This is a genomic window from Halobellus ruber (genome assembly GCF_014212355.1).
Lineage (GTDB): Archaea > Halobacteriota > Halobacteria > Halobacteriales > Haloferacaceae > Haloquadratum > Haloquadratum rubrum.
In genome coordinates, this window is sequence record NZ_JACKXD010000007.1 from 114,579 (window position 1) to 155,493 (window position 40,915).

The window sequence follows — 40,915 nt, forward strand, 5'->3', positions numbered from 1 at the left end:
GGCGAGTACAGACCGCGTTGAGTACGTCGGGATGCGTGTCGACGGAACGCCGGTAGTACTGAACCTTACCACACACGAACGCCTCTCCCCTAATCGAAGTCTCGGTCTCGTGCGGCATAGCCCGGCGGGATTCGACTGGGGCTATACGGGAAGCGGACCGGCACAGCTCGCCTGTGCGATCCTCCTCGATTACACCGACGACGAAACCGTCGCCGAGGAACACTACATCCAGTTCCGCGACGACGTGGTCAGTCAGTTGCTGTGTGATGGGCCGGCCGACTGCTGGCACCTCACCGGGGAGGATATCGAGGCGGCACTCGCCGAATTCGAAGAGTACCAAGCACTCACGCCAGATGGTGGGACGCCGTCATCGTCACTGCCGGCGAATTGGAGTGCGGTGAGCCGGACAGATCGGACAGTCTTCCAACGTCGGGATATCGACCACTACGTCGTCCTCGCCGAAGGGAGCGAAGAGTGGTTGATCATACTTTGTGCGCAGGAGGACCGGGCGTATCCCGCCCCGCTTGACCATCGAACACTTCCGGTCGAGAACGATCCTGCTGCAGCCGTGCAGGCACTCGTCGCTGAGAGTAACGACCTCGTCGAGCCAGAGGAGGACATCTGATGGAGAACATCCGACTCTCGCGGGCCACGTACCAACTCATCGAACGCGCCATCACGGCGCTGGAGTGCATCGGCCGAGAACTCGAGCGATACAACGACCGGCACGAGCTAACAGTTGGGAAAGACACCGACGAGACGAATCCCGGCGAATCATGACTGACGAAGCGACGCTCGACGACTTCGAGACCGAGACATCATCTGGAGAGTCCCGCTCGCTCACGCTGGAAGAGCGACTCCTCACCCCGATCTCCCCGTCCATCGGTCTGTGGGTGATTGCCGGGCACGGCGATCCGCTCTATCTCCAAAATCGGGGAACAGACCGGTATCTCTTCCGCGACGATCACGACCGGTGGTTCATCCTTCAACCCTCAGCGAAGGACTCAGAAGCAGCGTTCGTCCGCTGGGTGTATCTCCCAGCAGACCGGCCCGAACGGCTGGCGCAGTCGGCGCTTCGTCGACGGACAGTAATCGGCTATAATTACGTTCAGCGGTCGGCCGCACCAGATCCAGTCAGGTCGACGGTGACGGCGATGTTCGTCACGGAACCGTGGTCCGACACCGCCTACGAGTGTGGGTCGTGTGAGGCGCTGTTCGACACGGCACAAGAGCACGCCCTGCACTGCTGGGACGACCATCCATAGGTACCAAATCCTGAACAGGTGCGCCGTCGACGCCACGCCGACGAGTGAATTGAAGAGCCGAAGCCAAGTGTCGGGACCGTCCAGATGATTAACCAACAGTACTGGATTCTTGGGTAGAATGTTGGTTAAGAGTGGTTGTTTTTGCGCCCGTGAGAGGGGCGCAGGGCGCGTGATGAGAGCGCCGGTGCGGATGACGAATTCGATTTCGAGGTGACTGCAATGAAAGACCCAGAATCCAGAACCGTGTTCGCTGGCGTCGACGGACGAACCGATACGGAACTACCCGACTGGTACCGCCGGAAGAAAACGGTCGACGAACCGAAGTCCTTCGCCGAGACGATTCGTGACCTCCCGCAGGCCGTCGAGACGACAGTCGCATACCGGAATCCCTACTCTGACGAGTGGGTCGAAACGGAGCGCTTCAACGCCCTGGTCGAGCCGACAAGAGCGCGCGACCACGCGACAGACGGCGAGCCCGACGCAGACCCACTATTTCACGTCCCCACGGACAGTTACGCGATCATTAACCCGGTGGATGTGTACAGGCCCTTGGAAGAGGTCCTTCGCGAGGAGACCATCGACGGGACGCCGCTCGGTGACGTGATGTTCGGCGAGATCCGGCGCTACCGGGGCGGCGGCGAGGTCCATATGGACGTGATGTTCGACGGCCTCGAAGTCCGGCTGCCGGGGCGGTCAGACCCGATCACGATGGGCGTCACGTCGGGCTACGACTTCTTCGGCGAGCACGCCGTCTACGTGGAGGGCTTCGCTCAGGACGGCTACTGCTCGAACACGATGCGCTCGCTCACCGACAAGGAGGTCATCAAGCACGTCGGCGACGTGCGGAATTTCCGCACCTGGTGGGAGGAGATCCTCGCACAGGTCGAACTCGTCGCCGACGACCTCTTCGAGTTCATCCGTGACGCCCAGGACATCGACCTCGACTTCTCGGAGCTCCCGTTCACCGTCACGGAGTTCTACAGTCTGCTCGGCTTCCCGGACTACCTGGCCGAGCGCGCCGCCGGCGATGCAGAAGCCAATGCGGCGTCCCCCTTCGAGATCGACATGTGGACGCTGCATTCCGGCGCCACGTTCGCGCTCACTCACTTCTTCCAGGGGAAAGAAGGGGCGTCCCTCGATCAGTACGTTCGAATCGCCAACGACATCCTGTTCAACCCGGAAGGCACGATCGAGCGCATCGAGCAGGCGTACGAGCAGCAGTTAGCGGCGGGCGGGGACGACGGGTCACAGGCCTCGCTGGCCGGCGAACGAGCGCTGGCGAGCATCGAGCGAGTCAGCGACGACCTGCAGGAGAAAGTCGAGCAGTTCGAAGAACGCGAGGACGCGCTGCGTGAGCGGTTCCAAGACGCGATGAGCTGACATCACGGCGATGCTGTAATCGCCGGTCTGTTTCTCTCCCCCTCAAGGGGTGGAGGCCAACAAGGTAGAAAACCTGCGAACAGCCATAGGAGTGACGACAACTTCTCAATATGAAATTCCTACAGGCGCCCCGTGTTCAGTATACCTATGAACCTATGAATACAAGAACCAATTCAAACACAGAATGACCGAGCGACATTTCGACTCTGAAAACGAGTTCAGAGAGTTCATCGCCGACGTAGCCGATGAGTATCGTGCTGACGCTGATGAGTGGGGTACGTACGAGGCTGCCACTGCGCTCTATGACGAGTATGACCTCTGCCCGTGGAGTATCACCACGTACCTCGAATCCAATGTCCCGTATGACGAACTTTCCGGTCCGGATCCGCGGGATATGCTGACCCACGAAGCTTGCCTCTGTATTGAACAATTGCTGACTAAGATCTACAAGCAATAGACGGAAACAACCAATATCATCATAATTTTTTGACATAACCGAATCGTACAATCAACATCAGATCGACAGAAGTTATCCCGTAGAACGGATTTAACGGATGAGGAGCTACAAATAATGGACGAGTCGCCTTTCGTACAGGCACAGTCTCGTATCTACACGGCACCGCGAGAACGGACATCTCGCAGAACTATGGCAAGTTCCAGTTTCATTTAAATTTCCCCGGTCACACCATCCCACCTGTACGGACCGAAGGGACCGACGCCGCGCTGTATGTTCGTAGTAACGTCGACTTCGACGACTAACAACTCGCTACCAAGGCCACGACCACGCTCCCATCGCGACCGGGCGGGGACACCTATCTGTATGTCTTCGACGGCGCAGTCGAGATTGGCGATGGGTCGGCCAGGTTCACCGAGAGCGCACTCATAACTGGCGGCGATGACGTGACCGTCACAGCCACCGAGGACGCCACCGTTACCACGTTCAGCATTAATCCCAGCGCGCCAGTCACTCGCCAGGACAGCATCAGCCGTGGAGATACTGACACACCGACTGTGGCTGTTTTTCGTGCCCCCGAGAGGGCGAGGGCTCCTTCGAAAACTCTCAGAGGTGACTTCCAGTGAGTCAACAACAGAGTCCCGACAACGTCTCGATCGACGAGATTCCGGTCGATATCGACAACACGCAATCAGCGGAGGTCGATTCCGCCGACGTCCCCGACGAAATCGAATCTATCACCCGTGGGCTCGCCGGCGAGCAGCCGCCGACGAATCCGCTCGTCGTGCTGAAAGCGGCCCGGTGGTGGTACATTCACGGCAAGGGCGGCACGGATCCCGCCTTCCAGTGGGCCATCGAGTGGGCGCGTCATCTTGCGACCGACACGCCTAGTGACATCGAGCGGTTCGACGAGTTCCTCGAGTACCTCGTCTCGGTTGGCTTTGCGAACGAACGCCACGAACTCCGCTGACCGACAGAGCGGTTTTTTGAACGCCCCTGAGGGGTGCGGCGCGGTTTAAACAGACGCAGTCGCCGTGAACTCGATTCGGTGATCACGATGTCTACGACCAGAGACTCGTCGGTCTCCTTCGACCAGACCGACACGCGATCAGACGAGATGAACAGTGGATCGACGAGCTCGTCGCCGGCGTCGACGACGCACAGGCCAGCGACGAGTTCCAGGAGTGGCTCGACGTCCAGAGTCGCTTCCACGACTACTCCTACCGGAACACGCTCCTCATCAAGCGGCAGTGTCCCGAGGCGAGCCGGGTGGCGGGCTACCGGACGTGGCAGGAGGAGTTCGATCGGCACGTCCAGGAAGGGGAGTCGGCCATCTGGATCTGGGCGCCGATCATCACCACGCAGTGCCCGGAGTGCGAGAATTCGCCGAGCTACCACGAAGAGAGCGACTGTGGGTACGACGAGACGCCGCCCGAGAAGTGGTCAGAGGGCCTCGTCGGGTTCAAGCCTGCGCCGGTGTTCGACGTCTCTCAGACCGAGGGAGAACCACTTCCCGACCTCGACACGGAAGCCACCGGAGACGCCGGCGACCTCGTTGCTCGGCTGATCGGGATTGCCGACGAACTTGGCGTGACGGTTCGGATCGTTCCCGACGAAGAGTGGACCCACGGCGAGGCGAAGGGCATCTGCGAGCAGCTGAGCCTCGTCGACGTCCAGCCGCTCGTCGAGGTTTGCGATCGGGAGAACGACGCCGATCTCGCCCGGACGCTGATTCACGAGTACGCCCACGCCCTGCTCCACTTCGACGTCGACGACGACACAGAGCGGTCGAAGCGCGAAGTCGAGGCCGAAGCCGTCGCGTACGTCGTCGGGCGCTACTGCGGGCTGGACACCAGTGGGTCAGCGTTCTACCTCGCCGCGTGGGAGTCGGACGATCCCGAGATCGTTCGCGACCGTCTCGACCGGATCAGTTCCACAGCAGAAGAACTCATCGACGCTCTCGACAGCGCCGCTTAACCAACAAGAAGGGCCGTCAGCCTACTATGTTGGTTAAGTCTTTCAGTGCCCGCAGAGGGGCGGAGGCACCCACCGGAGACCACGACCGATGACCGATAGATACCTTTCCGCCGTTCTTGAGGAAGCAGAACAGATCGCAACCCACCACGAACAGGTCGCCCAATCATCAGACCATCCGGAACACGAGTATCTCCGGTACGCCGTCCTTCGGCTGCTCGAAGACGAGGCTGACGACACATCGGTGGAGGTACCGCAGATTGACGGCGTGACTGTCGGCTACGGAGAGGACAAGGCGATGTACGAGAGTTGGGATGACGACATCGAGTGGTGGGAGACGGTTTCGCCGCAGGCGGAGTGTACCCGTTTCCGGGTGTTCTACCCCGACGAGTACGACGCTGTTCCGCGGGTCATCGTCGACGTGATGGCAGTACTCGGGGCGTGGCGTGTCTGGACTGGGAGCGCTGCCGCCTGTGGCTCCTACGACCATCGCGAACGGCGGGAAGTACATTATCTGTGGCCGGAAGGCCATCCGGTTGAGGGCCTGCTTGCGAATCGGCTCCAGGATCCCGAAGCGGCGGTTGCCCCAGACGGCGGCCGCACCGGCGACGTACGCGATCGGATGGTCGTCACGGAGCACTCGCCCCAGCACAACGATCTCGAGCCGCGAACTCGACGCGCCATCGACGAAGCAATGGAAGTCTCGCTGCTCGAAAAAGGCGGCCGGTACGAGGTCCGATCGGCGTCAGGACACTGGTACGAAGTCGACGTGATCAGCGAATCGTGTACGTGTCCAGACTGGCGGAAGCGTACGCCCAAGGGCGGCTGTAAACATCTCCGACGAGTCGATCAGGAGATCAAGCAGGGGCGGGTCCCACGACCTGATGGGCGTCTCCCCCCGAACTAGTAGAATCATCCAGAGTCCGAGAATGCTCGAAGGGCTGTAACATCAGACGAAAGTTATTGATGAAGAGTTTCGAGTAGTGTTACTGCTGCTGGAGGACATTGTGAGTGGTTGGTTTCGGTTTAACCAACAAAACTATGCTTCGTGCCTCTGTGTTGGTTAATACAGATTGGCCTATGTCCTACGAGCCACCGACGCCCCCAGCGGACCTCCCCACAGATGCCATCGACACACTCGACGACTACTCGCCCGAGCTGCTCCGAGACGTTGCACACTATGCCGAGGAACTCGCTGAATACCGTGAGCGTGAAGATCGCCTTGCCGAAGCGGACGAAGAAGACGAAATCGACGAACGCCCCGACGATCTTCCCGATGACATCCCCTCGAAAGCGACGATCACGATCAAGGAGATCAACGACAACCGCTACTACTACTGGCAGTGGCGGGATGGAGAAAAAATTCGATCTAAATATAAAGGTCCCGTCAATCCCGACGAGTAGAGGAAATCGAAGTCCGTTCGAATGACCTGTTTTCGGGATGATACCCCATCTGCGAAGTGAAAGACGGGAGGGTCAGCCCTCGGGTCGGGGAGCGGTTTCGTAGCGTATGTTGTCGTCGGTCTTCTTCACTCGGTCGGAGTTCTCTCGGAGTGTGTCTTGCGCTCGGAGTGGCTTGTGCTCCTCGAGGAACTGCCGACCACTCTCACTGATACCGTAGAACTTGTACGGCAGGTCGTTCTGCCGACGGTCCTCCGGCAGGACCACCTCCTCGACGATGCGGACGTTGACGAGCGGCTGGAGGTGCTGACGAATCGTCGTCTGGCTCTTGTTCAGGTTGACGTAGTCGAGTCACATTAGTGTCGACAGTTCCGATGGATGCCTGAGGATATCCTGGAGGAGCGAGAAGCGCGTCTCCTGGGTGACGACGTTGAGCCGCTCCCGAACGGACTCTAGGTCGCCGGGCGTGTGGTCGGAGTAATAGGTTCAGGAGACGCGCCTCTATCGACTTGTTCAACAAAGCTACCTGCATACAGGGAGTCACCTTTATCGATTTGTTCAGCGTGAAGTCGTCCACGGAAGACCAGTATCGAGCCAGTAGATCGAAAATGCCGAAATTGGTAAAGAGGTGGCTATAGACGTGGTCGGCCGCATCCATCGTGACCGTGTCGGTAGAACCACACACCCACCCCTATCGATTTGTTCTGGCGAGAAAGGACGGGGAGGGGAGAGTTGATCGTGAGGAACTCACGTAGATATGGCACATCAGGATGAAGTTCTTCGACAGAACCGGTCTTTATTACCTCGGTGCCTACCATATTTGGCATACGGGAAGAGTATGAGACAAATCGATAGGGGTGTGTAGAGTGGATAGCTTGGGAAACAGCGAGAACAACAAGGCACCTCGCTATGGTACCACCAGGTTCCCTGAGTCCGGTCTCCGTCCCCTGATTTCTCGATTATTAATTAGGTATCTGATTAGGTGAGAAACGAAGTGAAGGAATGCAGTTAGAACAAATCGATAGAGGTGTGTTCTACTAATCAGCTAGTAGCTAGAACTAGAAAGAAGAGAAAGGAAGGGTGTATGCAGTTCCCGGCTCCGTACTAATCGTGTGGTAGAGACAGCGTTAGTCCGTTCGAAGTTCTCTCACTCTTCCCCTCCTTTGTAATTAGAACAAATCGATAGGGGTGAGAGGGTGTTCGGGAGTTCTTCTGGATCAATCGAGACAAAGGGTCCATAACAAATCGTCGGAGGTTGCGGAGGACAACGGAGTAACCCTCTGATATCTTGGTTCTGAACGTTATATTGGTAGAAAAGAAATCGACAGGGGAATCTTTTAGTATTGTGACAAGGTGGGATCTGATATGCCCACGGATCCTGGCTCCGAGGAGATCACCGATTCCACGGGTTCTATCAAAGATCTCATTCTCGAACAGGAAGAGGCCGCGAGTCTCATCAAGAACCGGTCACTCCTTGAACCGAACGAGATCGTCGACGAAGAACGTATCGTCGGTCGTGACACGCAGCTCACCGATATTACTCAACACCTCCGCGTCGCAATAAGTAACGAACGACCGCCGAATCTTCTCCTCTATGGCCCTTCTGGGACCGGGAAATCTCTTATCATCAACGCCGTCTGTCAGAACATCGTCGAACTCTGCGAAAACCGCGATATTCGGTTCGGCGTCATCCAAATGAACTGCCAGAACGTGGGAACCCTCGGCGCAGCTGTCTACGAACTTGCGCGAAAGGTGGCGAACGACATCGGAACGACTGTCGACGTCCCGGAACACGGGGTTCCAAACAAGAAAAAATGGCGCGAACTCTACCGTCTGATCAACGACCACTACGATACAGTCGTATTCATTCTCGATGAACTCGACATGCTCGTCGGTCGTCGGGATAAGGACGAGCCAGCCTTCTCTCGCCTTCTCTATCAACTCTCTCGTGCTGGAAGCACCGACGAGATTACGGCTCAGGTCTCCGTGACTGCGATCACGAACGACACGAAGATGATGGAGAGTGTGGGGAGCCGGGCTCTCAGTTCATTCACTCCCGAAGACGTTCATTTTAGTGACTATGATGCCAACCAACTCCGGGAAATCCTTCGGGCTCGGGAGGACGCTTTCCACGAGGATGCACTCAGCGATGATGTCATCCCGCTCGCAGCAGCATTCGCCGCCCAAACTAATGGGGACGCGAGGAAGGCGATCGACCTGATGCGAACAGCAGGCTCGATTGCAGAAAAAACAGGTGCGGACGAAGTCCGTGAGGAGCACGTTCGAGAGGCTCAAGATAAGGTTGAGAAGAACCGCGTGTTGGAGGTGACGCGTGGGATTAGTACGCAGAAGAAGCTCTGTCTGTTCGCGACCGCAGCTGTGGCCCGTGAGGCCGGAACTGGTGCAGCAAAGAGCCCGATTGGATACCGGGTGTATCAGTACCTGACGGGTACTCTGGATTCGGATCAGTACCACCAGGAGACGTACGTGAACAAGATGAAAGAACTCACGACGTATTCGTTGGTTGAGACAGAGCGGAAGAGTCAGGGACCACACTCGGGCAGCTACCTCGAGTTCACGTTTGGTGAGAACCCGGAAACTATCATCGAGACGCTTCGAGAGGATTCACGACTTGACGATGTCCACGGGGACGAACTCCGCACCGTCGTGAACGCACAACTCAATCAGTAGGTCGTTGCTTGAACAAGTCGATAGGGGTGAGGGTGTTATCGATGGCTCAGTTCTATCGGTAACTCAGCTTTTCGTATTTGAGAGCTAACATATTTCGAGGGAGGAGAGACACACGAAGCGGTCTACTGACGCCTCATTTGGGAACGACCGTATCACGAGTTGCGCTTGCTTGGGTCAGGTTGCTATCGCCCCCCGAATTGTGGCCGACACTACGCGGTCAATCTTACTACAGTTCGTTTCCGGTTGGTTGCCATCGTGTGGTTCATTTCATCTAACCAACGTTCGAAACTGAGTTGATAATAGAAACAAATCGATAGGGGTGGGTCTACAGAGTGTGGTGGTTAGTCACACAACAAATCGATAGGGGCGACTGTTCAGCAGTTCGGGTCACTGATATTCCAGATGTCGTTGATACTTCTGGGATCCTCCGACTGGTCGATCTCGCCGAGGATGCCAGCGGTTCGCGGGCCGTCGTTGGAGTCTGTCGACGGGTTCGTCATATAATCTCAACTACCGGTGGATGCCGATGGCCGCGGCGAGAGCGTTGAGAACCTGACAGAGAGTGTAGAACCCGGGTGTAGTTGCGCCAATAGCCGGCGTATGTGGTCTCGATATTGAGGAGCTCTTCGCGGAACCGTTTAGTGACGAGCTTCGAGATGTAGGTCTTGCCGATGCCGCTGGGTTCGGTGACGATGGCCGTGTCGGCGGATTCCCTGTTCGTAATGAGCTCAAGCACGCTGGAAAGATGTTTGACTTGCGTCGCGATGCTCTACTTCCACAAACACCGGCACGTACGCCGCCACGGAAACGCAGTTCACCACATCGAACTGTGGCGGATGGGAGATCCCGGCTGAGGTCCGTCGCCGGCTCGTACCGTACAACACGATTCGCCTCACTGACGGCGAACCGGATCTGCTCGATATTGGAGTGTCTGCCGTAGAATATTTGATATAGAACCAGACGCGTATACTTATGAGCGACGCCGTTTATTAGCCTGTATGCCAGCGAGTGAGACTGACGCACTCGACTATTATCCGCCTGGGTGGACGGAGCATATTCACGATGAGTACTATATCGAGTGGGTGTACGGGGATGATGAAACCATTCTCGTCCGACTTGACGGAACGATGGGTGAAGATGATTACTCAGTAACTCCAATTACCGGGGTGAATACTGACGACGAGGAATTCGTAACAAGGCCTATCGAAAGGCTCTCACGAGAGGAAGCATTTGAAGTCGCAGCGACCCTCATTTATGCGATGAATGGTACGGCAGGCCGGTTAGCAGGTGAAAGCGAATTTACTGGGGACCGATGAGTCGGCAGCACTTTGAGTCCGAATCCGACCTCAGAGACTTCGTTACCGATGTCGCTGACGAGTACCGCGCCGATGCTGACGAGTGGAGCACATACGAAGCCGCCACCGCACTCTACGAGAACCACGACCTCTGCTCGTGGAGCATCACCACACACCTCGAATCTAATGTCCCGTACGACGAACTCTCCGGCCCCGACCCGCGGGATATGCTCGTCCACGAAGCCTATCTATGTCTTGAAGAGCTGTTGACGGAAATTTACGACGAGTAGGTCGGTCGCTCGGCGTAGTCTATCGGATCGCTTGATCCGGCGTTTCGGAAGGCTTCTAGCCGGAACGCACAGGCATCACACGTCCCACACGCGGGCGCTTCGTCTTGGTAACACGACCAGGTTATCTCGTAGGGCACATCCAGTTCAAGTCCGCGCTCAGCGATCTCTGTTTTCGACCACTCGACGAACGGTGCGAGCAATTCGATTTCCGTTTCTGGTTTCGTTCCAACATCGATCACTTGTTGGAACGCCTCGAAAAACGCCGGGCGGCAATCCGGGTACCCGGAGAAATCTTCTGAATGCGCGCCGATGAAGACGGCCGAACAGTCGTTCGCTTCGGCGTAGGAGACGGCCATCGACAATAGGTTCGCATTCCGGAATGGCACGTACGACGCCGGGATCTCATCACTGTCCAGGTCTGCCTCTTCCACGTCAATTTCTTCGTCAGTCAGACTCGATGCGCCGATCGCAGCGAGATGCTCTGTTTCGATATGTAGGAAATCAGCCGCTCCGACTTCCTCAGCCAACGACTTCGCACACTCATACTCCTTGATCTCCGTCTGCTGCCCGTACGACGTGTGCAGGAAGTACGGCTCATACCCTCGTTCCATCGCCTCGTATACCGCTGTCGCACTATCCATCCCGCCGGACACCAGAATCACCGCGCGTTTCTCGTTACTCATAGGAATCAACCGCCGAACGGAACCGCCGCCGTTCGTTGTCAGTTAGTTCACCGACTGTCGCCTGCGTCGTCGTCTCGGTCGCTGTCTCAATACCACGCATCGCCTCGCACAGGTGCCTGGCCGAAATCTCAACCCGGACCGCCTCTGGGTCGAGTTCGTCTCCGAGCCCTGCAGCGATATCCTGAGTCAGTCTCTCCTGGACAGTCAGTCGCCTGGACTGCCACCGAACGTATCGTGCGAGTTTCGATAACCCCACGACAGCCCCGTCAGGCCGGTACGCGATGTGCGCGACACCGTGGTACGGGAGCAGATGGTGCTCACACAGGCTGTATACAGGAATCCCCGTCTTGATCACCACATCCACCGCGTCACCGCCAGTATCGAACGCACGCAACTCAGGTTTCGCACTCTCGCGCTCGCCTTCAGTCAGCGTCTCCAACGCAGCAGGGACCCGACGCTGCCACGTCTCTTTGAGCCCCTCACGCTCCGGATCCTCACCCACTGCTTCCAACAACAGCCGCATCGCCCGCTGTACCTTCTCCTGATTGACCCCGCTTAGGTCATCCACACCGTCCGGGTGATACTGTTGCTCCGTCATGTCCCTGGCGCGTCGTTCCACAGATCAACGTGCAACCGTGGGGTGTACCGATACCCGTACTCCATCGCCAACTCCGCCACCGCATTCCGCCGCGCATCCAACGCCTCGCGCGTCATCCCTTCCGGCATCAACAACACCTCGTCGTTCGAGACTGTCGTTTCGGCTGCTGCACGAACCTGTTCCACCACGTCCTCGATTTCAGGCATATCATCCACCCCGGTTACAACGAACTTCAATTGACTCTCATACGCATCAACCAGATCGGCGAGCGCATCCACATCGATCCGACGCTGTTCGTGCCGCTCCGCCCACTCCCCCTCACCTTTCGGATCCCGTTCCGCTGTCGGTGTACTACTGGTGAGTTTCGGACTGATACTCGCCAAATCAATTTGCGCGTCGCGGTAGATCGTTCCGTTTGTTTCCACCGTCGTGTGATAGCCCTGCTCCGCTAATTCGTCGAGAAGCCCGACGCTCTCCTCATACATCATCGGTTCCCCACCCGTGAGCACGACGTGCTCAGCAGCCTCGAAGGAAGCCACCTCATCAACGATCTCGTCGATGGACAGCCACGCACCGGTCGGCTCCCACGAAGTGTGGTAGGAGTCACAGAACCAACACCGAAGATTACAGCCGGATATCCGAACGAACACCGATGGGGTGCCCGCCAGGGTTCCTTCCCCTTGTAGTGAGTAGAATACCTCATTGACCGGCAGCGCTGCCGCATCCGGCGGCGCGTCAGACCCGATGTCCGCAATATCACTTGCAACAGGCATCAGTACGTCGCACAGAGCTCGCCTGTTTCCCGAACAGTCGCTGACACGCTATTCACATTGTCCGGAAGAGCGTCCAAGAGTTTCCGTTCCAAAACAACCGACATCACTTCTGCAGTCGGTGGATGCTCAAGAACCACGAGCGCATCACCGTCTCCCGACGCTTCGAACGCCTCGATAAGCGGATCGCCTTCCTTTACCAGAAACTTGTGATCCCACTCAGCAAGAATATCGGTAACAACTCCCTTATCAACGATCCAGCCCTCCTCGGTCAAGCTTCCTGAGACTTCAATAGTCACCTCGTAGTTGTGCCCGTGCGGCCGAGAGCACTTCCCATCGTGATGGAGAATTCGATGCCCTGCACTGATCCGAATCGGAGAATCACCACCGATCTGCAGGGTCCGCTCATTCATACCTATATTGTGGGTATGACTCGAAGCCTCTCCCGATATTCTCTCAACCATACTCAGGTATTACTTAGGGATTTTATAAAGGTATTCTTTGAGTGACTGTAGTCGTCGCGACGAGCAGGCAACAACGGTGAAAGATGGTACTGTATTTATTCAGTCGAGACGACGCCTGTGTTATCCAGCAACTCCCCCTTCTCTGTACTGATCGTGCTTCGAGCGACGTCAAAGACGTTTGCGAGGGCATCTAGCGTCGGACGCCTGTCCCACTCCACACACTCATATGCGGCGTGTAGTGCTCCTGCTGCCAGCGTTCTCGGTGAGGTTCCGCGATGGGCGCCGTCCCCGTGTATGTACGTTCGGAGGATCTCTTTGGCCCTGCGTTCGACACGCGTAGGAACGGAAAGTTCGGATACTGCCTTCGGGAGAAATGTTTCCGGGCGCTCCGGCGGAATGGTGATACCCAGTTCAGCCGTCAGTGCACCCCGAGCGACGCGAATCTGGTCGTCCGTAGCGCGGGAGACGTTGCGCAGTTCGCGGCCTGAGACGGGAATCCTCTGGGGACTTTGCCTAATGCTAGCGAGGAGACACGCGGTGACGAACCCCTCAACGGATCGACCCGTGATACTCCCGGCAGTCTTTGCTTTTCGGTAGAACCGTGCTGCCTCTTCCAGTTCCGGTGTGGGGACATCGAACGCAGCACCCATACGGCGAATTTCGCCGAGAGCGTAGTCGAGACGACACTGCTCTGCTGTCCGGCCGTGCGTCCACCCGGTGTTTCGGGATAGGCGGTGCTGGGGACTGGATTGGGTGAGACCGGCCCCGCCGGTCTGGACGTCCGTTCCGAACCCGGTTCCCAGGCCTCGGTCGGCCCATAGGTTGGTCACCCGACTCCCAGTCCGTTTTCGGGCATCGTTGCCGTAATGTGGCCGTGGAGTGGTCGATAGTGGTCGGTCGGTCTGTACCAGGTGACACTCGGGACAGACCCGCTCGGACCGATCTGACTTAGGTATCTCGGCCCCGCATTCCCGGCAGGTGAGACAGTCCGGTGGTTTCTCGGCGGGTGTCTGCAGCACTGTCCAAAAAAGTCTGCTGGGAGGCGATTCGCCAGTCGAACTGCGAGTGTTAGCATACATACGTGTACGGTGATAACCGTGGAACCACCACGGCGACCGGAAACCGGTGCTCGGTGGACGCGGATTTTAGTCCGCGTACGACCTTGTCTCATATTTTGTATCACAGCGATATTAGTTCTGTGATTGGTCTGACGCTCTGTTTCCAGGATCTACCAGAGTGAATTACAGCGTCACATATAAACGAGAAACCGGTTCTACTCGATTCGAAAACCAGTCCGCAAGGACTGGTTGATCCCGGGTGGTTACGCCGAGATCGCCGCCGACCACTTATCTGGAACTTTGGCCAGTTCCGGATAGCCCGGCCGACGGTAGTTTAGTCGGTTATCACCGTAGGCGCGCGATGCGCCGGGTGGAACTTCGGTTGGAGGGCGTATTAAGATTGTGAGTGGTTTCCATTCCGACGCACAGCCAGGATTCTGGGCGCTATCTTTAACACTCCTGTTAGAGATTGTAGTTAGTATATCATCCCAGATGGCTTCTGCGACAGATAGGTTTGAGACGGTTCTCGCGAGCGCACGTAAAAAACTCAACGACGCCCGCGAGGAGTACGAAGCGCTTGAGCGGACCGAAGCGGTCCCACAGCCGATAATTCAGAGTCTCGAAGGCTTCAAGCGGGAACTCAACGAACTGGACGACCGGTTGACGATAGATGACTCTGATATTGAACTCGCGGAGACGACAGCAGAAAGGATCACGGCGCTTTATCAGGTTCTCTCAGCGCTCAGTCATCGGCAGCGGGTCGTGGTTGAGGCTGACGTCGCGCGACTTGATCATCAGCTTACGCTACTTGATCGACTCGACGACTCCTCAGAACCCGGCCAGAAGGCTGAACAGCAACATTCGATGTTATGTCGACTAGTCGAAAACGATCGTCACGACCGCGTTTACGGGAGCGATCGGTTGTCATTGGGTGGTGTCGAGCGACAACTCCGGACGGCTCGCTTCGAACGTCTGTCTGACGTCACTGACTCCGAGGCGACAGTGGCACTCCAGGAAGTTGCGTCGTCACTTCTGGAGGATATCCACCAATACCTCGCCAATCTGGGGGATGACAACGAGGATCGAACAGCATTTGCAGCAGATTTAAAACGGGTGAAGGAACTCCTTTCGACGGTCGAAGAACACGACGACCGTGCACCGGAGTCTGCAGCGACCGCATTCGAGGGCTGCCTGATGCTCCACTACAGTATAGCTCGGGCGTACGCTGACCAGCAGATGACTGAAGCGCTCGCCGACACGGTTACCGAAACGGGACTTACTGTCGACATTGGTATAGAACGCTGTGTCTCACGGGGGGCAGCCGAAGATCTACTCGATGCGGTGGCTGCGGCTCTCGAAACCGAGACTGAGCAGTCGACTACGACACGCCTACGGCAACTCTTGGTAAGACACGACGGGAGTGTCGAACGTACAGCCGCCGCGACAGAGTTCGACGTGGTGGACATCCTCGAACAGGTTATACAACTCTACTCTGACGGAGAAATCGCAGACATCACTATCGAGTTCAAGTTATGAGTACAGGCGCAGCATCAGTCGACTTAGAGACGATAGATCGGGCGTGGGAGACGTTCGTAAACGTCGACTCGGTCTACGAAGACGTTGAGGACACGGTTCTCGAGGCAGTCACGGAAGTTTGCCAGCAGGAGATCAACGCGGGCAACTACGACGCGACGGCCGCCCTTGATGGAGTCTATGCAGCGTTCGAGAACGACCATCTTGGCGGTGACAGCACGTTCGTAACCGAAGTCCTCCGGTCGGACGAACTCGTCGTTGACACGATGGAAATGGGGGAAGAACGAATTGCCCGGGAACTTTTCCACCGGCTGATCGAACATCTAGTTGACGACGGCCAACTCTTGTACGTCGGGACGCGTCAGGAGGTCCGGAGCCACGTCGCCGAGATGGCGCGGTACTTTGCGCTCGTTCGACAACGGCTCACCGACGAGACCGACTACCAGTTCACGCCGAACCTCGTCAAGATGATCAAGATGGCGTCGGCGGATCGGAAGCAGCCGATAATGGGAAGGGACGAGCCGGAAGCGGCACGGTTCAGACAGCCGATCAGGAAGATCAACGAACGTGTGACCGAGGACTCGACCGAACCCGCGTGGGAACTGGACGATACGGTCGGGAGCGAGTGGCGTGATGTCGTCGGTGAGACGATGGAAACGATGAGTGACTTCTTTGACAACGGACTCCCCGATGATTTCGACTCGCTGGCGGCATTCCAAGCTCGCGCGTTTCGTGACCTCTACCTGGACGCGATGACCAAGCACGCCGGCGACACGACCTCACACGTCGTTACGGCGAGCACCGGGGGTGGGAAGACCGAGGCGTTCCTCTTCCCGACGCTAGCGTATTGTCTTACTGCAGCGAAAGCCAACATCAGCGGGAACAAGGCACTCTTGACTTACCCGCGGCGCGACCTCTGTAACAACCAGTTTGAGCGGGCATTCGAGTATATCACCGAACTGAACAGGATCGAGGACAGTCTGGACGCATCGTTCGAGGACGCTCCACTGACCATCAGCATCCAGCACAGTAGTCGGCGGAGTCTCACCCTCGACTGCCCCCACTGTGACGGCGAGTTATCCGTCCCGGAGGAGTACAAAAAGAAGAACTTCGAGTGTGACAACGATGCGTCACACACCGTCGAGTACGCGACAGTCGACCGGTCTGCTGCCGCGGATGTCATCGTTACGACGCAGAATTCGCTGCACCGGCGAATGATGGACAACTACGGGCGCGAGGCCCTCTGGAAGAGCCCCTATCCCACAAAGTTCCTCGTACTGGACGAGGTTCACATCTACACTGACCAGGCAGGAATGAACGTTTCGAACGTCGTACGCCGGTTCAAACAGGGACTGCGGCGGACGGCGCCACAGCAACAACCCACACTTGTCGCCTCTAGTGCGACGATCAACAACGCTGAGGACTTCACGCGACGGATCTTCGATACGGAGGATGCTGTCCGGATTTGTCCAACTCCCGACGAACAGGACACGCTGAGCCGCGAACACTTCGTCTTCGTCAAGGCCACCGACCCTCGAGAGGTCCGAGTCCCACTTGGAGAGTCTATGTACAAACCCGAGAATGAGTGGGACGATGTCAGCCAGAGCACGGCAACGAATCTCTCCTGTATGATCCAAGTCGCGTTCGCGTTCTTCCACACAATGCGGAAGGAGAGAGCCGGTGATCGAGACGGATTAGAGGCGGACAAGAACCGCATCCTCGGGTTCGTCGACTCGATCGACTCGGTGAGTCGCCTGGGCGGCTACGTCCAAGAGGCCGAGGATAACGAGTTGTTCAAGTTTCGGATGCCGGACGCTCTGCTCGGGGAACGGGGGAACAACCCGGACTGTCCACGCGACCTCTTCCGGGGGGCGACAGACGACCAGTTTGACGAGGCGGCGATCTGTGAATCTCAACCGCCCAACCCTAACGTCAATCCCTGTCCGGTGTATCAGGACGGCGAGTGCTGGTGGACGATGCAGGACCGTGCGATGGACCTCAAAGATATGACCGTCGCGATCCACAAAAGCGGGAGCACGCGGTACGCCGGATCAGACCACTATGCTGGCGATGACTGGGATCAACTGATCACGACGAGTGCACTTGAAGTCGGGTTCGATCACGCCAGTATCATCGGCACGTTCCAGTACCGCGCTCCCCGGAACGTGCCCGGCTTCCTTCAGCGGAAGGGGCGTGGCGGCCGCGACGCCAACGACGAACCGATCACAGTCGTGGTCCTCGGGTCGACCCCCACCGATTCGTACTACTTCCACCACTCGAACTACCTCAGCGATCCCCGGGACAAACACCTGAGGATCCCACTGGATGAGAATAACCGGTTCATTCGCGCCGAACATATGACGGCATCCGTTCTGGACTATTTCAACGTCGCCAACACTGTGGACGCTCAACGGCTGTTCAGCGGCACTCGGTCCACCACCGGCCCCGACATCGACTATCTCCGACAGATGTTCGACGACCACCGGACGCAATTAGAACAGTGGCTTTCGGACACCTACAACGTCGACTCTGAGGAGGTAGAAACCGTCCTGTCACAGTTCGACTCGTATCTCGATTGCCTTGACGAAAAAATACTACCCGACAGCGGCGAAGTCTACTGGGAGTTCTTCGCCAGGATGGTCGAAGAAGATGGACAGAAGGCACTCGACGAGATCGATATGCTGCTCCGGAAGGTTGACGACCGATGACGGGAGGTGCAGAATCCAACGAGGAGGCGAACAGACTCCGTATCGCACGCCTCCAAGGGATCCGAAGCTACATTGAGGACGACGACTACGGGTACATCGATCTCGCCGGAATTTACGGAGCCGACCCGCAAGCCTCGAGCCCTTACGTCGTCGCTGGAACGTTCATCCCCGAAGAGATCGGCGGGTCAGTCACCGTTGTCGACGCTGACACCGACCCCGAAGAGACCCTAGCTCGGGAGAACCTGAACCAAATGCTCAACAATTTCCTCCCGGGCGGGTACAAACAGCGGTGGGGTAACTTCGATCTGTGGCGCGGAAACTGGGGGCACGACTCGGACTGTGGCCACGCCGACATCGCACCTATGTTCGAGTGGTCGGACTCGTATCCATTGACCGAACTCCTTGACTCGGCCGACGAAGTCGCGTATACAGAACTCTCGTTCGATACTGACGACGTCCGCGTATACGAACCGCTCTCGATCAAGGTGACAAAAGAGAACAAGAACGACCCGTCGTACGTGTGGATTCCCAAGATGGGCATCCCGTGGATCGGCGATCCACCGTTCAACTCAGAATCACTGGCGTCGGACCCGACGACCAACTACCTGTGGTTCAAACATCCCCCAGAGGGGTTCGACGAGAAAGGAGAGACCTACGACGGATCGGCCCTTATCAGCGGACTCTCGTTCGACGACGACCGGGAGTTCGTCCGCTGTTACTACGCGTCACTCCTGACACTATACCCACGTGGCAGTGACAGTACGCGCTCCGAAATCCTCCGGTACCGAAATGAGGCCGACGATACGACCGCCTTCGTTGCGAGCCGTGAGCGCAGCCAACTCCTGACGTTCGACTTGGATCGCGACACAGTCCGGGATCGCATCGAGACGGCACTAGTGGAGCATCCGCGGCTTGAGCGCGACCTACGATTCGCGATGCTTGAGTCTAACATCTGGCAACGGCTCTTCTTCGACGAGGGTGCGATCGAACACGTGTTCGCCGTCAAGCCGCTTGTCGAGCACCTCCTGGGGGTCGACTACTGGCGTCGGGTCGTCGACGGGGACGAGATGGGCGTCTTCACGCTCTCGGGGACGAGTCTCGTGACGGAGATTGAGCGTCTCCTCCCGGACGATGCGACCCGCCACTTGCGCCTGTTAGGGCACGAGGGACGTGCTGTCTCAGGGGTCCAAGAGACGGTCGAAGAGAATCCGGGGCCGCTCGCCGAACTGCTCGCCCGATCCCGAAACCGGGAGTTCCTCGTCGACTTCGCCGAGCGGGTGCTCGTCCACTCCGCGGAGCACGCACTCTCAACGTGGTCGAATAACTTGACAGGGTCAGGCACTTCGTTCGAACTATGGTACGATCTGAACTTCCAAGAAATGGAGGCTAGTTCCGCGAAGATATCTGTATACGACCCGATCCAGGGCGGCGCGGGGATCGCAAAAGAGGTCTACGAAACACTTCAGACCGACGCCCCGGCGGTGGGACCGGGCTTAGCGAGCCAGGGACTGTGCCACTCTGGGACGGCAGACCGATCGACTATCGACCTCCTTGCACAGTATCCTGACGGGTCACTATACGATGTCTATCGCAACGACCACGACCGATTCATTGAATTAGTCGAGGAGAAGGTTGCGGATCGCGTCGCTAACCCCGACGCGTACTCGATGAAGGATTTAGTCTCACACGTCGAACAGCGCACTCAAAGCCTCTTCGAGACGCGGGAGATTGCGGCATTTTACTCGTACGTTGCAGCCGAGTACACAACGGTCGAAGAGCAAGTCGGACGGATCCCTCGCGTTGTCGACCTCGCGCTCCACCTCGATCGGCACGTTTTCACAGACCCACAAATCAAGGCGACGTACGAGCGCTTCGCCGACGACTCCGGACGGCGAGATATTGCGGAACTCGGAGAGCGGCTCGGTGAACTGACGGTCCAGTGTATCACGGCCTGCCCGGACTGTTTGAAGACCGAACCCGGTCTTTGCCTCCACGGAACCGGTCAGCAGGAAGCAAAACTCAACAGAAGGCTACTCACGGCGGTATTCGACCAATGATCTCTGACCTCTCCACAGTCGTAGACGACCTAGGTGCCACAGCAGGTGACGAACAGACGATGCAGTGTCGGATTCAGAGCGAACCGCTGCCCGGCAAGACTTCGGGTACAAAGACGATCTACCGCGTCGACGACCCGTACAATACCCTCTCTAACGACATCTTCCTCTCGTTCTGGACGGAGAAACCGAACACCCACGAGCGGCTTGAACAGACAGCACCGTACGTGATCTCGACGCTCGGGATCCCGAGTGGCGACGCGCTGGAAACCGGGTCTCACGAGGGAGGTTCTCTCCAGCGAGGCGAAGAGGTAATCGTGCGTGCGATTCCGAACCGTCGCTCAAGTGACGGCGCGATCTATCTCAACGTGACATCGTTCGTCATCCGATCACCCGAGAAACTCATAAGTAAGAGCAAACTCCGCACGCAGGACCGCTGCCCGCGGGAGTACTACCTCCGGTATGTCAAGCAGGTGTACCCCGGTAATAAGTTCGAGACGAACCCGGGACGGATGGAAAACCGTTTTAGAGGCGACGCGCTGCACACGATCACCGAGACAGCCCTTGAGGATGACCCGGATCGATTCCGGACAAACACTTGGGACGAAGCCGGTGTAGAGGAGTTTTGTGAATCGATATTCGAAGACGAGTTCGGGTTCAGACAGGCACTCCTCGTTCTCTCCGGCGTGGGGCTCGATGTTAGAGACCAGATCATCGAGGCGGTCACGACGTTGTTCACAGACGCCGAATTCTGTGAGCGGATCAGCGAGGCCGACACGATCGAGGTCGAGCAATTCCTCTCGAACGAGTTCGGGTACGCGGGACGGGTCGATGTCATCCTCGACGGGACGCCTCTGGACCTCAAGACGACACGAAACCCGAGCGCGGACCTGATTGAGCGACACGGCCGCCAGATCAAACTGTACCTGTTCGCGCTCCTGCTCGAACGGATCCAGGCCGGCGCGTCTTTCCGTGATGCAGTCGCCACCGGGCAAACGGGGACGCTAGTCTACCCGAACACGCCGGGCGAAGGCGTTCGAGTTGAGGACATCGAACTCACTATGGCCGATGTCGAGGCGTTCATCGAAACCCGGAACGCCGTGATCGAGACTGGCGAAGCGTATGCACCACCGTCACCATACAACCGTGATTGCGAAGGGTGTGCGTTCGCCAACGAGGAGTGGATATCCGGCCCCTCGGATACTCTCCCGCCGGCATGTACATACCACTGCCAGAACGAACGTCGGTGGCCCTGCTACGAGACTGACGGTGGGGGGTTGACCTCGCAATGTTCCCTGTTCGACACCTGCGACCAGCGAACCCAGTACCGTGAGCCCGATACGATTGACCACTACGAGAGCGTCCGAGCGGCGTTCCGCGAGGAGGAATCAGCGAGAAAGACTGCCCGGCGCGTCGTCGATAAACTCGACGACGATGTCTTGACCGACTCTGGCTACCTGCTAACCGATCTCTCGTGTGTCGGGGCGACGGCCGCGGGGACGATCATCCGCTTTGTGACGCCAGATCCGGTCGTACCGGCGTTCGACCCCGGTGATGTCGTTGAGCTTACGATCCCGTCACAGGACTCAGGCGGACGAGCGGTCTACTATGGGGCCGAAGACGACGAGTATCTGTTCAGTCCACTGGACCGGAGTCTGGGTCTCAGTGACTTCTTAACGAGTGATGCCCCAGCACAGGCGCTCTACACCTTTAGCGTCGAATCTGTCCAGGATCGCTACCTCCCCTACCTCGACTTCGCACAGCGTCGTAACGGCGGCGATCCGACCCATCAGACTCGCTCCGATGGTGCCGATAGCTCCGTTCCGGAAACGATCGCCCCCCAAGCCGTTCCTACGTATCTCGATCACGAGCAGGTACTCGTCGACGTACCCGTTCGGACAGACCGTAGATCGACGATAGCGGATATGATCGAAGCGATTGTGACGGCAGACTACCCGACACTAAACGAGTCAACCGGCACAATCCCATCAGCAGACTGCCGCACGCTCGTTCTCTGTACCCGTCCGGACCTCGCTGAGGCGGCCCTCCAAGGCCAACCCGTGGGCAACCACTACCGACTCGACGGTACTGGTGGAAACGACGCGATCCAGAACACCGATGGCTACCACGAGATCCAGTCTCGGCTCAAGGACGCACGCTCGCTGGTTTCGACGGTTCAGCAGGCAACGAGTAAAAACGGGCCGGGGGGAATCCGAGAGTTCTTCCACAAACTGCCGACCGTGCCGTTCATCGACCGCAATCACACCGAGAGCTTCTTCGACGCGGTGGTGCTTCTTGGTGCCGAGCGACTGACCGAACCTGAGTACGACTTCCTGGCTGACATCGCTGACCGGGTTGTCGCCGTCGGCGACAGCCGACGAGCAGGACCCAAACTACTCAGCCAGTCCGCTACGGAAGCGAGCCTTGACACTCACTTCGAAACGACTTTCGAACGGTACCGCTCGTTCCCGACGAGCGACGCAGTGAGTCTCCAAGTGCACGGCGAGGCGCCGCCGGCACTTCAGCGGTTCTATCAAGAGGGACCGTGGGAGTCGATCGACGGCGACCTGACGTTTCTGAACGTCCAGGGTGACGAGGAGACAGCCGTCGAAGATGTCACGCTGGAATCGACAGTCCCAGCGGCTGCTGGGACGGCCCAGCGGTTGGTATTCGACGTTACCGACACGCCCCTCTCGCCGATGGCGGCGAATGAATTGTTCGAGCATCGAATCGAACTCGATGCGACCCTGCTCCGACCAGATTCGATCGTCGTGCTCGACGATGAAAGTCTCTACCTGCGATCGAAAGAGCCGATCGAGGGCTCCGGAGCGTCTCACCACCAAGTTGTCATTCAGACTAGTGCTGCAGAACTTCCGCAGTTCAACCGGGCACTGCTTTCGAACCGGATCGCCGAGCAAATCGTCGCCGAACTTGTTGTACAGGAAGAACCCGATATCGTCGTGACTCCGTTCGAACGCCACGCGACGGGCATCAAGCGACAACTCGCGGAGCGCGACTGCGCGGTCCCCGTCGAACGGCCGGAGTCGCTAACTGGATCGATTGCCGGTCACGCTGTCGTGAGTTTCGGCACGGCCAACGAGACCGGGATCGTCCGTCCGCCGCTGGACCAACCATCAGTGGTCTACGGCCTGCTCTCCAGCGGTTGTGACATCACGTTCGTCGGGAACCAGGGGACACTCGAGTCGAAGGACGTCTTCGCACGCCTCATCGAGGATTCGTCATCGTACCAGCAATCCTGAGACTGTATCATAGTTATTTTGCCGTGTTGAATAGCGGCCTCGGAGCCACGCTAAGACGATCCCAACCGTGAGGCCACCGGCCTCAATCACTAATAAGCCGGCTTGAGTCCAAACCCCCTCAGCCAACACTGCTTTTCAACAGGGTACTTCGCTCCCGGGCTGTTTTACCCACGGACAGTCTGACACGTTGAGGAACTCAACGAGGTCGTCTTATCGGGAACTAATCGTGCTTTGTTACACAGTCAGGGAGTCCGACAACCTCAACCGCTTCAACATCAGGGGCTTTGACAACGGCCTGCCCCTTTCGGAATTTCGGGATGTCACGCTTGAATCCCCGGGGAATCGAGGGGACTTTTTCAATAACTTCCTCCCGCAATCCGAGGAAGATGTTCGTGTTGATTTGCTTCAAGATGTCATCGTCGATGTCTTCCGGGTTTTGCGTGATCATCATCAGCCCTAGCTTGTCCTTGCGGCCCTGCTTGACGGCTTCTCGCGCACGCCGCACAATGTACTGCTCACGAAGGGACTCGGGAGATGAGAAGTAGTTGTGTGCCTCGTCGACGGCGACAAGCATTGGGGTGTTCTTGATCTGGTCGACCACGTGGTGGTCGTCGATTTTGTTCTCGATGATGTACGAGAGGATCGAGAGCACGGTCAGGTGTTCTTTCGCACCGCGAAGGTGGCTCGTGGGAATCACGGTTACCTGGCCCCCGCGGAACATATCGTTAGCCAGGTCTGTAAGCGACGACATCCCGTGGTCGAACACGTTCTCGAACGTCGGGTCCTTGATTCGGCGAATCATCGCTGACCAGGTCTGACTCGCGATCTCACTGTCGTCTTGGAGTTCCTCGCTCGTTTGAACATAGGAGCGGAAGTCGCTGTACGTCGGTGCCTTCCCATCTGCGTCGGCAGCGTCGAAGTACGAGTCGAGGGCCATCTCCAGAGCGCTACGAATGGTCTCACGCGGCTGGTACGGCATCAACAGCTGCGGACGCGATCGGACGAGTTCGAAGGGGATACCGAACGGTTGCTGCGTACCGGTTCCTGGGTTCGGCACGTTCCCGACGCTCGGGACAAACACTTCGAGATCGCTGATGCCACCGACCTTGATCCCCTGCCGACGGAGCTTCTGCTTGGTTTCCTCGTCGAGTTCGGGATCCTCGCCCATCTGCCAGTATTCGTTCTCGGGGTCGATGATCACGGTGTTCAGCCGGCCCTGTAATTGCTCGCCCGATTCGTGGTGTTCGATAGGATAACGCTGCCCGTCGACGAACTGGCGCAGCAGATTCTTCGTGAAGTGCGTCTTTCCTTTCCCGGTAGAGCCGGCGACGAGAGAGTGTCTGAAAATCGCTGGTTCACCAGGCTCTGGTTCTCCCGTCTCTGGATCGATTCCCGGGTTCGACAAATAGTACGGGAACTTGTCGTCGTCGATGATCATCTCTTCGCCGCCAACCGAGAGGTAGCCACAGAACGGTCCCTCGTCGGGAATACTCAGTCCGGTTCGAAGGTACTCGTCATCACGTGAGAGGCTCACCGGTGTGTTTGGCTTCGGAATCCGATTCACGATTCCTCTATCCAAGTTTCCGTCCTGTGTCGGACTGAGGATCGCAATCGGATCGAGGGACGCAACTAGAACGAACTCTGACTCGTCGAGATCCTGATGCCGGCTAATGTGGTTGTGCGTGTCTGATTTGTCATCGAGGTCGGTGTAAGGTTCGTAGCGAAGCTTGTCCGTGACCGCAAAGAGTTCGTCGTTACTGTTCGGGTATGGAATTTGGACGTAATCTCCCACGCGAACCTCGTCACGCTCGGTGGTGGTGACGAACGCGTTGACGTTGTACTCGTCGCGACCGATCATAATCTCCTCGCTTGCGAGGACGTGGCCGATTTCGCCCTCGGCGAGATCGCCGTCGGCGCTTGGCACCGACGTCTCGGGAACGCCGCCGGTGGTGCTGGATTCGTCGGATCCACTCGGCGACTCGTCAGTAGCCGCGGTTGAGCCGTCGCCGTCGTCTTCGAGGGTCGGGTCTTCGTTCAGGAGGTCGTCGATGTCCTCAGTCATAGTCCAGAGTCAACGTCTTCGATGTCGCTCCAGCGGCCGTCCCAATTGTGGTCGAAGGACGCTTCGCTCGAGCGGATCATATTCCGAATTGTTTCGCGGTTTTCGCTGGTGATGCGGGCGATACGGTCGGCGCGGCCGACGGCACCGGGGACGTCCTGCTTCTGCGCGATCTCCTTGAGGGTCTTGTACTGGACGGCCCTCCGTCGATCCTCTTCTCTGACCATCAGATACGGGGCCTCGACACGCAGGACGTCACCCGTCTTTGGGAGTCGGACGTAGAAGAACGCCCGTTGGTAATCACTCGCACCGCCGTGCGAAAGTCTGGACTCAATACTACTGAGCAGGTCGAACGACTGGTTTCGAAGGGGAAGTTCTTCCTGTACAAACCAGGAGGTATACGTCAAGTGGTCGAGGCTGCTATCTCGCAACACTTCGCCTGTGAACTGATGATCGCGTGTCCAGGGAACGTCGATACGTACACCGTCGTCGCCGGTGAGATTGTGGCGCGAGATTTTCTCATCGAGGGCCGTGAGGAGCTCGTCCATCGTCGACGTCTTTACGACGCCGACGACGGGCAGGTCTTTCTCGAACTGCTTGTCGACGAAGTCAGCATAGTTCCCGAGGATTCGGCGGGGGATCTCCCACGCTCCTGCGGGGGTCGACCGACCGAGTTCGTCTAACAGGAGCCAGTAGACAACCCCCAGTGGATAGACTGCGCCGTCGATGAAGCAGACGCCGTCGATGCTGTCTGTGTTATCAACGAGGTGTTCGCTTTCGGCCAAATGCTGTGCGGCAGTTGCGACATCCTTCGACAGGTTTCGTGAGCGACCGACGTCCGGGAACCGGATAACCTCTCCTTCCACGTCCCCTTCGACGGCGTCAGTATTGTGAAGTGTGCTGTCGCTGTCAGCGAAGTGTACGACCGTCTTGACAGTCCCACCTTCTTCGATCGCGTGGTTTGCCCCCTGTCCGATGACCCCGATCTTTGCGTAGGCTGTGTCGACGATCAGCCCGTCGTTGAACTCAATCGGCTGGGTGGTACTTGCGTCGAGACCATAGGTTGGTTGTTCCCACGGGTCCTCGGTCCACGTTCCCAGTTCGCTGAGCCGCGTCTTCTGATAGCTTGGCTGCTCAAGTGCCTCGACTGATCCACCAGAGTGGCTGAGATAGCCGAAGAGTTCTCTGGCATACGCGGCCTGTTCATCCTGTTCACGCGGAACGTTCGCGTCGATGTGGTCGAACAGACTACGAACGACAGAGAGTGCGTTTGACTCCATCAGTCGTCCCCTATCGCGGCTTCGTCACCACCAGCGGCTCGCATCTCGACCTGGCTGGTGTTGGTTTCCTCGTCGATAGTGATTCTGCATTCGTGGTCGGCGCCGTGAATCAGGCTTTCCTCGTGGCTGACGACGATGACCTGTGGGACGTCCCAGCTCTTGATCGTATTGAGCATCTCCTCGAGTTGACCGACGTGGCCCTCGTCGAGGAAGGTGGTTGGTTCGTCGAGGATGAAGGGAGGGAGTTTCCCGCGGTCGCCGCCCTCAAGCTCGGCGATTAGACGGTAGATCCCGGCTCGAAGGGCGAGATTGACGATCGCTCTCTCGCCACCACTAGCGTTACTGGGGTCCTCCAGGTCTCCATCGTTGCGAAGTAGCTTCAAGTCGTACTGTAAGTCGCCCTTGTTTTCCACCTCGCGGATGACGACCTGCTGGTAGCTGCTGTTCTTGTAGACTTCGTCGAAGATTTCGTTCGTGTACTCTCGCAGATACCCGAGATACTGCTCGCGAAGTTCCGACTTGGAACCCCGGTACGCAGCCAGCATCGTATCGATCTCGCCGATGACCGCGTCTGCCCACTGGTACTGGCGTTCGTAGCGATCAATGTCTTCCTTCAGCTCACGCAGGCTATCCAGGTCCTTCTCCAACGATATGCGCTCGTCGCGGAGGTTATGAATTTCCGATTCGTAGTCTTCGACCTCCTCTTCTAGTTCCTCGATACGTTCCTCGAGTTTGTCGCGGTCGTCTCGCAGACTATCGACGTCGGTGTCGCCCAGTTCTTCCTCAAGAGCCTCTTTTTCACTCTCCAGAGTGCTGATACGCTGGTTCAGGTCCTGTATTCGCTCGTCACAGTTGGCAACAGTTAGCTCGTGCCGATCGATGGCGTTCTGGAGGTCGTCGATCTCATCGTACTTGTCTTGGGCGTCACCGACGTGCGACCGAGTCTCCTCAATCTCGTCGACGCGTTCCTCGGCCTCCGCAAGTGCCGCCTCTTTTTCCGCAACTGTCTCCTCTTGTGATTCTATCTTAGACTCCAAGTCGTTAATCGTCTCTTGAGCGTCCCGGATTTGTTCTTCGAGATCACCGATGTCCTCTTCTAGATCTTCGACTGCTTCTTGGAGCGTTTCGACCGTGTCTCGTTGCTCTTCGACCTCGCTGAACGCATCGAGGACCGTCTCGCCAGCGGCAACCTCTGCTTCGAATTCTTCGACCTGCCCACTCAGTTCAGACTCCTCTTCCTCAAGCGACTCAATCTTGTCTTCCAACTCAGAAATCTGGCTCTCCAGTTCGCTGATGTCGGACTCTAACTCATCAACACGTTCCTCGGCGTCGTCTACCTCGCCCTGTTTGTCGTCCCGAGCGCTTCGCTTCTCCTTGAGTACCTCGTCGCGATAGTTTATGATGTCACGAACGTCGTCGAGGAGGTTGCCGAGGGCCGTGCGCTCGGCCTCGAGGTCGGCTTTTTGATCGCGCTTCTCGTCGAGTTCCTCCCGGACTTGAGCCAGTTCGTCCTCATAGTCTCCGATTTCGTCTTCGACATAGGACTCGTCGACCTCCTGACCACATTTGGGGCACTTGTCTTGATCGCTGAGATTCTGTACTTCCTCGATGTCTTCCTGGAGTTGCTCTTCCCGGGTTTCCAACCCAGCAATCGATTCACTAACCGACTCGATTTCGGACGCCAGTTCGTCCTGTCTCCCCGGAATACGTTCGTCCCGAACCTCGGCCAGACTATCCACGGGAATCTCCGCTTCGAGAGAGTCACCCTCCTGCTGAAGGTCTTCAACGCGGCTGTTGAACTCTTCCTTTGCCGTCTCAACCTCGGACTCCAACTCCTCTAGCGCCTGCTCACGCGAATCCCGCTCATCACGTGCTGTTTCCAGGTCAGACTGGGTCTCCTGGAGAGCCCCCTCTTTGTCCTCTAGGTCGTCTCGCTTTTGTTCGAGTTCTGTCCGGACTCTGGTGAGGTCTTTGTCAGCTTCCTCGCGTTCGTTATCGAGTTCGTCGACGCGTACTTCAACCTCTTCGCGCACGCTCTCATCGATCGCGTCGGCCGGTGTTTCGGGGAGGAAGTCTGCTGCTTTTTTATCGCGTGCATTAACACGGCGCTGCAACTCGTCTTCCTCGTCAGATAGCTCCTCCTGCTTTTTTTCAAGCGTTGCTTCCTCTTCAGCGAGTTCCCGCTCAACCGACTCTAACTCGCCTTTTTCATCTTTGAGGTCGTCTTCGAGATCCTGGAGGTTGTCACGAGCCGTCTCTAATTCACTGTCGCACTTCGTGCGGTCCTGTTGCGCGTCAGTATACTCCTTTTGAACGGACTCGGCAGCGTCCTCGACGGTAGCCGCTGTACTCAAGTCGTACTCAACGGCTTCGTCCAAGTCGATGATTTCCTCTTCCAGTTCCTCAATATCGGCGCGGCTGGCCTCGATGGCGTCTTGGGCATCTTGTTTCTCCTGCCGTTTCTCAGCCCGGGAACTCTCAGCGTCCTCGATCTGGGACTTCTTCTCTTCCTTCTTTTCCAGTGTCTCCTCGTACGAGTCGATTTTCCCCTCAAGCTCGCTTCGTCGGTCATCCAGTTTGTGGATGAACTCCTCCACCTCTTCTTTCTCGTCCTCTCTCTCCTGAAGCTCGTTAGTGAGGTCGCTAATATCAGCCTCGAACTGGGACTCGTCGCGATCGTACTTTTTTTCGAGTTGCTCTTCGGCTTTCTCGCGATAGTTCTCGTTATCGCGTCGAATGCGCTTCGCCCCGCGTTTCGCCCCCTCCATCTTCGTGACGTACTCATCGATTACGTCGAGGTTGAGGAGACTGTCAATCAGTTCAGTCCGGGTATCGGCATCGATGAGCCGGTTGATTTCTCCTTGGCGGACGTAGACGCTGGCCGAGAAGTCGTCCTTGTCCATACCGAGGATCTTCTGAATCTCGTCTTTGACATTACTGACCTGACTCACCGGCTCGGAAAGCGCAGGGGACGTGAGCGTCGCAGACGGGCCTGTGCTCGTTGTATAGAACGTCCATTCGACCGTGTAGTCTACCCCGTTGATCTCGAACACTAGTTCGATGTGGGCTTTGTCCTCGTCGCGGCGAACCAAGTCGTCGAGGTTGAAACTCTGGTTGCCGGCGCTGGTGATGTCGGACAGAAACAGTCCACCGAAGATTCCCATCAGGAGTGATGTCTTCCCAGCGCCGTTTTCACCGTGAACAAGGATCGTTCCTTCCGGGAATTCGACCGTCTGATCCTCGTAGCTGCGAATGTTCTGGAGAGTCAGCTCTTTGATTTTCATTCTGCCACCTCCTCAGCGGAGTCGGCCCTGTCGTCGCTGAAGGCCTCCTTCTGAGCCTGTTTGATGTCTTCCTCGATTTCGTCGGCGACGCCGTCCTTGCTGTTCGGAAGTCCTTCGTCGCCGCGAACCCGTTCGTCAATCGAGAGAGCAGTTTCGCTCAGGTTCTCGTTGGCGATCTGTTCGTCGATGATCTCATCTGGGTTCTGAATGTCACCTTCGGGACCGTCACCAAGATTGAGTTCCTGCCGGCCACGGTCGTCGTTGATTTTGGCGACTGCGGCACCACGATCCATCACGGCGCTGTAGACGTCGCTCGAGGTTAGAGCGGTGCGTTCGCCTCGAAGGGTTATGTGTCCGACTTTGTTTTTAAGATCGTACTGGTCCAGCACATCGTTGAGTCGACTGTGTGCGTCGCCCTCGCTGAACTCGATCGAGATCGGGGCGAACTCCCGCGTGTCCAGTTCGCGCTTCCGCCGTCGAATCGAGCCGTCTTCGACCTCGAGGAGACTCACGCTCCGCGGTTCTTCTTCTGTGAGACTACAGCGCTCAGTCGAGCCGGCGTACCAGACCGGAACGTCATTGACGACGTCCTCTTCGGGCTTGTGGTAGTCACCGAGAGCTAGCGCGTCCAAGTCGATCCCGACGCGGTCGAGAACTTCCTCGGCCGAGTGATCGGCTATGAATTCCTCCGACCCGGGAATCGGCGGTGCGAGAAGTTGATGCATACAGAGTAGCGTGAACGCGTCTGAGTCCTCCGGCGGTTCGAGGGTGAAGTCCTTCGAGTGCCAGGAAGGCTTCGTAACCGAATCGATACCGTATACGGCGACGTCGCCGCCAACTATCGTCGGTTCACGAGACAGTCGCTCAGCAGTCCCTGTCTCGTGAATGAGGTCGAGCCACTGTTCGTCCATCTTGCTGTCGTGGTTCCCGACGATGCCATAGAACGGAATATCGGCCTCTTCGAGTTTCCGCAGCGTCTGGATACAGCGGGTGACCTCGGGCAGTGAGGGCGTTCGACTATCGAACAAGTCGCCAGTATGAATGACTGCATCGACATTCTCGTCTACGGCAACGTCGATCGCCCGGTCAAACGCCTCTGCCATATCGTCTTTTCGTATGTCACTTCCATACTGTCGGTTCCCGAGGTGAGTATCGCTGACGTGGAGGAGTGTTGTCATCGATTTGCACTCTTTCCGGAGACATTCGTGCGTTATAAGGATTCGCGAACGACGGTGAAAGTAAAGTTACTCAGCTAGAAGGCGTGGAACGGCCACATTGGGATACGTGTCTTTCTTCGAAAGCGGAAGACCTGCCTGTGTCGGCGGTTGACGCGAACTACTCACGGGGTGAAATCTACAGGGATTGTAACTGCGAGTCCCAGGAATCGAGAGCGCGCCGGCTTCCGAGGTCTCACTCTGCCGTTCTCGTCGATTTCGTTGCTAACTAAACAGTACCGCTTGTATACTCCCTTCTTTTATGAATCGAAACCTACTGTCTTCGGTATGAACAATCTCGAGGAGGCCATTCGCATCGCGGTTGACGCATATGAGGGGCAGGAAGACAAGGCAGGAGCGACCTACATTCGCCATCCGCTCCGCGTGATGGAGCAGATGGACACCGAACGAGAACGGACTGTCGCAGTGCTCCACGACGTCGTTGAGGATTCTGACTACGAGTTAGCAGAGATCGAAGACCGGTTCGGCCGCGAGGTCCGTGTTGCCGTCGATGCCCTCACGAAACGGGAAGACGAGGACTATATGGAGTTCGTCGAGCGGGCGGCTCAGAACCCCATCGCGGCACGCGTCAAGATGGCGGACATCGAGGATAATATGGATTTGACTCGTCTCGACAGTGTAACAGACTCGGTGATGGACAAACAGCGCCTCTACCACAAAGCGTGGCAGCAACTCAGAAACGTCGTCGACACGTCCGAATAAATACTGTCGGAAGCGGATCGTTTTTTCATTTATATAAGATGGGGTAGCACGACAAAGTGGAAGGATTGGTCAGGCGAAACCCACTGCTCCGGAGCGACGGTGGGAATTGGTTCGACATTACTCCCGACGACGAGTTGTCCGAGGGAACCTGTGCGGAGTGTGACGTTCGGTGGAGTTGCCCGGCGCGCCCGAGGTTCTCGCTTGAGGAATGACCGATTGTTGATCCAACCTTTGTCTCCCCATTTCTCACTTATATACGATGATGTAGTCGGACTGATGCAATGGACTCGCACATCACTTTTGTCCTCGACTCCTCCGGTTCGATGGCAAAGATCCGCAACGACACGATCGGCGGTTTCAATTCATTCCTCGAAGATCAGCGTACTGAGGAGGGATCCGCATCCGTTAGTCTCTATGAGTTTAATACAAATGTCGAGACCATCTACGAGGGACGGCGCCTCACGGATGCCGAAGAACTCGACGAGGAGAACTACGTACCCGGCGGACAAACAGCGCTTTACGACGCTATTGTGACGGCAATTGACGGAACGAATTCACACCTCGCGTCGCTGGACGCAAACGAACCCGACTCCGTGGTTGTAGTCGTTCTGACCGACGGGAAGGAGAACGCCTCCGAGACATCGCAGGAGTCCGTCCAGGGCATCGTTGAATACTGGCGCGAGGAGTTCAAGTGGGAGTTCCTGTTCATCGGTGCTAACCAAGATGCCGCACTCACCGCCGAGCGGATGGGAATGGATGCACAGAAGTCACTCGATATGGACCACAGTGGGGAAGGTGCAGAGGCAGCGTACGACTCCACGAGTGCTCGCGTCAGTGAAGTCCGCTCTACGGGCCACACCGATGGATTCGATGAGTCGGATCGGAAACGGCAGGAGGAGGCTGGCGATTCACAGTAGTGAGAGTATGTCCTGAGGTCGAAGCTAATTCTCAGAGTGCGTCTTGGACGAATGCTTCATCAATCAGGGTGCGATCTTTGGAAGAGGCTTGATCTAACACCCGACTACACAGCGAAAGCACCTGTCGGATGTTACCCTGCGAGCGCTGCAGGACAAAAGTGAGGCTTTCTTCGGTAAACGGTTCGATGGAGTCACGATTCCTCGGTCGGGCCGTGTTGAGATATGAAATAATCAACTCCCTGATCTGCTCATCAGTAAGCGGTCGAAGAGCGACCTCATTACCAATCCGCTCAGAGAATGCGTGGTACTCGCTCATTACATCTTGCCACACTTCGGGGGCGCAGGCAAAGAGGATCGAAAGTCCGGATCCGTTTTGATCCATTAGATGCCGGATGCTATTCAATGTCGACTGCTTGGTCTTGTTTTTGAGGCGAGCGATGGCTTCGAACTCGTCGATGAAGACAAACACGCCTGTGTACCCCAAATCACGCAAGAGGTTCTTGAACGAGGTGAATGCCCGAACGCCCATCGTGTCGTCGTCGAGGGCTGTATGTATCTCCATTTCCTTGCGTTGCTCGTACCGGATACCCTCTGCAGTAAGCCACTGCCAGGCGTAGAGGTTGGTGTCCTCGTACACCATATGAACAACCGCACGGGCGAAGTCAGCGAACTTCGTGATATCGCTCAACCGTTGGATCGCGGTCGGGACAAGCTCAGATAACAGGACTTCCCCACTATCGATGAGTTCCCGCATTGCTTCGGCGTCATCCGGATCGGCCTGGGTTTCTGTCCGGGCGACGGTCGCAAGGAATTCATACGCGATCTCTTGAACGCCGTCGAATCCGACATCGTACATAAATTCGTGGTAGATGTCGAGAAAGCCCTCACCGGGTTGGGCGACATACCCGACAAGCACATCGTCCCGATCCCGTACGAGCGAACGGGCGTACTTCAGCGTGTGTGACTTCCCATTTCCGTACTTGCCTGTGACGACCAAGTGTTTGGACTTCCCTGTCCCAAGCAACGTTGACACTGTGTCACTGACCGCTTCAGCAACGTGTTGTTGCCCACAGTACAGTTCCGGGTCATCCTCGGGAACCGGACTGTACGGGAACGGGTTTTCGTTGAGGTCATACAACTCGTAGTCGCGCGTCTGGTCGGTGATTGTGAACGAATCGTTTGTCATTGGGTTGTCTCCTGTGTGAAGGTAAGGTCCTCGTCGTGAATGGCGAGGTAGTAGTACTGTTTGTCGAACTGTTCGACCCCGGCCATCACACGGTCCGTGGACTGGTCCGTCGAAACCAACCCGTCATCATTGGTCAGCGCGATTTGTTTGACTCCGAACGCAGCTTCTTTGGCACCTGTATCGACAGGTGCCCCTGACAACTCGACGCGGCCAACGTTCTGGCTCGCCAGCGTGAGCAGCCCCTTATCGAAAGCTTGCCGGGTACATTGGAGCCGCTCACAGGTGTGTTCCCGCAACTCCGGGATCGACACGTAATGCTGGTTCATATTCACGCCGGTCGTCTCCTCAAGATTGTGGAACGTCTCAAGGAGAACAGAGGGAAACGCCGACGACACACTCCTGTTCAACGGCCTGTAATAAGCCCCAGTGAACGCGTTACGCTGGATCGCTCCAAGCCGTTCTCCCCAATCACCGAGCACGTCGAGACTTGTCTGGTTGAATTCATAGTCAGTTTGTGCTTGCCCAGTATCGAGTCGCTCAAGCACAACTTCAGGGAGCGCCGCCTCAAGATCAGCAACGACAGCCAGGAACGCACCGTAATGCGGGCTCTGTAACTTGAGGATCTCACTCGCGTCTGACCACGCCTCAGCCCTGACAGCGGAAAGGAACTCAGAGCCAACGTCGCTTGTCACGTACTCCGGGTCGGCCTCTCCCTCGTCAGGATCTCTGTGTTTATTGAGGAAGTCGAGTCGAACGGCTTCGAGGATTGTCTCACGAGCACGCCGTTTACTCACGTCGAGCGCAGTCTGGATCGCGTCCGTGGACTGTGAGTCCTCGTCACAGACGTTCGTTAGTTCGACTAAGCGAGGTAGCGTGACGGGCCGTATCGTCGGACGTTCGCTCATTTGAGTCTCCGTACCTGTTGTTTTGCGATCCCGTATGCCCGTTCGGTAACTCCATTCCCCTGGAACCGAAGATCGAGATAATCCTCAATGTCGGTCTCTGATGCGGCCATAAACCGGAACCGTCTCAGTTCGGTCGCTAATGCCCAGAGATTGTGTTGGGTCAGGAGATCACGATCCTTTCGAATCTCGTCGAATTCCCGGGTTGCACAGACTGGACACGAGCACGGTAGGTGGTTCAACTCGTCAATTCGGTGGAGTTCAATCCCACCGAACCCCGGTAAGAGATAGTTCCGATTGCCGGCGCTTCTGATGAACGCCGTCGAATCGAAGCTATCGACGCCGAGGTACAACAGCAACGGCTGGTAGACGATACCCCCTAATCCGTAGACGTGTAGGTGTTTGTCGGTCGCCCGCCGCGCCGAAAGTATCAGTCGAGTGACTTTCTCATAGTCCGTCCGGATCGGAACCATACTCCCCAATGCGTACCCATCGAACTCCCCATTATCCTCAAGATACTGAAGAGTGTTTGCGACAGTCTCTGTGGTGTACCCGTGGACACTAGCAAAGAGGAGTGCATCACCATCGTGGTGATCGCTCGCTTCAAGAGCGTACTCCGTACTGCGTTCGACCCGATCCTTATTCTCGGCCGTACGATTCTCTGGGGAAAGCGGCACATCAACCGTCCCAAAAATATCAGCACCTATCGCTCGTTGGGTAGCGAGTGACTGCTTGGGCGTCGTATCAACATCACCCGACTCGAAGTCGAATCCGCCGCTGTCAGCGAAAACAATCGTGTCCGAAGGAACCCCCATCTCATCTCTGAGGGACGCCCCATCCTGGATGCGGTCCCACTGAGGATCGCGCTGGCGGATCGCCCGGGCGTTCACCATCGCTGTTCGGATGTCTGGGATACTGTCCGCGTATTCTGGCGTGTTGTCACTCGACCGTTTCCCGATGTTGCTGACCGGGAACAACACCGGCGTCTCCAGTGTCCCCGTCGGGGTGTCGAGTGAGCGTTGTCGATACAGCATCGCGCCACGCTCGCGTTCGTCGGCACAGCTCATAAAGCTTGGTACAAACCAACCTATTTCATCACCGACCGATACACGTTTTGGACCTGCCCTTCGAACCCGGTGTAGATGCACGAGACCGTTCGGTCAGTCATCAAACCGAAATGGTCACTCGAAATCCTTGCGGCACTATCAGCCGAGAGTCCACAGAACTTCTCACAGATTGAAACACAGTTGGAAACCTCAAGCGACATAATCACGAAACGACTCCGACTGCTTGAGAAGTATGGACTCATCGACCGGACGGAGCACACAACAAAGAACGTACAGTACGAAATCACCGAACGCGGGGAAGAAGTACTGAAGCGCCTCGAAACGATCGATACCCTTCTTGAGAACGGTCGCTGAGACGCCTCAGAAATCGCTCAAACCCGTCTGTTCTACTGGATCCGTGAAAAACAACTCTTTGAGCTCAGCAGGCGTTGCTGGAACAGTACCTGCGTTGCGATGCCCCGCAAAGTGAGTCAAATACACTCCTTTCAAGGCTACAACGATCGATCCGTACTCATCAGCCTGCTCAGTGCGGGCCGGCACAGACACAACATTAGCCCGCTTGGCTGCATCCTCTTCACGATTGAACACCACCCCGGTCGTCGTCTCCGAAAGCGCATCAAGGACCCGCGTGATGTCACACGCCCTGTAGTAGTCCGCCCCCAGCGCGAAAACGACAATATCGTATGGATCCGTCGCACTGACCAGTTCCACGATATCATTTGAAATCCCGAGGTCGCTCGCTCGGTTATCGATCTCACTCGAAGTCATCTCCGCGAACGTCACATTGTACGGTGGCAACTCCGTCCGTTCATCAACGACACCAAACCCAGCACTCACGTAGTATCTATCAACCGTATCACCAACTTCCCGAAGCTGATCAACCGCAGAGTCGATATATCGCTGCTGCCGGCCATCGTACAACTTCCGTGCCGGAATCGCGGGCATTCCCTCCCGGTCAAGGAGTTCATCACGCGACGCCGAATCAATCTCGTTCACGTCGAACACTTCGACTCCGCGCGGGACAGCCTTGCTACCCGAGCACTGATCGATGATCAACAGACGCATCCTAGTACTCCGAGAGCCCGGACTGAACGAGTTGTTTCGGGAGAAACGACTCCCCGTAGCCGAGTCGATCAAGCACACCGGCCCGAAGCGTCTCCGGGTCCTCGTACGTATGAAGCGTACAGTCAGCCTCGGCCAGTTCCGATTCGAGTCGCTCCGCAGGTGACCAGTGTCGCGTATCTAGGAAGACATCCTGATACCGCGTAGCTCCATCAGCGAGCGCCTCGATCATCACGTCGGGATCAAGCGAGACGCGGGGCCGATCCGCCCACCACTCGAAGACGCCGTCCGCCGTGACAAGCCCCACCTCTGCGACCGGGAGATCGTGTACAGCGTTCCAGAACGCGGTACGGTTCGCCACCAGGTACTCTTCGATGGAGCCTTTCCCTGGTAAAGATGCGTCAGGAGTAGTTACAACGAGGATTTTCGGAAGTTCCTCTTCGAACTGGTCGTAGAACTGCCGCGTATTATGAAACCCACGACGCCTGTTGCGGTTGTTTCCACGGAAGATCGCAACTTCGATCCCGTGTTCGGCACAGATCGGACACGAACACTCGGTCCACGGCTCCGCCGCCAGGAGCTCGCGGTACGCTGTCAGCAGGTCGCCGTCATCAATCGGCGGCCACGTCGCGTACGACTCAACGAGTGGCCAGAGCGCCTCAAGCGTCCCGGGCTCATCATCTTCGAGGTCGTCGATTCGGTCAAGGAGCGTCGGCGTCCAGTCCGCAAACACTGTCTCAGCAACGTCGAGGTATTCGAGATACTCCTCGAACGGGATCGGATCTTCAGGATCATCGTCTCGAAGCAGTTTGACCAGCTGCGAACTCAACGGATCCCCGAAACTCGCCCGAAAGGCACGCCCGTGCTCATACCCTGACCGGAACGACTCCTCAGTCTCCTGAATGTACTCACAGTCATACCGGTCGTCGTGGCGATGCTCTCGAAGATACGACTCGATTCCGTCGAATGCGGCAGTAGCACGGTCGTGCCACGTCCTAAGCGCCTCACCAATCGACTCTCCATCATCGAACGCGCGTAAGGCGTACAGCACCTCTTGGCCTCGAAGCGCCTTTTTGATGCTCGTATCGAGGTCGTCCCGGTGGGTCGGATACCGCACTCGAATCGCATCGTACCGCTCATCAGGCCCGAAATGGTAGTTCTGCCCCCCGGTCCACGCCGCCCGCAGCATACTCGCACTATCGAAACTCGCCATCCCGCTACGCCCAATCGTCTCGAACGCACCGGTCTTCGCAAACCCGAAGACGTGTGAATCAACTCGCGTCTCGTGCGTCCGCTCAAACGACTTGATTGTGTGTCCAACGGCAGACACCACGTCGGTGACGACATTTTCCGGACTCCCAGCAACCCCGCCGATCCCAAGATACTGGTACCCGAGCTCAAGGACCTCTTCGGTAGCGGATCGATACGACTCGGGGTCCCACCCTTGAATCGCCGCCATCAGCCGGAACGAGTAATCACCGGCCTGATACTGTTCCCACATCTCCCGGGCGTTCCGCAATGTGAGATCATACCGGTACTGCATATCGTCCTCACGGTAGACCGCCCGCGGATCAGTACGCATCCGATCGATGATCTCCGTGGTACTCCCCTCGAAGTCTGACGGCCGGAACGGCTCAACTTCTGAGACATCGTAGATCGACGGTTCTTCTTCCGCTACGTAATCTGGCCAGGTCCGCCCGTCAACAGACTCACCGCTATCCGGCCAGGTATCAACCATCACGTCCACGTCGTCTTTCAACCGGTCCGGAACATCCCCCTTCCCGAAGTCACCGTCGAACCCTCGCTCGTCGAGATAGAGACGAGCGGTGTGCCCAGCACCAAGGACCAAGTGATCGATCGTGACACCGGTCGAAACACCGAGTTGCTCGTAGAACGCCAGCATCTCACGGTTATCGTACGGCGGGAACGGAAGCGACTTGTACCCCCACGCCCCACAGTCGCTGACTGTCGGCAACCACTCCGGAACATCGAGTTTCGGCGCATCATAGATCCCGTACTTGCGGAGACGTTCCGATTTGGCTTTACTCTCCTCGGCCTGTTCACGCGAGAGTAGAACACCGTCTATTGGCGTGGTTTGCCGATCGAACAGATCCCAAATATACGCAAGTTCCCGCTCATCAGTCCCGAGCGTCGAGTGCTCATCGTGGACAAAATCGTAATCTGCATCCACCCGATCATCCCACTCGGGCACATAGAACCTCACGGATAACTACTCACCATCAACTGGTATCACAGTGAGGATAATGAAGCCTTCCAATATGACCGTGACTTCCAGATCACAGCAGATGTGTTGCGAGCCGTGACTCAGTCACGCTCAATAAAGATGAAGGGTGAGTCGGTGTGAGCAGGTCTATGCCAGAAATCACGGCTCTGGTAATAGTTACTCTCATCTCTCACCTGCGGTTTCAAACCCAGTGTTGCTCCATCTTGCTAAGACGCCACTATTCAATACGGCAAAATAGAGAGTATATAAAAAGAGAACTGAGACTTGACTTCACTCACTCCTGTTAATTTGAATTGTTTTGTGATGTTCCTATAGCCTGATTACCGCGAACCAAGTGTAAATCAGTCCGTTCCAATAGGTCTACGACACCTTCTCTATCGAACGTATCGCTTTGATTGCGGGTAGCACAGCCGTACTGATACAAACACAGCGGGCATCCATCGCCGCAATCACACGCCAGATGATCGCGCATCAGGCGAATGGCGGTGTCGAAGTTCTCCGTGTCTGAACCGGCGACAAGGAGATGTGCGATACCAGCTCCACCTTCCTGTGCATCGAAAACATCAACCATCGAGGACGCCTCGTGAACGACTTCAGTCAGATCACGGATGCTGACACCCCCAAGGAACTGGAGTGCGAGTCGAAATCCGTGCGCGAACACGTGTGAGGTTTCGGACGTGCCAAGATCAACCCTGACGCCGTCCGTCTCGTAAGAATAACCAAGTCGGACGAATTCAGAACCTTCCTCGGCTTCAGGGTTATGTTCGCTGTCGGCGCTACAGTATGGCTCCTCGTCGTCATCGTAGTACACGACCCCGCTACAGTCGGGATCGCCGCAGACTTCGAACGGTGTTCGCTCAGAATCGATCGCGCCGTTCTTGTACTTCGCTCGGTAGGAAGAGGCGTGTACCATAACCGTGAACGTGCCGTATTCGAGCGTTCCGAGTTGAGTTCCAGTCCCAGAGCGGATACTGTAGGTCTCTTCGACATCAAACGAGAGAACAGAAGTTTCACGCTTAGCATACGTGTTCTGAACGTCAGTGTCGGCCTCCTTGTACATCTCCCGGGCAGTATGTGCTCCGTTGGAGAACAGAAGGT

At 57.0% G+C, this 40,915-nt stretch carries 34 protein-coding genes and 2 pseudogenes (1 of these 36 running past the window's edge); 19 read left to right on the forward strand and 17 right to left on the reverse strand.

Translation table 11 applies throughout. The features are described from left to right. From H5V44_RS16355 to H5V44_RS16395, 9 genes and pseudogenes are all read left to right on the forward strand, one after another. A protein-coding gene (locus H5V44_RS16355) for a DUF6166 domain-containing protein (RefSeq protein WP_185194202.1) crosses the window boundary here: on the forward strand, positions 1 to 625 show its 3' portion. Its footprint begins 62 nt before the window's first position; only the last 625 of its 687 coding nucleotides appear in the window; the start codon falls outside the window, past its left edge; its stop codon occupies positions 623 to 625. Beyond that, on the forward strand, positions 625 to 780 hold the full coding sequence (locus H5V44_RS16360; protein ID WP_185194203.1) for a hypothetical protein: 156 nt from the start codon (positions 625 to 627) through the stop codon (positions 778 to 780). The genes H5V44_RS16355 and H5V44_RS16360 overlap by 1 nt, the downstream gene beginning before the upstream one ends. Beyond that, positions 777 to 1,265 (forward strand): hypothetical protein, encoded by a 489-nt coding sequence (locus H5V44_RS16365; protein ID WP_185194204.1) that lies wholly within the window; start codon positions 777 to 779, stop codon positions 1,263 to 1,265. Before H5V44_RS16360 ends, H5V44_RS16365 begins: the two co-directional genes overlap by 4 nt. Positions 1,266 to 1,484: 219 nt before the next feature. Then, the gene (locus H5V44_RS16370) at positions 1,485 to 2,645 is read left to right on the forward strand and encodes a hypothetical protein (protein ID WP_185194205.1); all 1,161 of its coding nucleotides are present in this window, start codon (positions 1,485 to 1,487) and stop codon (positions 2,643 to 2,645) included. Between the two features lie 184 nt (positions 2,646 to 2,829). Further along, positions 2,830 to 3,102 (forward strand): hypothetical protein, encoded by a 273-nt coding sequence (locus H5V44_RS16375; protein ID WP_185194206.1) that lies wholly within the window; start codon positions 2,830 to 2,832, stop codon positions 3,100 to 3,102. Between the two features lie 619 nt (positions 3,103 to 3,721). After that, positions 3,722 to 4,069, forward strand: a complete 348-nt coding sequence (locus H5V44_RS16380) for a hypothetical protein (protein WP_185194207.1) — start codon at positions 3,722 to 3,724, stop codon at positions 4,067 to 4,069. Between the two features lie 87 nt (positions 4,070 to 4,156). Continuing rightward, a pseudogene (locus H5V44_RS16385) lies at positions 4,157 to 5,076 on the forward strand (ImmA/IrrE family metallo-endopeptidase). Between the two features lie 88 nt (positions 5,077 to 5,164). After that, a complete protein-coding gene (locus H5V44_RS16390) occupies positions 5,165 to 5,980 on the forward strand; it encodes a hypothetical protein (RefSeq protein ID WP_185194208.1) in 816 nt (271 codons plus the stop codon). A gap of 173 nt (positions 5,981 to 6,153) precedes the next feature. Then, positions 6,154 to 6,477 carry a hypothetical protein gene (locus tag H5V44_RS16395; protein ID WP_185194209.1) on the forward strand — a complete coding sequence of 108 codons (324 nt, stop codon included), beginning with the start codon at positions 6,154 to 6,156 and terminating at the stop codon, positions 6,475 to 6,477. A gap of 72 nt (positions 6,478 to 6,549) precedes the next feature. Here H5V44_RS16395 and H5V44_RS18230 read toward each other — a convergent pair. Further along, positions 6,550 to 6,951 (reverse strand): annotated as a pseudogene (locus H5V44_RS18230) (transcriptional regulator); the annotation flags it as partial. An 888-nt stretch (positions 6,952 to 7,839) separates the two neighbouring features. Here H5V44_RS18230 and H5V44_RS16405 point away from each other — a divergent pair. Continuing rightward, positions 7,840 to 9,165, forward strand: coding sequence for an orc1/cdc6 family replication initiation protein (locus H5V44_RS16405; protein WP_185194211.1), 1,326 nt, complete (start codon positions 7,840 to 7,842; stop codon positions 9,163 to 9,165). 496 nt (positions 9,166 to 9,661) lie between these two features. Here the strand turns inward: H5V44_RS16405 and H5V44_RS18235 are convergent, their stop codons facing one another. Continuing rightward, positions 9,662 to 9,901, reverse strand: coding sequence for a hypothetical protein (locus H5V44_RS18235; protein ID WP_185194212.1), 240 nt, complete (start codon positions 9,899 to 9,901; stop codon positions 9,662 to 9,664). Positions 9,902 to 10,163: 262 nt separating this feature from the next. On the opposite strand from H5V44_RS18235, the gene H5V44_RS16415 reads away from it, so the two are divergent. Both H5V44_RS16415 and H5V44_RS16420 read left to right on the forward strand, forming a co-directional pair. Beyond that, entirely contained in the window at positions 10,164 to 10,481 is a 318-nt protein-coding gene (locus tag H5V44_RS16415) for a hypothetical protein (protein WP_185194213.1), read from the forward strand. After that, positions 10,478 to 10,750, forward strand: coding sequence for a hypothetical protein (locus H5V44_RS16420; RefSeq protein ID WP_185194214.1), 273 nt, complete (start codon positions 10,478 to 10,480; stop codon positions 10,748 to 10,750). The genes H5V44_RS16415 and H5V44_RS16420 overlap by 4 nt, the downstream gene beginning before the upstream one ends. Here H5V44_RS16420 and queC read toward each other — a convergent pair. The 5 genes from queC to H5V44_RS16445 form a co-directional block, all read right to left on the reverse strand. Then, positions 10,738 to 11,433 (reverse strand): 7-cyano-7-deazaguanine synthase QueC, encoded by a 696-nt coding sequence (gene queC, locus H5V44_RS16425; RefSeq protein WP_185194215.1) that lies wholly within the window; start codon positions 11,431 to 11,433, stop codon positions 10,738 to 10,740. The two genes, H5V44_RS16420 and queC, sit on opposite strands and share 13 nt — an antisense overlap. Continuing rightward, positions 11,426 to 12,031, reverse strand: coding sequence for a GTP cyclohydrolase I (gene folE / locus H5V44_RS16430; protein WP_185194216.1), 606 nt, complete (start codon positions 12,029 to 12,031; stop codon positions 11,426 to 11,428). The genes queC and folE overlap by 8 nt, the downstream gene beginning before the upstream one ends. Next, on the reverse strand, positions 12,028 to 12,804 hold the full coding sequence (locus tag H5V44_RS16435) for a 7-carboxy-7-deazaguanine synthase QueE (RefSeq protein WP_185194217.1): 777 nt from the start codon (positions 12,802 to 12,804) through the stop codon (positions 12,028 to 12,030). The genes folE and H5V44_RS16435 overlap by 4 nt, the downstream gene beginning before the upstream one ends. Continuing rightward, on the reverse strand, positions 12,804 to 13,265 hold the full coding sequence (locus H5V44_RS16440; RefSeq protein WP_185194218.1) for a 6-pyruvoyl trahydropterin synthase family protein: 462 nt from the start codon (positions 13,263 to 13,265) through the stop codon (positions 12,804 to 12,806). The genes H5V44_RS16435 and H5V44_RS16440 overlap by 1 nt, the downstream gene beginning before the upstream one ends. A 95-nt stretch (positions 13,266 to 13,360) precedes the next feature. Beyond that, positions 13,361 to 13,915 (reverse strand): transcription initiation factor IIB family protein, encoded by a 555-nt coding sequence (locus H5V44_RS16445; RefSeq protein ID WP_185194219.1) that lies wholly within the window; start codon positions 13,913 to 13,915, stop codon positions 13,361 to 13,363. 900 nt (positions 13,916 to 14,815) lie between these two features. Here H5V44_RS16445 and H5V44_RS16450 point away from each other — a divergent pair. Genes H5V44_RS16450 through H5V44_RS16465 form a run of 4 tightly spaced genes read left to right on the forward strand, consistent with a single transcriptional unit; the run spans position 14,816 to position 23,878 of the window. Further along, complete coding sequence (locus H5V44_RS16450) at positions 14,816 to 15,859, forward strand: hypothetical protein (protein ID WP_185194220.1); 1,044 nt, start codon at positions 14,816 to 14,818, stop codon at positions 15,857 to 15,859. Further along, on the forward strand, positions 15,856 to 18,564 hold the full coding sequence (locus tag H5V44_RS16455) for a DEAD/DEAH box helicase (protein ID WP_185194221.1): 2,709 nt from the start codon (positions 15,856 to 15,858) through the stop codon (positions 18,562 to 18,564). The genes H5V44_RS16450 and H5V44_RS16455 overlap by 4 nt, the downstream gene beginning before the upstream one ends. Then, a complete protein-coding gene (locus tag H5V44_RS16460) occupies positions 18,561 to 20,621 on the forward strand; it encodes a hypothetical protein (protein ID WP_185194222.1) in 2,061 nt (686 codons plus the stop codon). Before H5V44_RS16455 ends, H5V44_RS16460 begins: the two co-directional genes overlap by 4 nt. Next, positions 20,618 to 23,878 carry a RecB family exonuclease gene (locus H5V44_RS16465; protein ID WP_185194223.1) on the forward strand — a complete coding sequence of 1,087 codons (3,261 nt, stop codon included), beginning with the start codon at positions 20,618 to 20,620 and terminating at the stop codon, positions 23,876 to 23,878. Before H5V44_RS16460 ends, H5V44_RS16465 begins: the two co-directional genes overlap by 4 nt. Positions 23,879 to 24,098: 220 nt before the next feature. Here the strand turns inward: H5V44_RS16465 and H5V44_RS16470 are convergent, their stop codons facing one another. Genes H5V44_RS16470 through H5V44_RS16485 form a run of 4 tightly spaced genes read right to left on the reverse strand, consistent with a single transcriptional unit; the run spans position 24,099 to position 31,679 of the window. Continuing rightward, on the reverse strand, positions 24,099 to 25,940 hold the full coding sequence (locus tag H5V44_RS16470; protein ID WP_185194224.1) for an ATP-binding protein: 1,842 nt from the start codon (positions 25,938 to 25,940) through the stop codon (positions 24,099 to 24,101). Beyond that, positions 25,937 to 27,217, reverse strand: coding sequence for a DNA double-strand break repair nuclease NurA (locus H5V44_RS16475; protein WP_185194225.1), 1,281 nt, complete (start codon positions 27,215 to 27,217; stop codon positions 25,937 to 25,939). The genes H5V44_RS16470 and H5V44_RS16475 overlap by 4 nt, the downstream gene beginning before the upstream one ends. After that, on the reverse strand, positions 27,217 to 30,501 hold the full coding sequence (locus tag H5V44_RS16480) for an AAA family ATPase (RefSeq protein WP_185194226.1): 3,285 nt from the start codon (positions 30,499 to 30,501) through the stop codon (positions 27,217 to 27,219). Before H5V44_RS16480 ends, H5V44_RS16475 begins: the two co-directional genes overlap by 1 nt. Next, complete coding sequence (locus tag H5V44_RS16485; RefSeq protein WP_185194227.1) at positions 30,498 to 31,679, reverse strand: DNA repair exonuclease; 1,182 nt, start codon at positions 31,677 to 31,679, stop codon at positions 30,498 to 30,500. Before H5V44_RS16485 ends, H5V44_RS16480 begins: the two co-directional genes overlap by 4 nt. 324 nt (positions 31,680 to 32,003) lie before the next feature. Between H5V44_RS16485 and H5V44_RS16490 the strand changes: the two genes are divergently transcribed. Continuing rightward, positions 32,004 to 32,438 carry an HD domain-containing protein gene (locus tag H5V44_RS16490; protein ID WP_185194228.1) on the forward strand — a complete coding sequence of 145 codons (435 nt, stop codon included), beginning with the start codon at positions 32,004 to 32,006 and terminating at the stop codon, positions 32,436 to 32,438. Positions 32,439 to 32,719: 281 nt separating this feature from the next. Next, complete coding sequence (locus tag H5V44_RS16495) at positions 32,720 to 33,355, forward strand: vWA domain-containing protein (protein ID WP_185194229.1); 636 nt, start codon at positions 32,720 to 32,722, stop codon at positions 33,353 to 33,355. A 31-nt stretch (positions 33,356 to 33,386) separates the two neighbouring features. Here the strand turns inward: H5V44_RS16495 and H5V44_RS16500 are convergent, their stop codons facing one another. Genes H5V44_RS16500 through H5V44_RS16510 form a run of 3 tightly spaced genes read right to left on the reverse strand, consistent with a single transcriptional unit; the run spans position 33,387 to position 36,477 of the window. Beyond that, the gene (locus H5V44_RS16500) at positions 33,387 to 34,541 is read right to left on the reverse strand and encodes a BREX system ATP-binding domain-containing protein (RefSeq protein WP_185194230.1); all 1,155 of its coding nucleotides are present in this window, start codon (positions 34,539 to 34,541) and stop codon (positions 33,387 to 33,389) included. Beyond that, the gene (locus H5V44_RS16505; protein ID WP_185194231.1) at positions 34,538 to 35,446 is read right to left on the reverse strand and encodes a hypothetical protein; all 909 of its coding nucleotides are present in this window, start codon (positions 35,444 to 35,446) and stop codon (positions 34,538 to 34,540) included. The genes H5V44_RS16500 and H5V44_RS16505 overlap by 4 nt, the downstream gene beginning before the upstream one ends. After that, on the reverse strand, positions 35,443 to 36,477 hold the full coding sequence (locus H5V44_RS16510; protein ID WP_185194232.1) for a tRNA-guanine transglycosylase: 1,035 nt from the start codon (positions 36,475 to 36,477) through the stop codon (positions 35,443 to 35,445). Before H5V44_RS16510 ends, H5V44_RS16505 begins: the two co-directional genes overlap by 4 nt. Positions 36,478 to 36,585: 108 nt before the next feature. Between H5V44_RS16510 and H5V44_RS16515 the strand changes: the two genes are divergently transcribed. Continuing rightward, the gene (locus tag H5V44_RS16515) at positions 36,586 to 36,864 is read left to right on the forward strand and encodes a winged helix-turn-helix transcriptional regulator (RefSeq protein ID WP_185194233.1); all 279 of its coding nucleotides are present in this window, start codon (positions 36,586 to 36,588) and stop codon (positions 36,862 to 36,864) included. Between the two features lie 6 nt (positions 36,865 to 36,870). Here the strand turns inward: H5V44_RS16515 and H5V44_RS16520 are convergent, their stop codons facing one another. The 3 genes from H5V44_RS16520 to H5V44_RS16530 form a co-directional block, all read right to left on the reverse strand. Next, entirely contained in the window at positions 36,871 to 37,575 is a 705-nt protein-coding gene (locus H5V44_RS16520) for a hypothetical protein (protein WP_185194234.1), read from the reverse strand. A gap of 1 nt (position 37,576) precedes the next feature. After that, entirely contained in the window at positions 37,577 to 39,784 is a 2,208-nt protein-coding gene (locus tag H5V44_RS16525; RefSeq protein ID WP_221625799.1) for a queuine tRNA-ribosyltransferase tRNA-guanine transglycosylase, read from the reverse strand. A gap of 316 nt (positions 39,785 to 40,100) precedes the next feature. Continuing rightward, the coding region (locus H5V44_RS16530) for a Zn-binding domain-containing protein (RefSeq protein WP_185194236.1) at positions 40,101 to 40,915 on the reverse strand (815 nt) is incomplete at its 5' end.

Excerpts from the sequence above, each read along its gene's own strand:
- H5V44_RS16415 (WP_185194213.1), top strand. The coding sequence starts at position 10,164 with ATGCCAGCGAGTGAGACTGACGCACTCGACTATTATCCGCCTGGGTGG.
- H5V44_RS16360 (WP_185194203.1), top strand. The coding sequence starts at position 625 with ATGGAGAACATCCGACTCTCGCGGGCCACGTACCAACTCATCGAACGC.
- H5V44_RS16475 (WP_185194225.1), bottom strand. The coding sequence starts at position 27,217 with ATGGAGTCAAACGCACTCTCTGTCGTTCGTAGTCTGTTCGACCACATC.
- H5V44_RS16455 (WP_185194221.1), top strand. The coding sequence starts at position 15,856 with ATGAGTACAGGCGCAGCATCAGTCGACTTAGAGACGATAGATCGGGCG.
- H5V44_RS16515 (WP_185194233.1), top strand. The coding sequence starts at position 36,586 with ATGCACGAGACCGTTCGGTCAGTCATCAAACCGAAATGGTCACTCGAA.
- H5V44_RS16405 (WP_185194211.1), top strand. The coding sequence starts at position 7,840 with ATGCCCACGGATCCTGGCTCCGAGGAGATCACCGATTCCACGGGTTCT.
- H5V44_RS16435 (WP_185194217.1), bottom strand. The coding sequence starts at position 12,804 with ATGCCTGTTGCAAGTGATATTGCGGACATCGGGTCTGACGCGCCGCCG.
- H5V44_RS16460 (WP_185194222.1), top strand. The coding sequence starts at position 18,561 with ATGACGGGAGGTGCAGAATCCAACGAGGAGGCGAACAGACTCCGTATC.
- H5V44_RS16440 (WP_185194218.1), bottom strand. The coding sequence starts at position 13,265 with ATGGTTGAGAGAATATCGGGAGAGGCTTCGAGTCATACCCACAATATA.
- H5V44_RS16480 (WP_185194226.1), bottom strand. The coding sequence starts at position 30,501 with ATGAAAATCAAAGAGCTGACTCTCCAGAACATTCGCAGCTACGAGGAT.
- H5V44_RS16370 (WP_185194205.1), top strand. The coding sequence starts at position 1,485 with ATGAAAGACCCAGAATCCAGAACCGTGTTCGCTGGCGTCGACGGACGA.
- H5V44_RS16500 (WP_185194230.1), bottom strand. The coding sequence starts at position 34,541 with ATGACAAACGATTCGTTCACAATCACCGACCAGACGCGCGACTACGAG.
- H5V44_RS16375 (WP_185194206.1), top strand. The coding sequence starts at position 2,830 with ATGACCGAGCGACATTTCGACTCTGAAAACGAGTTCAGAGAGTTCATC.
- H5V44_RS16505 (WP_185194231.1), bottom strand. The coding sequence starts at position 35,446 with ATGAGCGAACGTCCGACGATACGGCCCGTCACGCTACCTCGCTTAGTC.
- H5V44_RS16450 (WP_185194220.1), top strand. The coding sequence starts at position 14,816 with ATGGCTTCTGCGACAGATAGGTTTGAGACGGTTCTCGCGAGCGCACGT.
- H5V44_RS16510 (WP_185194232.1), bottom strand. The coding sequence starts at position 36,477 with ATGCTGTATCGACAACGCTCACTCGACACCCCGACGGGGACACTGGAG.
- H5V44_RS16485 (WP_185194227.1), bottom strand. The coding sequence starts at position 31,679 with ATGACAACACTCCTCCACGTCAGCGATACTCACCTCGGGAACCGACAG.
- H5V44_RS16470 (WP_185194224.1), bottom strand. The coding sequence starts at position 25,940 with ATGACTGAGGACATCGACGACCTCCTGAACGAAGACCCGACCCTCGAA.
- folE (WP_185194216.1), bottom strand. The coding sequence starts at position 12,031 with ATGACGGAGCAACAGTATCACCCGGACGGTGTGGATGACCTAAGCGGG.
- H5V44_RS16520 (WP_185194234.1), bottom strand. The coding sequence starts at position 37,575 with ATGCGTCTGTTGATCATCGATCAGTGCTCGGGTAGCAAGGCTGTCCCG.
- H5V44_RS16365 (WP_185194204.1), top strand. The coding sequence starts at position 777 with ATGACTGACGAAGCGACGCTCGACGACTTCGAGACCGAGACATCATCT.
- H5V44_RS16465 (WP_185194223.1), top strand. The coding sequence starts at position 20,618 with ATGATCTCTGACCTCTCCACAGTCGTAGACGACCTAGGTGCCACAGCA.
- H5V44_RS16390 (WP_185194208.1), top strand. The coding sequence starts at position 5,165 with ATGACCGATAGATACCTTTCCGCCGTTCTTGAGGAAGCAGAACAGATC.
- H5V44_RS16395 (WP_185194209.1), top strand. The coding sequence starts at position 6,154 with ATGTCCTACGAGCCACCGACGCCCCCAGCGGACCTCCCCACAGATGCC.
- queC (WP_185194215.1), bottom strand. The coding sequence starts at position 11,433 with ATGAGTAACGAGAAACGCGCGGTGATTCTGGTGTCCGGCGGGATGGAT.
- H5V44_RS16495 (WP_185194229.1), top strand. The coding sequence starts at position 32,720 with ATGGACTCGCACATCACTTTTGTCCTCGACTCCTCCGGTTCGATGGCA.
- H5V44_RS16445 (WP_185194219.1), bottom strand. The coding sequence starts at position 13,915 with ATGGGTGCTGCGTTCGATGTCCCCACACCGGAACTGGAAGAGGCAGCA.
- H5V44_RS16420 (WP_185194214.1), top strand. The coding sequence starts at position 10,478 with ATGAGTCGGCAGCACTTTGAGTCCGAATCCGACCTCAGAGACTTCGTT.
- H5V44_RS16490 (WP_185194228.1), top strand. The coding sequence starts at position 32,004 with ATGAACAATCTCGAGGAGGCCATTCGCATCGCGGTTGACGCATATGAG.